At 65.9% G+C, this 53195-nt stretch carries 61 protein-coding genes and 1 tRNA gene (2 of these 62 only partly in view); 42 read left to right on the top strand and 20 right to left on the bottom strand.

From position 1 onward, the window contains the following. Positions 1–557 carry the 5' end (the start) of a peptidase T gene (gene pepT, locus AC1DZT_RS16965; RefSeq protein WP_478007823.1) on the bottom strand. It extends 688 nt beyond the left edge of the window, so 557 of the gene's 1245 nt are visible here — the first part of the coding sequence; its start codon is at positions 555–557; its stop codon lies beyond the left edge, outside the window. 125 nt (positions 558–682) lie between these two features. On the opposite strand from pepT, the gene AC1DZT_RS16960 reads away from it, so the two are divergent. Beyond that, on the top strand, positions 683–1222 hold the full coding sequence (locus AC1DZT_RS16960; RefSeq protein WP_478007822.1) for a phosphatase PAP2 family protein: 540 nt from the start codon (positions 683–685) through the stop codon (positions 1220–1222). A gap of 91 nt (positions 1223–1313) precedes the next feature. Here the strand turns inward: AC1DZT_RS16960 and mdh are convergent, their stop codons facing one another. Next, positions 1314–2276 carry a malate dehydrogenase gene (gene mdh / locus AC1DZT_RS16955; protein ID WP_478007821.1) on the bottom strand — a complete coding sequence of 321 codons (963 nt, stop codon included), beginning with the start codon at positions 2274–2276 and terminating at the stop codon, positions 1314–1316. Between the two features lie 241 nt (positions 2277–2517). On the opposite strand from mdh, the gene AC1DZT_RS16950 reads away from it, so the two are divergent. The 14 genes from AC1DZT_RS16950 to AC1DZT_RS16885 all read left to right on the top strand — a co-directional run bounded on the left by AC1DZT_RS16950 (position 2518) and on the right by AC1DZT_RS16885 (position 12399). Further along, positions 2518–3270 (top strand): sulfite exporter TauE/SafE family protein, encoded by a 753-nt coding sequence (locus AC1DZT_RS16950; protein ID WP_478007820.1) that lies wholly within the window; start codon positions 2518–2520, stop codon positions 3268–3270. Positions 3271–3558: 288 nt separating this feature from the next. Beyond that, positions 3559–4413 (top strand): HpcH/HpaI aldolase/citrate lyase family protein, encoded by an 855-nt coding sequence (locus tag AC1DZT_RS16945; RefSeq protein WP_478007819.1) that lies wholly within the window; start codon positions 3559–3561, stop codon positions 4411–4413. A gap of 2 nt (positions 4414–4415) precedes the next feature. Beyond that, positions 4416–4964, top strand: coding sequence for an NnrU family protein (locus AC1DZT_RS16940; RefSeq protein WP_478007818.1), 549 nt, complete (start codon positions 4416–4418; stop codon positions 4962–4964). A gap of 18 nt (positions 4965–4982) precedes the next feature. Then, positions 4983–5186, top strand: a complete 204-nt coding sequence (locus AC1DZT_RS16935; protein WP_478007817.1) for a DUF1737 domain-containing protein — start codon at positions 4983–4985, stop codon at positions 5184–5186. Positions 5187–5241: 55 nt separating this feature from the next. Beyond that, a complete protein-coding gene (locus AC1DZT_RS16930; protein ID WP_478007816.1) occupies positions 5242–6270 on the top strand; it encodes a MaoC family dehydratase in 1029 nt (342 codons plus the stop codon). Between the two features lie 367 nt (positions 6271–6637). Beyond that, entirely contained in the window at positions 6638–7036 is a 399-nt protein-coding gene (gene sdhC, locus AC1DZT_RS16925) for a succinate dehydrogenase, cytochrome b556 subunit (RefSeq protein WP_478007815.1), read from the top strand. Between the two features lie 8 nt (positions 7037–7044). After that, entirely contained in the window at positions 7045–7416 is a 372-nt protein-coding gene (locus AC1DZT_RS16920; protein ID WP_478007814.1) for a succinate dehydrogenase, hydrophobic membrane anchor protein, read from the top strand. 7 nt (positions 7417–7423) lie between these two features. Further along, positions 7424–9226 carry a succinate dehydrogenase flavoprotein subunit gene (gene sdhA / locus AC1DZT_RS16915; protein WP_478007813.1) on the top strand — a complete coding sequence of 601 codons (1803 nt, stop codon included), beginning with the start codon at positions 7424–7426 and terminating at the stop codon, positions 9224–9226. Then, positions 9226–9681 carry a hypothetical protein gene (locus tag AC1DZT_RS16910; protein ID WP_478007812.1) on the top strand — a complete coding sequence of 152 codons (456 nt, stop codon included), beginning with the start codon at positions 9226–9228 and terminating at the stop codon, positions 9679–9681. The genes sdhA and AC1DZT_RS16910 overlap by 1 nt, the downstream gene beginning before the upstream one ends. After that, a complete protein-coding gene (locus AC1DZT_RS16905; protein ID WP_478007811.1) occupies positions 9678–9986 on the top strand; it encodes a hypothetical protein in 309 nt (102 codons plus the stop codon). The genes AC1DZT_RS16910 and AC1DZT_RS16905 overlap by 4 nt, the downstream gene beginning before the upstream one ends. Before the next feature lie 40 nt (positions 9987–10026). Beyond that, the gene (locus AC1DZT_RS16900; RefSeq protein ID WP_478007810.1) at positions 10027–10293 is read left to right on the top strand and encodes a hypothetical protein; all 267 of its coding nucleotides are present in this window, start codon (positions 10027–10029) and stop codon (positions 10291–10293) included. Between the two features lie 114 nt (positions 10294–10407). After that, positions 10408–10728, top strand: a complete 321-nt coding sequence (locus AC1DZT_RS16895; protein ID WP_478007809.1) for a hypothetical protein — start codon at positions 10408–10410, stop codon at positions 10726–10728. A 100-nt stretch (positions 10729–10828) separates the two neighbouring features. Beyond that, complete coding sequence (locus tag AC1DZT_RS16890; RefSeq protein WP_478007808.1) at positions 10829–11605, top strand: succinate dehydrogenase iron-sulfur subunit; 777 nt, start codon at positions 10829–10831, stop codon at positions 11603–11605. Further along, the gene (locus AC1DZT_RS16885) at positions 11602–12399 is read left to right on the top strand and encodes a hypothetical protein (protein WP_478007807.1); all 798 of its coding nucleotides are present in this window, start codon (positions 11602–11604) and stop codon (positions 12397–12399) included. The genes AC1DZT_RS16890 and AC1DZT_RS16885 overlap by 4 nt, the downstream gene beginning before the upstream one ends. A gap of 23 nt (positions 12400–12422) precedes the next feature. Here AC1DZT_RS16885 and AC1DZT_RS16880 read toward each other — a convergent pair whose 3' ends face one another. Next, positions 12423–12818, bottom strand: a complete 396-nt coding sequence (locus AC1DZT_RS16880; RefSeq protein WP_478007806.1) for an autoinducer binding domain-containing protein — start codon at positions 12816–12818, stop codon at positions 12423–12425. Between the two features lie 208 nt (positions 12819–13026). Between AC1DZT_RS16880 and AC1DZT_RS16875 the strand changes: the two genes are divergently transcribed. The 3 genes from AC1DZT_RS16875 to AC1DZT_RS16865 all read left to right on the top strand — a co-directional run bounded on the left by AC1DZT_RS16875 (position 13027) and on the right by AC1DZT_RS16865 (position 15442). Next, positions 13027–13620: a LuxR C-terminal-related transcriptional regulator gene (locus AC1DZT_RS16875; protein WP_478007805.1), complete on the top strand. Its 594-nt coding sequence runs from the start codon at positions 13027–13029 to the stop codon at positions 13618–13620. Positions 13621–13759: 139 nt separating this feature from the next. Further along, positions 13760–14479, top strand: a complete 720-nt coding sequence (locus AC1DZT_RS16870; protein ID WP_478007804.1) for an acyl-homoserine-lactone synthase — start codon at positions 13760–13762, stop codon at positions 14477–14479. A 102-nt stretch (positions 14480–14581) separates the two neighbouring features. Further along, the gene (locus AC1DZT_RS16865) at positions 14582–15442 is read left to right on the top strand and encodes an urea carboxylase-associated family protein (RefSeq protein WP_478007803.1); all 861 of its coding nucleotides are present in this window, start codon (positions 14582–14584) and stop codon (positions 15440–15442) included. 110 nt (positions 15443–15552) lie between these two features. Here the strand turns inward: AC1DZT_RS16865 and AC1DZT_RS16860 are convergent, their stop codons facing one another. Further along, positions 15553–16392, bottom strand: coding sequence for an SDR family oxidoreductase (locus AC1DZT_RS16860; protein ID WP_478007802.1), 840 nt, complete (start codon positions 16390–16392; stop codon positions 15553–15555). A gap of 83 nt (positions 16393–16475) precedes the next feature. Here AC1DZT_RS16860 and AC1DZT_RS16855 point away from each other — a divergent pair, with 83 nt between their 5' ends. Continuing rightward, positions 16476–16853 carry a winged helix-turn-helix transcriptional regulator gene (locus AC1DZT_RS16855; RefSeq protein ID WP_478007801.1) on the top strand — a complete coding sequence of 126 codons (378 nt, stop codon included), beginning with the start codon at positions 16476–16478 and terminating at the stop codon, positions 16851–16853. On the opposite strand, the gene AC1DZT_RS16850 is transcribed toward AC1DZT_RS16855, so the two are convergent. The 4 genes from AC1DZT_RS16850 to AC1DZT_RS16835 all read right to left on the bottom strand — a co-directional run bounded on the left by AC1DZT_RS16850 (position 16841) and on the right by AC1DZT_RS16835 (position 20265). Then, the gene (locus AC1DZT_RS16850; RefSeq protein WP_478007800.1) at positions 16841–17305 is read right to left on the bottom strand and encodes an arsenate-mycothiol transferase ArsC; all 465 of its coding nucleotides are present in this window, start codon (positions 17303–17305) and stop codon (positions 16841–16843) included. The genes AC1DZT_RS16855 and AC1DZT_RS16850 overlap by 13 nt on opposite strands. A 3-nt stretch (positions 17306–17308) precedes the next feature. Beyond that, positions 17309–17779: a UPF0262 family protein gene (locus AC1DZT_RS16845; RefSeq protein WP_478007799.1), complete on the bottom strand. Its 471-nt coding sequence runs from the start codon at positions 17777–17779 to the stop codon at positions 17309–17311. Then, positions 17776–19086, bottom strand: coding sequence for a histidinol dehydrogenase (gene hisD / locus AC1DZT_RS16840; protein ID WP_478007798.1), 1311 nt, complete (start codon positions 19084–19086; stop codon positions 17776–17778). The genes AC1DZT_RS16845 and hisD overlap by 4 nt, the downstream gene beginning before the upstream one ends. Positions 19087–19251: 165 nt before the next feature. Further along, entirely contained in the window at positions 19252–20265 is a 1014-nt protein-coding gene (locus AC1DZT_RS16835; RefSeq protein WP_478007797.1) for a GlxA family transcriptional regulator, read from the bottom strand. Between the two features lie 222 nt (positions 20266–20487). Here AC1DZT_RS16835 and AC1DZT_RS16830 point away from each other — a divergent pair, with 222 nt between their 5' ends. After that, on the top strand, positions 20488–21276 hold the full coding sequence (locus AC1DZT_RS16830) for a sulfite exporter TauE/SafE family protein (RefSeq protein ID WP_478007796.1): 789 nt from the start codon (positions 20488–20490) through the stop codon (positions 21274–21276). Positions 21277–21330: 54 nt separating this feature from the next. Here the strand turns inward: AC1DZT_RS16830 and metG are convergent, their stop codons facing one another. Together metG and AC1DZT_RS16820 are read right to left on the bottom strand one after the other, a co-directional pair. Beyond that, positions 21331–23049 carry a methionine--tRNA ligase gene (gene metG / locus AC1DZT_RS16825; RefSeq protein WP_478007795.1) on the bottom strand — a complete coding sequence of 573 codons (1719 nt, stop codon included), beginning with the start codon at positions 23047–23049 and terminating at the stop codon, positions 21331–21333. Positions 23050–23113: 64 nt separating this feature from the next. Continuing rightward, on the bottom strand, positions 23114–23866 hold the full coding sequence (locus AC1DZT_RS16820; protein WP_478007794.1) for an SDR family NAD(P)-dependent oxidoreductase: 753 nt from the start codon (positions 23864–23866) through the stop codon (positions 23114–23116). A gap of 167 nt (positions 23867–24033) precedes the next feature. Here AC1DZT_RS16820 and AC1DZT_RS16815 point away from each other — a divergent pair, with 167 nt between their 5' ends. After that, positions 24034–24636 carry a hypothetical protein gene (locus AC1DZT_RS16815; protein ID WP_478007793.1) on the top strand — a complete coding sequence of 201 codons (603 nt, stop codon included), beginning with the start codon at positions 24034–24036 and terminating at the stop codon, positions 24634–24636. 9 nt (positions 24637–24645) lie between these two features. Here the strand turns inward: AC1DZT_RS16815 and AC1DZT_RS16810 are convergent, their stop codons facing one another. The 3 genes from AC1DZT_RS16810 to AC1DZT_RS16800 are packed head-to-tail and all read right to left on the bottom strand — an operon-like array spanning position 24646 to position 26504. Then, on the bottom strand, positions 24646–25182 hold the full coding sequence (locus tag AC1DZT_RS16810; RefSeq protein ID WP_478007792.1) for a cytochrome b: 537 nt from the start codon (positions 25180–25182) through the stop codon (positions 24646–24648). 1 nt (position 25183) lies between these two features. Further along, a complete protein-coding gene (locus AC1DZT_RS16805; protein WP_478007791.1) occupies positions 25184–25759 on the bottom strand; it encodes a YceI family protein in 576 nt (191 codons plus the stop codon). Positions 25760–25808: 49 nt separating this feature from the next. Next, a complete protein-coding gene (locus tag AC1DZT_RS16800; RefSeq protein ID WP_478007790.1) occupies positions 25809–26504 on the bottom strand; it encodes an ImuA family protein in 696 nt (231 codons plus the stop codon). 104 nt (positions 26505–26608) lie between these two features. Between AC1DZT_RS16800 and AC1DZT_RS16795 the strand changes: the two genes are divergently transcribed. From AC1DZT_RS16795 to AC1DZT_RS16785, 3 genes are read left to right on the top strand one after another with little or no spacing between them, the layout of a single operon-like run. Next, on the top strand, positions 26609–27646 hold the full coding sequence (locus tag AC1DZT_RS16795; RefSeq protein WP_478007789.1) for an aldo/keto reductase: 1038 nt from the start codon (positions 26609–26611) through the stop codon (positions 27644–27646). Positions 27647–27689: 43 nt separating this feature from the next. Beyond that, positions 27690–28271: a hypothetical protein gene (locus tag AC1DZT_RS16790; RefSeq protein ID WP_478007788.1), complete on the top strand. Its 582-nt coding sequence runs from the start codon at positions 27690–27692 to the stop codon at positions 28269–28271. Continuing rightward, a complete protein-coding gene (locus tag AC1DZT_RS16785; RefSeq protein ID WP_478007787.1) occupies positions 28268–28738 on the top strand; it encodes a lipocalin family protein in 471 nt (156 codons plus the stop codon). Before AC1DZT_RS16790 ends, AC1DZT_RS16785 begins: the two co-directional genes overlap by 4 nt. A 3-nt stretch (positions 28739–28741) precedes the next feature. Here the strand turns inward: AC1DZT_RS16785 and AC1DZT_RS16780 are convergent, their stop codons facing one another. Beyond that, positions 28742–29581 carry a helix-turn-helix domain-containing protein gene (locus AC1DZT_RS16780; protein ID WP_478007786.1) on the bottom strand — a complete coding sequence of 280 codons (840 nt, stop codon included), beginning with the start codon at positions 29579–29581 and terminating at the stop codon, positions 28742–28744. A gap of 110 nt (positions 29582–29691) precedes the next feature. On the opposite strand from AC1DZT_RS16780, the gene AC1DZT_RS16775 reads away from it, so the two are divergent. Continuing rightward, positions 29692–30633: a fatty acid desaturase gene (locus tag AC1DZT_RS16775; protein WP_478007785.1), complete on the top strand. Its 942-nt coding sequence runs from the start codon at positions 29692–29694 to the stop codon at positions 30631–30633. Between the two features lie 7 nt (positions 30634–30640). After that, the gene (locus AC1DZT_RS16770; protein ID WP_478007784.1) at positions 30641–31534 is read left to right on the top strand and encodes an EamA family transporter; all 894 of its coding nucleotides are present in this window, start codon (positions 30641–30643) and stop codon (positions 31532–31534) included. A 14-nt stretch (positions 31535–31548) separates the two neighbouring features. On the opposite strand, the gene AC1DZT_RS16765 is transcribed toward AC1DZT_RS16770, so the two are convergent. Together AC1DZT_RS16765 and AC1DZT_RS16760 are read right to left on the bottom strand one after the other, a co-directional pair. Then, complete coding sequence (locus AC1DZT_RS16765) at positions 31549–32148, bottom strand: NUDIX hydrolase (RefSeq protein ID WP_478007783.1); 600 nt, start codon at positions 32146–32148, stop codon at positions 31549–31551. Continuing rightward, positions 32141–32584 carry a DUF983 domain-containing protein gene (locus AC1DZT_RS16760; RefSeq protein ID WP_478007782.1) on the bottom strand — a complete coding sequence of 148 codons (444 nt, stop codon included), beginning with the start codon at positions 32582–32584 and terminating at the stop codon, positions 32141–32143. The genes AC1DZT_RS16765 and AC1DZT_RS16760 overlap by 8 nt, the downstream gene beginning before the upstream one ends. Before the next feature lie 209 nt (positions 32585–32793). Between AC1DZT_RS16760 and AC1DZT_RS16755 the strand changes: the two genes are divergently transcribed. From AC1DZT_RS16755 to AC1DZT_RS16740, 4 genes are all read left to right on the top strand, one after another. Beyond that, positions 32794–33366 (top strand): EF-hand domain-containing protein, encoded by a 573-nt coding sequence (locus AC1DZT_RS16755; protein WP_478007781.1) that lies wholly within the window; start codon positions 32794–32796, stop codon positions 33364–33366. 113 nt (positions 33367–33479) lie between these two features. Beyond that, positions 33480–34088, top strand: coding sequence for an RNA polymerase sigma factor (locus tag AC1DZT_RS16750; RefSeq protein WP_478007780.1), 609 nt, complete (start codon positions 33480–33482; stop codon positions 34086–34088). Then, on the top strand, positions 34085–34474 hold the full coding sequence (locus tag AC1DZT_RS16745) for a hypothetical protein (protein ID WP_478007779.1): 390 nt from the start codon (positions 34085–34087) through the stop codon (positions 34472–34474). Before AC1DZT_RS16750 ends, AC1DZT_RS16745 begins: the two co-directional genes overlap by 4 nt. 1 nt (position 34475) lies before the next feature. Next, positions 34476–34979 carry a periplasmic heavy metal sensor gene (locus tag AC1DZT_RS16740; RefSeq protein WP_478007778.1) on the top strand — a complete coding sequence of 168 codons (504 nt, stop codon included), beginning with the start codon at positions 34476–34478 and terminating at the stop codon, positions 34977–34979. Between the two features lie 8 nt (positions 34980–34987). Here AC1DZT_RS16740 and AC1DZT_RS16735 read toward each other — a convergent pair whose 3' ends face one another. Next, on the bottom strand, positions 34988–36367 hold the full coding sequence (locus tag AC1DZT_RS16735; RefSeq protein ID WP_478007777.1) for a diguanylate cyclase: 1380 nt from the start codon (positions 36365–36367) through the stop codon (positions 34988–34990). Positions 36368–36473: 106 nt separating this feature from the next. Between AC1DZT_RS16735 and AC1DZT_RS16730 the strand changes: the two genes are divergently transcribed. The 6 genes from AC1DZT_RS16730 (at position 36474) to AC1DZT_RS16705 (ending at position 42771) form a co-directional block, all read left to right on the top strand. Next, entirely contained in the window at positions 36474–36779 is a 306-nt protein-coding gene (locus tag AC1DZT_RS16730) for a DUF3572 domain-containing protein (RefSeq protein ID WP_478007776.1), read from the top strand. 19 nt (positions 36780–36798) lie between these two features. Next, positions 36799–37509, top strand: coding sequence for an HAD family hydrolase (locus tag AC1DZT_RS16725; RefSeq protein ID WP_478007775.1), 711 nt, complete (start codon positions 36799–36801; stop codon positions 37507–37509). Positions 37510–37632: 123 nt separating this feature from the next. After that, positions 37633–39189, top strand: a complete 1557-nt coding sequence (locus AC1DZT_RS16720) for a trimethylamine methyltransferase family protein (RefSeq protein WP_478007774.1) — start codon at positions 37633–37635, stop codon at positions 39187–39189. An 84-nt stretch (positions 39190–39273) separates the two neighbouring features. Beyond that, positions 39274–41007 carry a DUF4153 domain-containing protein gene (locus AC1DZT_RS16715; protein ID WP_478007773.1) on the top strand — a complete coding sequence of 578 codons (1734 nt, stop codon included), beginning with the start codon at positions 39274–39276 and terminating at the stop codon, positions 41005–41007. 66 nt (positions 41008–41073) lie between these two features. Further along, positions 41074–41661: a heme NO-binding domain-containing protein gene (locus tag AC1DZT_RS16710; protein WP_478007772.1), complete on the top strand. Its 588-nt coding sequence runs from the start codon at positions 41074–41076 to the stop codon at positions 41659–41661. Beyond that, positions 41662–42771 carry a diguanylate cyclase gene (locus AC1DZT_RS16705; protein WP_478007771.1) on the top strand — a complete coding sequence of 370 codons (1110 nt, stop codon included), beginning with the start codon at positions 41662–41664 and terminating at the stop codon, positions 42769–42771. It begins immediately after the preceding gene. A 50-nt stretch (positions 42772–42821) separates the two neighbouring features. Here AC1DZT_RS16705 and AC1DZT_RS16700 read toward each other — a convergent pair. The 3 genes from AC1DZT_RS16700 to AC1DZT_RS16690 all read right to left on the bottom strand — a co-directional run bounded on the left by AC1DZT_RS16700 (position 42822) and on the right by AC1DZT_RS16690 (position 44475). Further along, positions 42822–42896: transfer RNA gene (locus AC1DZT_RS16700), tRNA-Glu, on the bottom strand. A gap of 100 nt (positions 42897–42996) precedes the next feature. Further along, on the bottom strand, positions 42997–44067 hold the full coding sequence (locus tag AC1DZT_RS16695) for an AbrB family transcriptional regulator (RefSeq protein ID WP_478007770.1): 1071 nt from the start codon (positions 44065–44067) through the stop codon (positions 42997–42999). Positions 44068–44139: 72 nt separating this feature from the next. Next, positions 44140–44475 carry a hypothetical protein gene (locus AC1DZT_RS16690; RefSeq protein WP_478007769.1) on the bottom strand — a complete coding sequence of 112 codons (336 nt, stop codon included), beginning with the start codon at positions 44473–44475 and terminating at the stop codon, positions 44140–44142. 292 nt (positions 44476–44767) lie between these two features. Between AC1DZT_RS16690 and AC1DZT_RS16685 the strand changes: the two genes are divergently transcribed. The 6 genes from AC1DZT_RS16685 to AC1DZT_RS16660 all read left to right on the top strand — a co-directional run. Further along, complete coding sequence (locus AC1DZT_RS16685) at positions 44768–49096, top strand: M10 family metallopeptidase C-terminal domain-containing protein (protein WP_478007768.1); 4329 nt, start codon at positions 44768–44770, stop codon at positions 49094–49096. Positions 49097–49411: 315 nt separating this feature from the next. Continuing rightward, positions 49412–50530, top strand: a complete 1119-nt coding sequence (locus AC1DZT_RS16680) for a sulfate ABC transporter substrate-binding protein (RefSeq protein ID WP_478007767.1) — start codon at positions 49412–49414, stop codon at positions 50528–50530. 8 nt (positions 50531–50538) lie between these two features. Further along, positions 50539–51375: a sulfate ABC transporter permease subunit CysT gene (gene cysT, locus AC1DZT_RS16675; protein ID WP_478007766.1), complete on the top strand. Its 837-nt coding sequence runs from the start codon at positions 50539–50541 to the stop codon at positions 51373–51375. Then, on the top strand, positions 51368–52234 hold the full coding sequence (gene cysW / locus AC1DZT_RS16670; RefSeq protein WP_478007765.1) for a sulfate ABC transporter permease subunit CysW: 867 nt from the start codon (positions 51368–51370) through the stop codon (positions 52232–52234). Before cysT ends, cysW begins: the two co-directional genes overlap by 8 nt. 23 nt (positions 52235–52257) lie before the next feature. Then, positions 52258–52977: a sulfate/molybdate ABC transporter ATP-binding protein gene (locus tag AC1DZT_RS16665; RefSeq protein WP_478007764.1), complete on the top strand. Its 720-nt coding sequence runs from the start codon at positions 52258–52260 to the stop codon at positions 52975–52977. A gap of 13 nt (positions 52978–52990) precedes the next feature. Beyond that, positions 52991–53195: the beginning of an Lrp/AsnC family transcriptional regulator gene (locus AC1DZT_RS16660; RefSeq protein WP_478000185.1), read on the top strand. 257 nt of this gene lie beyond the right edge of the window; only the first 205 of its 462 coding nucleotides appear in the window; it begins with the start codon at positions 52991–52993; its stop codon lies beyond the right edge, outside the window.

The following is a 53195-nucleotide window of genomic DNA, read 5'->3' as shown; positions in this document are numbered from 1 at the left end:
CCGCGGCCGATTTCCTCATCCGGGGTGAAGGCGAGGCGGACCTTGCCATGCCTGAGGTCCGGGGTGGAGAGGAGGTGGCGGGCGGCGGTCATCAGGATGGCCACGCCCGCCTTGTCATCGGCGCCGAGCAGTGTGGCCCCGGAGGCGGTGATGATCGTATGGCCCTGCTTGCGGCCGAGTTCCGGCGAGGTTTCCGGCGACAGCACCAGATCGGGATTGTCGGGAAAGCTGATCGAGCCGCCGTTGTAGCCGCGGTGGGCGCGCGGCTTGACCCCGGTCGCATTATAGGCGGGGGCGGTGTCGACATGGGCGAGGAAGGCCAGCGTCGGCCCCGCCTCGAGCGCGGGCACGGTGGCGGGGATGGTGGCCAGCACCACGCCGTAATCGGTCAGGGTGACCTCTTCGGCGCCGATCTGGACCAGCTCCTCCCGCAGCAGGTTCAGCATGCCGAACTGCACCGCGGTCGAGGGGGCGCCGGGCTGATCCTCGTCGCTTTGGCTGTCGATGGCGGTGTAGCGCATCAGGCGCTGTTCAAGCTCGGCGTCAAACGGGGTCATGCGGCCTCTGGGGTGCTGGCGATCTGTGCCGGGAATTTGAGTGGCCGGGCGGCGGAAGTCAACGCGGGGCCTCTGGCCGGGCGGGCCGCTGCGGCGTATCAGGGGGAAAACCGCGGGAGGGACAGATGGACGCCAGCATCACGGCCTGGATCAACGGGCTTTCGGGCCTGCCGCTGCTGGATGCGGTGATGCGGGCGGCGGCGCAATGGGGCGTGCCCCTGATGGTGGCGCTGGTGGCCCTGCAATGGTGGAGCCGGCGCGGCCGGCTGAAGGCGCGGCATGTCGCATTGGTGGCGGGGCTGGCCTTTCTGCTTGGCCTCGCGCTCAACCAGGCGGTGCTGGTGCTGATCCACCGGGTGCGGCCCTATGACATGGGGGTGACGCGGCTCTTGATCGGGCGGAGCGCGGACTGGTCCTTCCCCTCGGACCATGCGACGGCCTCGGTCGCGGTGGCGGCGGTCTATTGGATCAAGCGGATCAAGCTTTGGGCGGCGGTCTTTGCGGGTCTGGCGGCGCTGATCTGCCTGGCGCGGGTCTACCTCGGCATCCACTATTTCGGCGATATTCTGGGCGGGGCGCTGACCGGCGTGCTGGCGGCCTATCTGGTGGCGCGGTTCTGGCGCTCGGGCAATGTCGTGGAGCGGATGGCGGTCAGGATCCTGTAGGGCGGGGCCGCAGCCGCCCCGGGTTGCCGCGCGGGCAAAAGAAAATGCGCGCCCGTGTGGACGCGCATTTCCGTAAGTGACAGGCTGAGGATCAGACCAGCGAGGGGTCGATCGTCTTGCAGGCGGCGACCAGGCCCTTCACGGCCTCGACCGACTTCTGGAACATCGCATTCTCGTCCGCGGTCATCTGGATTTCGACCAGACGCTCGACACCGCCAGCGCCGATGATGACCGGAACGCCGACATACATGCCGCTCAGACCGAAGGCGCCATCGACATAGGCGGCCACGGGCAGCAGGCGTTTCTGGTCTTTCAGGTAGGCTTCCGCCATCTCGATCGCCGAAGCGGCGGGCGCATAGAAGGCCGAACCGGTCTTCAGGAGGCCGACGATCTCGGCGCCGCCGTCACGGGTGCGCTGGATGATGCTGTCGAGCTTTTCCTGGCTGGTCCAGCCCATCTTGACCAGGTCGGGCAGCGGGATGCCGGCCACGGTGGAGTAACGCGCCAGGGGCACCATCGTGTCGCCATGGCCGCCGAGGACGAAGGCGGTCACGTCCTTCATCGAGACGTTGAACTCGGTCGCCAGGAAGTGACGGAAGCGGCCGGCGTCCAGCACGCCCGCCATGCCGACCACCTTGTTGTGCGGCAGGCCCGAGAACTCGCGCAGCGCCCAGACCATGGCGTCGAGCGGGTTGGTGATGCAGATCACGAAAGCGTTCGGCGCATGTTCCTTCAGACCCTCGCCCACGGCCTTCATGACCTTGAGGTTGATGCCCAGAAGGTCATCGCGGCTCATCCCCGGCTTGCGCGGCACGCCGGCGGTGACGATGCAGACATCGGCGCCTGCGATATCGGCGTAGGAATTGGCGCCTTTCAGCGTGGCGTCAAACCCCTCGATCGGGCCGGATTGCGCGATGTCGAGCGCCTTGCCCTGGGGGGTGCCTTCAGCGATGTCGAACAGGATGACGTCGCCCAGTTCCTTCAGGACGGCGAGGTGGGCAAGCGTGCCCCCGATCTGCCCGGCGCCGATCAGCGCGATCTTCGGTCTGGCCATGTGGGAATCCCCCTTGTGGATTGCAAACGGAAAAGAATGACGTGTCCTAAGCCCAAAACCGCCAGCCGCGCAAGAGCGCCGCGCTGCGGCAAAGCGGTACGGGATGGTGCCGGGGCGATGATTGCGCTAGCAAATGAAAAAACGGTGACAGGCCTTGCGCCTCGGGCGGGCGCGCGGCAGGCATGGCCGCGGTGCCGCCTGCGGCACCATGGGCTTGCGGCGCGAAGAGAAGAGGGCAGCGATGGGCGGGATGAGCGGCTGGGAGTTCTGGGTCGTCGCGGTGATCGGCGCGATTCTGACCGGCGTCGGCAAGGGCGGCGTGCCCATCGTGGGGGCCCTGGTCGTGCCGGTGATGGCGCTGGTGATCAATCCGGTGGTGGCGGCGGGGCTGATGCTGCCGGTCTATGTCGTCTCGGACTGGTTCGGGCTTTACGCCTACCGCAAGGAATTCGACAAAAGGGTGCTGGCGATTGCCTGTGTCGGCCTGACGATCGGCGTCGTCTTCGGCTGGGCCACGGCCAGTTACATCCCGGAATCCTGGGTGACGGTCCTGGTCGGGGTGATCGCGGTGGCCTTCTCGCTCAACCAGTTGCTGCGCCGGCCCACGATGACGACCCCGCGCCGCGCCGAGGTGGGGAGCGGGCTGTTCTGGACCTCGATCTCGGGTTTCACCAGCTTTGTCAGCCATACCGGCGGGCCGCCCTATCAGGTCTGGACCCTGCCTCTGGGCATGCGCAAGGCGGTCTTTGCCGGCACCTCGACCATCGCTTTCGCCTATGCCAATGCGATCAAGCTGATCCCCTATTACTTTCTGGGCCAGATCAACCTCGTCAGCCTGGAGACGGCGGCCGTGCTGATGCCGGTGGCGGCGGCTTCGGTCTTCCTTGGCGTCTGGGCGGTCAAGGTCCTGCCCGAAAAGCGGTTTTTCCAGATCGTGACCTGGTCGCTGCTTCTGATCGGGGCCGAGCTGATCTGGAAGGGGCTGACCGGCTAACCCGGCAGGACCAGCCCTGCCGCACGGCACAGCTGCGGCAACAGAAGAAGGGCTGCGAGGCCAAGCGAGAGGGTAAAAAGCTCACGATCCATGTTGCGCCTTTCCGGGCTTCGGCCCTGCTGTGTCCGGTTTCAGGCTGCGCTGCGGCGGCGAAGAAAGTCTTAACGCTCCGTTCAGGAATGGGTCGCGCCGGGGGGGCAAGGGCTTTCTCTGCGGTGCAGCAAAATACCCCTTGCGTGAAATGATGATTTGATGCCATTTGGCGCAATAATCTTGCTTGGTGGAATCATGGAAAACACCCGTCCCGTCCGTTCGATGCTGTATATCCCCGCCTCCAAGGCGCGGGCGCTGGAAAAGGCGGCGGGGCTTGCGACCGATGCGATCATCTTCGACCTCGAGGATGCGGTGGCGCCGGGCGAGAAGGACATGGCCCGGGCGACGCTGGACGATTGCCTGAGGGCCACCGATTACGGCAACCGGCTGCGGCTGGTGCGGATCAACGGGTTTGACACCGCCTGGGGCCGCGCCGATGCGGCGGCCTTTGCCACGCATCCGGGGGTGGATGGCATCCTCTTGCCCAAGGTGAACGGGCCGCAGGATCTGGAAGCCGTGGCGCAGGTGGCGCCGGGCAAGAAGCTCTGGGCGATGATGGAGACCCCGCTGGGCATGCTGAACGCGGCGGCCATTGCGGCGCATCCGGCGCTGGCGGGCATGGTGATGGGGACCAATGACCTCGCCAAGGACCTCGGTGCGCGCTTCCACCCCGACCGGCTGCCCCTGGCGACCGGGCTTGGCCTTTGCCTTCTGGCCGCGCGCGCCCATGGCCGGCTGATCGCCGATGGCGTCTTCAACGCCTTCCGCGATGCCGAGGGCCTCGAGGCCGAATGCCGGCAGGGCCGCGACATGGGATTTGACGGCAAGACCCTGATCCACCCCGACCAGTTGGAGGTGGCCAACCGCATCTTCGCCCCCTCCGACGCCGAGCTCGACCTCGCCCGCCGCCAGATCGACGCTTTCGAGGCTGCCACCGCCGCAGGGCAGGGCGTGGCAGTTCTTGATGGCAAGATCGTCGAGAACCTGCATATCGTGACGGCGCGCGCCTTGATCGCCAAGGCCGGCGCCATCGCAACATTGCAGGGGTAAACATGCTGATCTTGCTACTCGGGGTCCTGATCTGGGCCTTTTCGCATCTGATGAAACGGGTGACGCCGGACCTGCGCGCAAACCTCGGCGACAGCCGGGCCAAGGTTCTGGTCACCGTCCTGTCCTTCGTGGCGATCGTGCTGATGGTGATGGGCTATCGGTCGGCCGATATCGTCCAGGTCTGGTATCCGCCGGTTTTCATGCGCCATATCAACAACCTGTTGATGGTCGTGGCGGTGCTTCTCTTGAACCTCGGCTTCAACCGGGGGCGGTTGCGGGCGCTGATGCGGCATCCGATGCTGGCGGCGGTCAAGACCTGGGCGCTGGCGCATTTGCTGGTCAATGGCGATCTGGCCTCGATCATCCTTTTCGGCGGGCTGCTGGCCTGGGCGGTGCTCGACATGATCCTGATCAACAAGATGGAGCCCGACTGGACCCGCCCCGCCAAGGGCCCGCTTCTCAACGATGTGATCTATGTTCTGGCCTCGGCCGCCCTTTTCGCCGCCATCGTCTTTGTGCATGGTCGGCTTGGATATTGGCCACTGGGGTAATGCGATCGGGGTAATGCGATGAAACTCTACCGTTTTCTGTCCGAGGACGACACCTCGGCCTTCTGCCACAAGGTCTCCAAGGCGCTGTCGCAGGGGTGGGAGCTTTATGGCCCGCCGACCTATGCCTTCGATGCCAGCCACAACGTGATGCGCTGCGGTCAGGCCGTGGTGAAAGAGGTGCCGGGGATCTATTCCCCCGATCTGAAGCTGGGTGAGCAGTAGGATGGGCCATCTGCCCATCTTCCCCTGACCTGCCGCCCCCAACCGAGGGACTGCGATGAAGACCAATCCGGGACGGTTTTTCGAGGATTACGCGCTGGGGCAGGTGATCGACCATGCCGTGCCCCGCACCCTTTCGGGCGGTGAGCGTGCGCTTTACCACGCGCTCTATCCGGCCCGGGGGGCGCTTTTTTCCTCGGACGCCTTCGCGCAAGCCTGCGGTCTGGCGCAAAGCCCCTTGGATGATCTGATCGCCTTCCATTCGGTCTTCGGCAAGACCGTCCCCGACATCAGCCTGAACGCGGTCGCCAACCTCGGCTATGCCGAGGGGCGCTGGCTGGCGCCGGTCTGGCCGGGGGATACCTTGCGGGCGACCAGCACGGTGATCGGGCTGAAGGAAAACTCCAACGGTGCCTCGGGCGTGGTTTGGGTCCGCAGCCAGGGCATCAACCAGCATGGGGTGACCGTGCTGGACTATGTCCGCTGGGTCATGGTCAAGAAGCGCGGCAGCGGTCCGGCCCCCGAGCCTGTGGTGCCGGACTTGGCCAAGGTGGTTGACCCTTCTGCGCTTGTCATCCCGCAAGGCCTTGATTTCACGCGCTATGACTTCACCCTGGCAGGCGAGCCGCACCGCTTTGCCGATTACGCGGTGGGCGAGGTCATTGACCATGTCGATGGCGTGACGGTGGAAGAGGCCGAGCATATGCTGGCCACCCGCCTCTGGCAGAACACCGCCAAGGTGCATTTCGACGCGACCCAGCGCCCGGATGGCAAAAGGCTGATCTATGGCGGCCATGTCATCAGCCTGGCGCGCGCCCTGTCCTTCAACGGGCTGGCCAATGCGCAGATGATCGTGGCGCTGAACGGCGGCGCCCATGCCAATCCCTGCTTTGCCGGCGACACCGTGCGCGCCTGGTCGCAGGTGCTGGACAAGGCCGAGACCAAGGCCCCCGGCGTCGGCGCCCTCCGTTTGCGGCTGGTCGCCACAAGGCATGGCACGCCGCCCTTCGATCTGCGCGACGGCGCGGGCAAGTACCATGCCGGGGTGCTTCTCGACCTCGATTACTGGGCGCTGATCCCGCTCTGACCGCGGCGCAGTTTTGTGATCACATAGCCGGATGCCTCTGGCCCGCACCGGCCAAGCTTGCGATTTGCCACCGCGGTGGTAGAGTCGCGGCGGCTGTATTTGCAGGCACCCGACGCAACCGCGCCCCAGATGGGTCAGAAAACCGCGGCGGCGCGCGCCTTGAGTCGGGGCCATGGTTGTGTGATCACGAATTTTCTTGCTGTGATCACAAAGCGCAAAATCTTGCGCCGTGAGCGCTGACAGGCTCGATTTTTCCCCACAAGGGGAGGTGACAGCGCGAATTTGGGCGCTATTGAAAGACCAAGCAGACTCTGCGCCGCAGCATCACGCAAGCCGCGCAGCGTGACAACGGAGAAAGGGCAGCGAAATGGCCGAAGGTACGGGGTCTTCCAAGCGGGTCGAGCGGCCCTTGTCGCCGCATATCCAGATCTATGACATGTTCCAGATCAACTCGGTGTCCTCGATCCTGACGCGGATCACCGGACATGCGTTGATGGCGGGGGCGATCCTCGGCACCTGGTGGCTGCTGGCCGCCGCGGTGTCGGACAGCTATTTCGATGTCGCCAATGCGGTCGTGACCTCGTGGTTCGGCAAGCTCGTCTTTCTCGGCTCGCTCTGGTCGGTCTGGTATCACTACCTCGCCGGGCTGCGGCACCTGTATTTCGATGCCGGCCACGGGCTGGAGATGAAGACGGCCGAGCGTCTGGGCTGGGCCTGTGTGATCGGGTCGGTCGTGCTGACCCTGCTGACCATCGTGATCGTGTGAGGGACACCATGCGCTATCTGACCGACCGCAAACGCGCCGTGGGCAAAGGGGCCTCGCACACCGGGACCGAGCATCACTGGTCGATGACCATCTCTGCCGTGGCGCTGGCCTTCCTGGTGCCGACCTGGCTTTACATCTTCGGCCATGCCCTCGGCGGCACGCGGGCCGAGGTTCTGGCGACCTTCGCCCGGCCTTTCCCGGCCATCCTGACCGCCATGGTCCTCGTCGTCTCGATGCGGCATTTCGCCAAGGGGTCCGAGATGATGCTGCAGGATTATTCCAAGGGTACGGCGCTGAAAGCCGGCATCATCTTCGTCCAATCGCTAGCCGCCGTGATCGCGACCACCGGGCTTTTCGCCCTGATCCGCATCGCGCTGTGAGGTTCCAATGAACGCTTATCCTTATGAAGTGCATGACTATGACGTGGTGGTCGTGGGCGCCGGCGGTGCTGGCCTGCGCGCCACACTCGGCATGGCCGAACAGGGCTTGCGCACCGCTTGCGTGACCAAGGTTTTCCCGACCCGCAGCCATACCGTGGCGGCCCAGGGCGGCATCGCGGCCAGCCTTGGCAACATGGGGCCGGACAGCTGGCAATGGCACATGTACGACACGGTGAAGGGCAGCGACTGGCTGGGCGACACCGATGCGATGGAATACCTCGCGCGGGAGGCGCCGAAGGCGGTTTACGAGCTGGAACATTACGGCGTCCCCTTCAGCCGCACCGAAGAGGGCAAGATCTACCAGCGCCCCTTCGGAGGCCATACCACCGAATATGGTGAAGGCCCGCCGGTGCAGCGCACCTGTGCCGCCGCCGACCGCACCGGCCACGCCATCCTGCACACGCTTTACGGCCAAAGCCTGAAGAACAACGCCGAGTTCTTCATCGAATATTTCGCCATCGACCTGATCATGACCGAGGGCCGCTGCACCGGAGTGGTGGCCTGGAAGCTGGATGACGGCACGATCCACGTCTTCAACGCCAAGATGACGGTTCTGGCGACCGGCGGCTATGGTCGGGCTTACTTCAGCGCGACTTCCGCCCATACCTGCACCGGCGACGGTGGCGGCATGGTGGCGCGGGCCGGTCTGCCCTTGCAGGACATGGAGTTCGTGCAGTTCCACCCGACCGGCATCTATGGCTCGGGCTGTCTGATCACCGAAGGCGCACGGGGCGAGGGCGGGTATCTGACAAACTCTGCCGGCGAACGCTTCATGGAGCGGTATGCGCCGCACTATAAGGACCTGGCCCCGCGGGATTATGTCTCGCGCTGCATGACCATGGAAATCCGCGAAGGCCGCGGCGTGGGCGAGCACAAGGACCATATCCACCTGCACCTGAACCACCTGCCGAAGGCGACGCTGGACCTGCGCCTGCCAGGGATCAGCGAAAGCGCCCGCATCTTCGCCGGGGTGGACCTGACCAAAGAGCCGATCCCGGTTCTGCCGACCGTCCACTACAACATGGGTGGCATCCCGACCAACTACTTCGGCGAGGTGCTGAACCCCACCGCCGACAACCCCGATGCGGTCTTTCCCGGCCTGATGGCGGTGGGCGAGGCTGGGTGTGCTTCTGTGCACGGGGCGAACCGGTTGGGGTCGAACTCGCTGATCGACCTCGTGGTCTTCGGCCGTGCCGCGGCCATCCGCGCCGGGCAGATCGTCGATCCGAAATCGGCGGCCCCGGCGCTGAACAAGCCCGAGATCGACAAGGCCCTGTCGCGCTTTGACGGCCTCCGCCATGCCAACGGGTCGGTGCCCACCGCCGAACTGCGGCTGGAGATGCAAAAGACCATGCAGGCCGATGCCGCCGTCTTCCGCACCGAAAAGACCCTGGCCGAGGGCGAAAAGAAGATGACCGCCATTGCCGCCAAGGTGGCCGACCTCAAGGTCACCGACCGCAGCATGGTCTGGAACTCCGACCTGATGGAGACGCTGGAGCTGACCAACCTGATGCCAAACGCGCTCGCCACGATCTATGGCGCCCATGCCCGCACCGAAAGCCGCGGCGCCCATGCGCATGAGGACTTCCCGACCCGCGACGACGTGAACTGGCGCAAGCACTCCTTGGCTTGGGTCGATGGCAACAAGGTCACGCTCGATTACCGCGCCGTCCACAAGGACCCGCTGACCACCGAGGCCGAGGGCGGCATCTCGCTGAAGAAGATCGCCCCGGCAGAGCGGAAGTTCTGATGGCAGGGGCGGGCGCATCCGGCGGTACTTTGGCGCGCAAGCTTGGCCTGAAGGCGGGCCAGGCGGCGGCCTTTGTGGCCCTGCCGGAGGCGCTGTCCGCCCTGGCCGATGCGGCTGCCTTCCGCCGGATCGAGACCACGCCCGACTGGCGCGCCTTGCCGGAAGGGGCGCGGGATGTGATCCATGTCTTCACGACCTCCGCCGACGATCTGACACGGGCCTTGCCGGTGCTGCAGGACCTGATCACGCCCGAAGGCATGATCTGGGTCAGCTTTCCGAAAAAGGCCGCCAAACTGCCCACCGACCTGAGCGAGGACGCCGTGCGCGCCATCGCCGGGCGGCAGGGGCTGGAGGCGGTCAAGGCCGCCAATGTCGATGCGGTCTGGTGGGGCCTGAAACTGGTGGTGCGGGCCGATGCCCGCGCGACCCATGTGAATGCAGGAGTGGCAGCATGACGCGTATCCTTTCGGTTCTGGCGGTTTTCTCGGTGGCGGGGCTGACGCTCGCAGCCTGCGATCCGCAGGTAGTGGTCGACAAGACCATCGCCCGCACCGCCGAGGCCGTAGTGGCCCCGGTCACCGGCGACGGGGTCGCACGCTGCGTGGTCGACAATGCCCAGCCGGTGGAGCTGGAGATTCTGGCCCGCGATGTCGGCGTCTCGGCCGGGACGCGGACCGTGGCGATCATCAAGGGCATTCTCGACCGGCCCAATACCCAGGCCTGTCTGCAACGCGCGGGCCTGCCCGCCCCCACGATCTGAGGGCTGACCGATGCGCGCGCGCCTCTCCCCGTGTCTGCTCGTGCTCCTGGCCGCCTGCGGCCCGGTGTCGCGCGCCGATGCCGAGCGCGACTGCATCGGCACCGCGCGCCTGACCCAGCATCCGCGCGGTGAGGTCGGCATCGGCTATGGCTCGGGCGGCCGCGGGCGCGCCTATCTCGACCTTGGCGTGTCGTCGAACTACATCATGGGACGTGACCCCGACCAGGTTTACGCCTCTTGTGTCTACCAGCGTTCGGGCCAGATGCCCTCGCGCCCCTTCACCGCGCTGCCCGAGTCGCGAACGTGATACCCTGACGCCTGCAAGACCGGAAAGACCCGAACCGCCCCGTGACAGAGACTCAAAGGTTGCCGTTTCAGAGATGAGATCAAGCGCCCCAGCACCCAAGGAATGGAACCTCGCATGAGACTGACCCTCGTTGCCCTGCCGCTGTTGCTGTTGCCGCTGAACGGATGCGTTGGCGCGCTCGTCGTCTATGGCGCGCAGAATGTGACCAAGGATGAACTGGCCAAGGTGATGGCCGAGGATCATCCCAAGGTCGACAGCGTCGCCGCGGCGGCCTGTGTGCAAAAGGCGATGAAGATGGGCGAGGTCGTGGGCTTTGGCAGTGCGGACTTCCGGCAGGGCATCTCGCCGGCCAACCGCGCCAAGGTCGAAGCCTATGCCGCCCGCCCCGAAGCCGCCGCCTGTATCGCCGCCCTGCCCGAAAAACCCAAAGGGTAGGGCAGATGCGGGGGGCGAGATGCCCCCGCCCGGCCCGCCCGATAGACCTGAAACGCCTGGCTGACACCAGAACCCACGATCCGAACGGAAGAGATATATCATGGTCCAGTTCACCCTGCCCAAGAACTCCAAGGTCCGCACCGGCAAGACCTGGCCGCGCCCCGATGCCAAGAACGTCCGCAAGTTCCAGATCTACCGCTGGAGCCCGGATGACGGCGAAAACCCGCGGGTCGATACCTATTTCCTCGACATGGACAAATGCGGCCCGATGGTTCTGGACGCGCTGATCAAGATCAAGAACGAGATCGACCCGACCCTGACCTTCCGCCGCTCCTGCCGCGAGGGGATCTGCGGGTCCTGCGCCATGAACATCGGCGGCATCAACACCCTTGCCTGCATCTATGGCCTGGACGAGGTGAAGGGCGATGTGAAGATCTATCCCTTGCCGCACATGCCGGTGGTCAAGGACCTGATCCCGGACCTGACGCATTTCTACGCCCAGCACGCCTCGATCATGCCCTGGCTCGAAACCAAGACCAATCGCCCGGCCAAGGAATGGCGCCAGTCGATCGAGGACCGTTCCAAGCTCGACGGGCTTTATGAATGCGTGATGTGCGCCTCGTGCAGCACCTCTTGCCCCTCCTACTGGTGGAACAGCGACAAGTACCTTGGCCCGGCCGCCCTGCTGCATGCTTACCGCTGGATCATCGACAGCCGGGATGAGGCGACGGGGGAACGTCTGGACGCGCTGGAAGACCCCTTCAAGCTTTACCGCTGCCACACGATCATGAACTGCACCAAGACCTGCCCGAAAGGCCTGAACCCGGCCAAGGCAATTGCCGAGATCAAGAAGATGATGGTCGAACGCGTGGTATGAAGAACAGCGTCAGCCCAGGTGACACGCCGGTCCGCGCCGAGGTTTCGTTCCTGACGCTGAACGATCTTCGGGCCTTGGCGGCGGTCTATTCGGGCAGCGCGCGCTATCTGTTCATCCACATCCCGAAGAATGCCGGGGTGTCGATGCGCAAGGCGCCGCAGCTGCGCTGGCGGATGGTGGGGGTCAACCGCTTTTTCCTGAAGGATGCCGCCTATCTGGACGCGCTTTTGCTGACCATGGGGGCGGCGGGCCAGCACAATGGCATCGCCCATGCCCGGCTGCGCGACGTCAAGCCCGTCATCGTGCGCCGACTGCAGCCCGTCGCGATCCTGCGCAACCCTTGGGCGCGGGTCGTCTCGCGCTTTCGTTTCGCGCAGCTGATCGAGGAGCAGGGCTCGCGTTATGCCTCGGTGCCGACCGCCAGTTTCGAGGCTTTTCTGGAGACGCGCCACGAAGACGGCGGGCGACCCTATTTCTGGCACCGCGCCGTGCGGGGCTGGTATCCGCAGCGCGATTACGTCGTGGACGGCGCGGGCCGGGTGGCCGCCGACCTTTTGCGGCAGGAACATATGGCCGAAGAGACCTCGGCCTATTTCGGGCTGTCAGAGCCGGTGCGCCCGCGCAACGTCACGCGGCGCGGCGAAGAGGTGGACTGGAAGGCCTTCTACACCCCCCGCACCATCCAGCTCGTCGCCGACTGGTATGCCGCCGATGTCGAGACCTTCGGCTTCGACTTCGACACCGCGGCCACGCGCAACTGCTGGGCGCAGCGCGACGGGGCCGGAACGCCCTGACGCCGCATGCACCGCCTTGCGGCCTAAAGCCGCCGCAGCTGGTCCTTGACCGCGGGAGAGAAGTCATCGAAGCCTTCGGTCGCCTCGTGCAACCCGTCGACGATGGCTTCGATCCGGGCGATCTCTTCCGCGTTGTGCGGCCGGCCCGACCGGGTCAGCCCGGCGATGGTGCGCGAATTGGCCGGCCCGAGGGCATAGGTCCAGCCATGGGTCAGCCCGAAAGAGACCGCCGCCGGGATCACACCTTCCGGATCGTTGTCAAGCAGGCTGCTCCAGATCACGCGGCCGGTATGGGTCAGGCCCCAATGCACGACCGGATCGGACAGCATATAGYCCTTGGTCGAATAATGTTCAGCCCATTCAGGCTTGTAGGTCTGATACATCAGCGACGGCGCCGTCAACCGAATGTGAATCGCCAAGGCAAAGCCTGTGTCGCACAATTGTCCGAGTTGGCTCAGATAGCTGGCGACTTCGCCGGCCTTTCCAAGGTCGTTTGCCAAGTGTTCACCTCTAGGATGCTTACTGTTGCGGAAAACACTTAAACCGGGCATTGGTTAACGTGAAGAAGCTAAGTTGTGTCCCAAGGAACGGCAACCTGTTTTAAAGTAGATGGCAATCTTACAGGCGATGCGAAACCAGATCGACCAGATCGCCCCTGCGGGTTTTTACGTGGCCTTGCGGGTCGGTTTCTCCTTTCCTGAAGAAGAACTCAATGCCCTGCCGCAGAACTGGGTCGAGTTTTACACAACTAACGGCCTCGTCGTTCATGATCCGGCGATGAAATGGGTCTATTCCAACACCGGCGTCGTCCGGATGGACGAGATCGTTCTGCCCGACCCGCATCAGGTTCGGGCGCGGGCGGCGGTCTTCGGCCTGTCGCATGGCGCGGTGATCTCGGTCATGGCGCCGTCGGACCGTGGGCGGCGCAGTTATGGCCTGTTCTTTCGCGGCGACCGGACCTTTGCCGAACAGGACCTGTCGGACCTTCTGGGCATCGTCAAGCGGCTGCATTCGGGCGCGACCGATGACCCGAGCCTCACCGCCGCCGAGATCGAGGCCCTGCAGATGCAGGCGGGCGGGTTGCGGCTGAAACAGATCGCGGGCGATCTGGGCATTTCGGAAAGCGCCGTGAAGGCGCGGTTGAACAATGCCAAGAAGAAACTCGGCGCCAAGACCCTGCCGCAGGCCCTGTCGATCGCCTCGGCCCGCCGCCTGATCTGAAGCGGCAATAAGGCAGGCTGCGTCCGCGGTGCCCTTATGGCGCCCAAATCCTCTCAAGGTAATTGATTGGTCATTACACACAACTTGGGGAAGTCTAAAACCAGTCCCACTGCACTTTCATTCCGCTTGAGGGACTCACATGGAAAATATTCGCTTCGACTTCTCGGACCTGCATCGTCATGGCCGTGCCTTTTACGAATTTCTGGCTCTGCGAAAGCAGGTCTTCGTCGACGAGCTGAAGTGGGATGTGCCCCACAATGACGCGGTCGAGATGGACCAATATGATACGCCGATGGCGCATTACTCGATCGTGCTGCGCGAGGGGCGGGTGATCGGCGGGGCGCGGGCCATGGCCACGACCGCGACCTGGGGCGAGCATACCTACATGCTGCGCGACGCCTATTCCGGCAAGCTCAAACATATCCCGCCGCATATCATGTCGGTGGACATCGCCTCGCCCAAGGTCTGGGAATGCACGCGGCTGGTGATCGCCAGCGACATTGCGACCCATGCCGAGCGGGCCGAGTGTCTGCGGCTGATCGTCGATGGTCTGGTCGACACGGTGCGCCCCTTCGGCTGCGAGGAGATGATCTGCCTCTCCTCGCTGCACCTGATGCGGGCCTTGCGCCAGATGGGCTATAGGGTCGACCGTCTGGGCGAGACCTACCGCAATGACGAGGATGGCCGCACCTATGGCGTCCTGCGGATGCCGGCGGACTATTCCAACGCGCGCAAGGGGGCGGTGCAACCCTCGGCCATGGTGCAGCGCCTCTCCGAAGCGCGCCTCTCTGATGGCCCCGCGCGGGTGAAGGTGCCGCTGGAGGCCGCGCTGAAACGCGGGCTGGAGGGGGTCGCCTGAGCGCTCGCCTTGGCAAGTCGATTGCCGGGCCGCCGGGTCATGGCTCTTGCAGTCATGGCCCGGATTTGTGCATCAAGATGGCAGCGAGTCAAAGGATGCCCGATGAAACCCGATGTTCCGGCCCATGCGGCCCCCCTGGACGGAGCCGCCCGCAAGGCGGTGGCTCCGGTGATCTGCTACCCGGTCGAGGGGTTGCCCGCGCCGGACCTCGAACCCTATCTCGCCGCCCGCGCCGGCTGGACCCGGGTGGCCGAGGTGCTGGTGCCGCCGCGCGAGGCCCTGTGCTTCGACGTGCCGGCCGGGCATTTCTTCCGCATCAGCAGCGTCGAGGGGCCGCAGGTCGGTGACCTCAACCTCTGGTCGGCGGCGGATGTGGCGGAGCGGTTCTTTTCCGGCAAGACAAGGGCGCTGCATGGCACGCATCTGTCGGCGGGCGACCGGCTCTGGTCGAACCTGCCTTACCTGCGCCCGATGGCGCTGATCACCGAGGATACGCTGGACTGGTACGGCTTTGATGCCTTCGGCGGCGGCGTGCATGACGTGATCGGCACGCGCTGCGACCCCTATACCCACAACCTTCTGGCGGGCGGCCAGTATCACCATTGCTGCCATTCCAACCTGACCCGCGCCTTCGCCGACCGGATGGGCCTGCCGCTGCATCTGGCGGAACTTGCGGTGCATGACGTGCTCAACGTCTTCATGTGCACCGGCTTCACCCGCGACACCGGCCAGTATTTCATGAAGGCCAGCCCGGTGCGCCCCGGCGACTACCTGGAGTTCTTCGCCGAGATCGACCTGATCGGCGGCCTCTCGGCCTGTCCGGGTGGCGATTGTTCCTCGGAACATTCCTCCGACACCGCCGCCTGCCACCCGCTGCTGGTCGAGGTCTTCAAGCCGCAAAAGGCACCGGCAGGCTGGCAGCCCCCCGGAGCCAACGGCTACGACCGTACCCACGGCCGCTGACCCTTTCATCGGTCCCCAAATATCCCCGGGTGCGAAGCAGTTTGCTGCGCAGCAGCGAAGAAACTGCGCAGCGGGGGTGGAACCCCGGGGTCGGGCCGGGGCGCGCCGTCTCAGGCCAGCGCCTCCCCCACCGTCACCGCCATCGGCGTGGTCGGGTGCCCGATCAGCTTCGACAGGGTCTTGCTGTCGTCAAACAGCGCCCCGCGCGAGGCCTGGTCGTCGCAATCGGCCAGCACCGCGGCAAAACCCGCCGGCAGGCCGAAGCTTTCGAGGATCTTGGCGTAATCGGCGGTCGGCAGCGAATGATAGGGAATGGTCTTGCCCGCCTTGGCCGAGACGACCTCGGCCATCTCCGCCATGGTGAAGGCCGTATCGCCGGCCAGTTCATAGACCTGACCGAGCTTGGTGGGGTCAAGCAGCACCGCCGCGATCGCCTCGGCGTAGTCCTTGCGGGCGGCGGCAGAGATGCGGCCCGTCCCCGAAGACCCGACCATCGCGCCATGCGCGACCGATCCGGCCAGCGACCCGGTGTAATTCTCGGTGTACCAGCCGTTGCGCAGCACGGTATGGGGCAGGCCGGAGGCTGCCAGATAGGCTTCCGTCGCCTTGTGATCCGAAGCGAGGATCATCGGATTCTCCGCGCCCTTCAGGATCGAGGTATAGACGACATGGCCGACCCCCGCCGCCTTGGCGGCATCGATCACCGCCTTGTGCTGCCCGGCGCGGTCGTCGAAATCACTGGACGAGATCAGCACCAGCGTGTCGATCCCCTGCAGCGCCGCCGCCATGACCTCGGGCTTCTTGTAGTCGAAGGCGCGGGCCTCGACGCCCAGATCGGCGGCCTTGGCGGGGTCGCGCACCAGGGCAATCGTGTCGCCGCCCCGGGCTTTCACGGCGGCAATCGCAAGGCGGCCCAGATGGCCGGTGGCACCGGTGATGGCAGTGGTCATGATGATCTCCTTCATGTTGACGGGGGCAGATTACGCCGGTACTAACGAAAAGGAAGAACCCACATTTTGGTTAGTATACTGCAATGGCGCACACTGAACTCTCCGCAGCTGCACGCAATCTGATGAAGGGCAATGTCCTTGCCGCCGACTGCCCCTCGCGGCTGATCCTGCAGCATGTCACCTCGCGCTGGGGGGCGCTGGTGCTGATCGCCCTGGCCGAGGGCACGCTGCGCTTTGCGCAACTGCGGCGGCGGGTGGACGGGATCAGCGAAAGGATGCTGGCCCAGACGCTGCAGGTGCTCGAATCCGACCATCTGGTCCTGCGCGAGGCGCGCGACGTGGTCCCGCCGCATGTCGACTACACGCTGACGCTTCTGGGGGCCGAGGTCGCGACACGGGTCCTCGACCTCTCCGCCTGGATCGAGGACAACCTGCCGGCGCTGGTCGGTCAGCCGGCCTGAGGCACCTCTGGCGGGCCGAAGCGCGCCAGCATCCGCTCGCGGATCTGGTTGCGCGCCTGCCGATAGGCCGAAAGCTTGGCCTCGCGCTGGTCGCCCAGACCGGTCGGGTCGAGGATCGGCCAATATTCGACGTCGATGTGGTAATGCGGCGTCAGGTCCAGCGCCATCCGCTGGCTGGCCGGCGACAGGGCGATGATCAGGTCATATTGCCCCAGATCGTCGCCCCATTGCTGCATCTCCTCGAACGAGCGCGAGCGGTGCCGGGCCAGCTCCACCCCGATCTCCTGGCAGACGGCGATCGAGAAGCCGTCGATCTCCATGTCGTTCTTCACCCCGGCCGACTGGACATAGATCTTCTGGCCGTAAAGCTTCTTCATGATCCCCTCGGCCATGGGCGAGCGCACGGCGTTATGGTCGCAGCAGAACAGCACGGCAGAGGGGAGCTTGCCCATGCATCAGCCCCAGTGCAACACGCAGATGAGGGTGAACAGCCGCCGGGCCGTGGCGCCATCGACCAGGGCCTTGCCCTCCAGCCGTTCCTGCAGCACGCGGGCCCCCTCGTTGTGGATGCCGCGCCGCGCCATGTCGATCGCCTCGATCTGGCTCGGGGGCAGGCGTTTGACCGCCTCGAAATAGCTTTCGCAGATCTGGAAATAATCCTTCACCACCTGGCGGAAGGGCCCCATCGACAGGTGGAACTCCGCCACCGGGCGGCCCGGCTCGTCGGCCACGCCAAAGACCAGCCGCCCGTCGCGGATGCCAAGGCCCAGCCGGTAGGGGCCGGGAAACTCCGCCGCGCGCGGGATCGAGAAGGAATTGTCCTCCAGAAGGTCGAAGATCGCGACCTTGCGCTCCTGATCGACCTCGGCGGTCGGCGGGGTCAGGCCCTTGTCGTCGATCTCGATCGCACAGAGACGGTTGGTCATCTTTGCCCCCCATTCAAGGCATCCAGACGGGCGCGCACCGAAAGCCCGTGCGCCTCAAGACTTTCCGAAATGGCCAGCCGTTCGGCGGCAGGCCCGATGGCGGCCAGCGCCTCGGGTGTCATCTTCGCCATGGTGGTGCGCTTGACGAAATCCATCACCGACAACCCGCTGGAAAACCGCGCCGACCGTGCCGTGGGCAGCACATGGTTCGGGCCCCCAACGTAATCGCCGATCGCTTCCGGAGTCCATGCCCCAAGGAAGATCGCTCCCGCATGGGTGATCCTGGTGGCGAGGGCCTCGGGGTCGGCCACGCAAAGTTCCAGATGCTCGGGCGCCACCCGGTTCGACAGCGCCGCCGCCTCGTCGAGGTTACGCACCGTGATCACCGCCCCATTCTGCGCCCAGGAGGCGCCGGCGATCGCCCGCCGTTCCAGGGTCTCCAGCCGCTTGTCGACCGCCGCCGCCACCGCCCGACCAAAACCCGCATCATCGGTGATCAGGATCGCCTGCGCGCTCTCGTCATGCTCGGCCTGGGACAGCAGGTCCAGCGCCAGCCAATCGGGGTTGTTGGCACCATCGGCGATCACCAGAATCTCCGAAGGCCCGGCGATCATGTCGATGCCGACCCTCCCAAAGACCCGCCGCTTGGCCGCCGCCACATAGGCATTGCCCGGCCCGGTGATCTTGTCGACCGGGGCAATCGTCTCGGTCCCATAGGCCAAAGCCGCGATCGCCTGCGCCCCGCCGATCCGGTAGACGACATCGACCCCGGCAATCTGCGCCGCCAGCAGGACCAGCGGATTGACCACCCCGCCCGGCGTCGGACAAGCGATCACCAGCCGCTCCACCCCCGCCACCTTGGCCGGAATGGCGTTCATCAGCACCGAGGAGGGGTAAGAGGCCAGCCCCCCCGGCACGTAAAGCCCGGCGGCCGTTACCGGCGTCCAGCGCCAGCCCAGCCGCGCCCCCGCCGCATCGGTCCAGGAGGCATCCTGCGGCGTCTGCCTTTCGTGATAGGCCCGGATCCGCGCCGCCGCGAGCTCCAGCGCCGACCGGTCCGCCTCCGAGACCTTGGCGCATTCCGCGGCCATCTCCTCGGCCGAAAAGGCCAGCGTTCCGGCCGTCAGCTCCAGCCGGTCGAACCGCGCCGTCAGCTCCAGCAAGGCCGCATCACCACGGGCCCTAACATCCGCGATGATCCCCGCCACCGCCAGATCGACATCCTCGGCCTCTTCCCGCTTCATCCCCAGAAGCGCCGCAAAGCGGCTTTCGAAATCATCATCCTGGGTCGAGAAGAACATCGGCATGGCACACCCTTTCGCTTGGGGCCTCCATACCCGCCCCCCCAAGTTCAGGCAAGCCAAAGCCCCTTTGCTCTTTGCCCAAATACTCCCGCCGGAGGCAAAAGCCCGAGCCGGTTGGCCGCAGGCCAGAGGCGAGAAAAAAGGAATGCGCCGCAGGCGCGCCTTTTCTTAAGCCGCAACGCCGAAATGGGAAAAGCGGTAAGGCGAGACGCCATATTTTTTCCGGAAGCTCTTGGAGAAATGCGAGGCCGAGGCGAAACCGCAGGCCACCGCCACCTCGGTCACCTTCATGTCGGTCTCCGCCAGCAAGGCCCGCCCGCGCGCCAGCCGCAGATCGTTCATGTAGCGGACGGGGGTGATGCCAAGATGGGCCGAAAACAGCCGCTCGATCTGGCGGCGCGACAGGCTCAGATGGGCGGCGCAGGCGTCGAGGTCGAAGTCCTCCTCGATCCGCGCCTCAAGGAAGGCCGCGGCCTGCAAGAGCTTCTCGTGCCGCGTGCCCAAGCGCGCGGCGAGCGAGGTGGTCTGCTGGTCGGCCTCATCCCTCCGCTGGGTCAGAAGGCACATGTTCATGACCTCTTGCCCGAGCGCCGCGCCATGGCGGTCGGCGATCAGCTTCAGCATCAGGTCGGCCGCGGCCACGCCACCGGCGCAGGTCATCACCCGGTCGTCGATGCAGAAGACCTGACGCGCCGGCGCCATGTCGGGGTGAAGCTCGGCAAAACCCGGGATATTGTCCCAGTGCAGGGTGAACTTGCGCCCCTTCAAAATCCCCGCCGTCGCCAGCGCATAGGCCCCGGTGCAAAGCCCCCCCACGACCCGCCCGCGCCGCCAGAGCCCGCGCAGCCAATCGCCCAGCGCCGCCGTGGCCTTGCCCTCGGGCTCCACCCCCGAGACGACCAGAACGATGCCATCGGGCTGCGCCTCGGGCCAGGCGCCCTCGACCATGACCGGCACGCCATTCGAACAGGCCACCGGCGCGCCATCATCCGACAGGACCTGCCAGCGGAACAGAACCTGACCGGTCAGCTGGTTGGCCATCCGCAGAGGCTCGATCGCCGAGGAGAAGGCCAGCATGGTGAACTTGGGCAGAAGCACGAAGGTGACATTCTGCGCCCGGGCACCCGAGGCCACGCTGACATGGGCCACGCCCCGCGAGACAAATTTGACCGTGTCGTTCATGGAGGCTCCTTTCAGCGCAATGTAACAGAAGCCGCACCGCCCCGCATCTGGGCAAATGTGCAGGGCAGATTTCCGGTTTTGCAGGGCTGGAAAGCGGTGAAACCCGGTTGTGGGCGTTAAACCACGCAATATCAGTTAATTCTATCGAGATTACGTCTTTAGATTGACAGAACCACGCCATGTCGGGAATCTGCCGCCCGACAGCAGGGAGACTCGCGTTTCATGAGCTTTGGCGACATCAATTTTCTCTTTTCCCTTTCCGGCCTCGCCGTCGGCATCATCGTGGGCCTGACCGGCGTGGGGGGCGGGTCGCTGATGACGCCGCTGCTGGTTCTGCTGTTCGGCATCCATCCGGCCACGGCGGTCGGCACCGACCTGCTCTATGCGGCGGCGACCAAGACGGTCGGCACGGCGGTGCATGGCCGCAACAAATCGGTCGACTGGCGGATCGTGCGGCGGCTCGCGACAGGCTCGGTCCCGGCGACGCTGGCGACCTTTGCCGTCATGCAGGCTTTCGCGATCCATACCAGCAAGGGCGGGGTTCTGGCTGTCATGCTGGGGGCGGTGCTTCTGGTGACGGCGGCGACGCTGCTGTTCCGCGCGCAGATCGTGAGCTACCTTGCCGCAAGGATCACGACCACAAATGAGGGGCTGGTGGCCGCCCTGACCATCGTGACCGGCGTGGTGCTGGGCGTGCTCGTCACGACGACCTCGGTCGGGGCAGGGGCCATCGGGGTGACCGCGCTTCTGGTGCTCTATCCGCGCCTGCCGACCCTGCGCATCGTCGGCTCCGATATCGCCCATGCGGTGCCGCTGACGCTGATTTCAGGCCTTGGCCACTGGTACATGGGCGATGTCGACTGGATGCTGCTGGTGACGCTGCTTCTGGGCTCGATCCCGGGCATCATCATCGGCTCGATGCTGGCGCCGCGTCTGCCGGAACGCGCGCTGCGCACGCTTCTGGCGCTGATCCTGGTTCTGGTCAGCGCCAAGCTGATCGGCCTGTTCTGAACGCTATCCCCTTGAAACCAAACGGCCGCAGAGCGATCTGCGGCCGTTGTCGTTTCAGGTCCGCACCCCGGCAAAGCGGGTCTGCCAATCGACGCGCTCCTCGTCGGTGATCTTGCGGAACAGGTTTTCCGGCACGGCGAAGGGGGTCCCCGGTGCCAAGGCGCGGATCGCGGAGGACACGTCGCTGGGCCAGGTCCAGTCGGTGCAGCCCAGCGCCGTCATCATCGTGGCCGAGGCGTCGGGGATGAAGGGCTGCGACAGGATCGCATAGATGCGGATCAGGTTGATGGCGAGGCGGATCATCGCCTGCGCCTTTTCCGGGTCGGTCTTGACCACGGTCCAGGGCGCTGCCGATTGCAGATATTCGTTGCCCACCACCCAGATGCCGCGCAGTTCGGCAGCGGCCTTGCGGACCTCCATCGCCTCCATCAGCGTCTCGTATTCGCGGATGCGGGCGCCGAGATCGGCGATCAGCGCCGTCTCCTGCGGGCCGAAGTCGCCCCCCGCCGGGATCGTCTCGCCGAACTTCGATTTGGCGAATTTGGTCACCCGGCTGACGAGGTTGCCCAGAACATCGGCGAGGTCCTTGTTGACCGAGGCCTGGAAGTTCTCCCAGGTGAACTCCGCATCCGAGGATTCCGGGGCGTGCGAAAGCAGCCACCAGCGCCAGTAATCCGACGGCAGGATCGACAGGGCCTGATCCATGAAGACCCCGCGTCCGCGCGAGGTGGAGAATTGGCCGCCGTCATAATTCAGGTAATTGAAGGACTTGAGGTAATCGACCAGCTTCCACGGCTCGCCCGAGCCGAGGATCGTGGCGGGGAAGGACAGGGTGTGGAAGGGCACGTTGTCCTTGCCCATGAACTGGTAATAGGTCACGTCATGCGCGCCCTTGTCGGTGCGCCACCAGCGCTCCCAGGCCGCGTCGTCCAGACCCTTGGCATCGGCCCATTCGGCGGTGCCGGCGATATATTCGATCGGGGCATCGAACCAGACGTAGAAGACCTTGCCCTCCATCCCCGGCCAGGGCTGATCGCCCTTCTTGACCGGAATCCCCCAGTAAAGATCGCGGGTGATGCCGCGGTCCTGCAGGCCGTCGCCATCGTTCAGCCATTTCTTGGCGATGGAGGTGGTCAGGATCGGCCAGTCGGTCTTGCTGTCGATCCAGGCCTCCAGCTTGTCGCGGAGGGTGCGCTGCATGAGGTACAGGTGCTTGGTTTCCCGCACCTCAAGGTTGGTCGAACCCGAGATCGTCGAGTGCGGGTTGATCAGGTCGGTCGGGTCCAGCTGCTTGGTGCAGTTGTCGCATTGGTCGCCGCGCGCCGAAGGATAGCCGCAGTTCGGGCAGGTGCCCTCGATATAGCGGTCAGGCAGGAAGCGGCCGTCATCCACCGAATAGACCTGCTTTTCCGAGACTTCGCGGATCAGGCCCTGGGCATCCAGAACACCGGCGAAATGCTGGGTCAGCTTGTGATTGCGCTGGCTGGAGGAGCGGCCGAAATGGTCGAAGGACAGCCGGAAGCCCTTGGCGATCTCGGCCTGGACCTCGTGCATCTCGGCGCAATAGGCCTCGACCGGCTTGCCGGCCTTGGCGGCGGCAAGTTCCGCCGGGGTGCCGTGTTCGTCGGTGGCACAGATGAACATGACCTCATGGCCCCGCGCGCGCATGTAGCGGGCGAAAAGGTCGGCGGGCAGCTGGCTTCCGACCAGGTTGCCCAGATGCTTGATCCCGTTGATATAGGGAATGGCAGAAGTGATGAGAATCCGAGCCATGGCGCGCCCCTTGAACCGTTCGCGCCCATTTAACGCGGGCCGCGGCGAAGGGCCAGAGCTAAGGCTAGCCGGCGGTATAGCCGCCATCAACAAGGTGATAACTGCCCGAAATGAAGCTCGCCTGATCCGACAGCAGGAACAGGACCAGATTGGCCACCTCCTGCGCGGTGCCGAGCCGCCCGATCGGGTGCAGCGCCACCAGACCCTGCCGCGCCTCGGCCGGAAGGCCCGACAGCAGCGGCGTGTCGATGAAGGCGGGACCCACGGCATTGGTGCGGATGCCCTTGCCGGTATATTCCAGCGCGGCGGTTTGGGTCAGGCCGAGAAGCGCATGTTTGGCCGCCACATAGGCCGAAGCCCCGGCAAAGCCGACGCTGCCGAGGATCGAGGCCATGTTGACGATGGCGCCGCCGCCGGTCTTCAGCATCTCGGGGATGGCAAAGCGCATGCCGTAGAAGACGGCGTTGAGGTTCACGTCGATCACCTGTTTCCAGCCCTCCAGCGGGTAGTCGCCCAGCGGCACCTGCGGCCCGCCGATGCCCGCATTGTTGACCAGAAGCGACAGCGCGCCGCCCTTTTCGACGGCAAGTGCCACCAGCGCTTGCACCACTTCGGGGTCGGACACATCGCCCCCCGCCGCATGGGCCTGCCCGCCCGCCGCGATGATCCGGGCCGCCACGGCATTGGCATGGTCAAGGTTCAGATCGGCAACCACGACCCGCGCCCCCGCCGCGGCTAGGCTGAGCGCGATGGAGGCGCCGATGCCCGAACCCGCGCCGGTCACAAGGGCGGTCAATCCGGTGAAGCTGATCTGCATGGCGCTCTCCTCTTTCTGAACTCTGCCGCGACCCTGCCACGCGACGGCGGGTCCCGCCTTGATGCAGGTCACGCCGCCTGCCCGGGCGATGCTTGCGAGGGGAGGCGGGTGCTGCTACTCTCATTACATTCAGAAGTTGATTTTTATCCTGTTTTTTGGAGCTTGCGATGACATCTTCCCTTGATGCCTCGGTCCGCAAGGAATTGGCCGAGGCCGACCGCGCCCTGACCACGCTGGAAGGCGAGCTGAAGAAGATCGCCGGCAAGGCGCCGGTCAGCGTGAACCCGGAAAAGGCCCATGCCGCCGCGGTCAAGGTCCACAACTGGCTCAAACGTCACGCGCCGATCTGCAAACTGTCGGGGACCGCCGCCGCTGAGACGCTGGAGCCGGAGTTGCAGGCCGGGCTGATCTGGCTGGACGATGTGGTGACGGCCTTGCTGGCGCTGCAGGCGGCGCTGCGCAAGGCGTCGAAGGTCGCCGAGATGGACTTTGCCAAGGACCCCGATGGCGTGATCAAGGCCACGAAGACGGTCGCCAAGGATGTCGGCGCGCCGCCCTGGATTCCGACCACGCTGGCGAGGATCGAGAAGGAAAGCAAACCCGACACCTCGAAGAAAGAGCGCACCGAGGCCCTGGTCAAGATGATGAAGAAGGGCGAGGAGATCGGCGGCATCACCGGCACCTCGATCTCCGGTCTGGCGCTGCTGCTGATCCTTCACATGATCTGGAAGATGCTGACGCAGAAATCGGCGAAGAAGCCGAAGATCTAGCCGGGGAGCCTAGCCCGTCGTCATCCGCCGGATCGTGCCGTCACGCTTCAGCCCGCGGCGGAGCGCGCCTGCCACATGCACGACAAGCACCGCCATCAATAGCTTGGTCAGGACCGAATGGACCAGAAGGCCCGCGTTCTCCCAGGCCTCCGACACCGGGGCGATCGGCGGGATCACCCAGCGGTCGGCGAAAAGGATGTCAAGCCCGGTGGCCGAGGCATAGGCCCAGCCCGACAGCGGAATGGCGACCAGAAGAAGGTAGGTCAGGTGATGCACGGCCTTTGCCGCCCGCGTCTCCCAGGCCTTTGGCGGGCCCAGCGGGGCAGGGGGCGGGCTGATCCGGTGCCAGACCAGCCGCAGCGCCACCAGCAGCAGCGCCGTCAGCCCCATGGTCTTGTGCAGCCCGTAAAGCCAGAGGTTGGCAAGGCCGGGCTGGATGCTGGCGAGCCTTGTGCCGAGGACGAGCAGCGCCAGGATCAGCACCGCCATCGCCCAGTGGATCAATCGGCTGATCAGGCCGAAATGGGTGGCATCGTTGCGCAGCATCTCAATTCGCTTTTTCGATCCGGGCCAGGATGTTCAGCCGGACCTGATCGCCCACCATGTCGCGCCAGCCCTGCGCACCAAAGGCGCTGCGGGCGACGGCGCCGGTCAGGCGGATGGTCAGATGGCTCAGATCGCCGGCCACGGTGCCTTGCTGGCGGTAGATCTCGGCGTGAAAGCTCGCGGGCTGGGTGACGCCGCGGATGGTGATATTGCCACTGACCGTGGCGCCCTCGGCCTCGGCCTTCACCCCGGTCGAGACGAAGGAAATCTCGGGAAACTCTGCCGTATCAAGCACTTTCGGCCCGCGCATCGCCTGGGTGGCAAAGGGAAAGCTGGCCTCTGCCCCGGCGGCGTTCAGCGTGACCTTGACCTTGGAGGCCGCGACATTGGCGAAATCCAAGGTCAGGTCGGCCTTGGCCACTGGCATGGTGCCGCTGATCTTGTCGGGGCCGAAATCGGTCTCGAAACCGACCGAGGAGAGTTCGGGCTGCAGATGATAGGCCGCCGGCGCGGCGCTGGCGCCTTCTGCCAGCATGGGGGCCGCGAGGAGCAGAAAGAGTTTTGCAATCAGGCGCATGGCGTCTCCTTTTGCGGAGCCTAGCACGGATCGGCCGGTCTTTCCTTCACTAAGCAGTGTGGTCGGGCAGAACCGAGGCCTCCAGACGCGCCTCATGGCCTTCGGCCAGATCCTCCATCAGATCGGGCGCTTCGCGGCGCAGATGGAAGGCGGCTTCGGGGGCCATGCGGGCGCGCAGACGGCGCAGCACCCAGGCACTGCGCCTGGAGATGAGGGTGGTGCCGCTGGGGGCCGCCGCCATGTGCCAGCGGCTTTCCACCCCCTGCGCGCCGCCCTGTTCGGGGGTGAGAAGCAGCCCCAGGGGCGGCAGGCGCCCGGCATGGCGGGCGGCCTCGGCCCCGGTCTCGGCGGCCAGATGCAGGCGGCGCACCGGGGTCAGGCCGGGGGGCACCGTCAGATCGGTCAGCACCAGGGGGGCGGCGCCCGAGCGCAGGGCCTCCTCCATCGACCAGAGCAGATCCTCGGGCCGGCGCGCCCGGGCAAAGATGATCCGCCCGGGGTCGGCCAGTTCGGCCAGACCCGCAGGATAAAGCCGCTCGGGCAGCCAGCCCGGGCCGATCCAGATCACCGGCCCCTGGCTTTCGCCGAGGATCAGCGCCGCCAGCGCCGTGCGCGCCGGGCCGCAGATCTCATGCACCCGTCCCCGCGCCAGCCCGAGGCCGAAGTCGCGCCAAAGCGCGCCGGGCAAAGCCTGCACGGGCCAGGGCTGGCGCCCTTCCGGGGTATGGAGAATCGGCAAGGCCATGCCAAAGTCTAGGATGTTCGCGCAATGTTCTCAATCCCATCGGCTTTCCTTCCGCCGCCGCAGGCCCTAGCGTGGGGCGCAGGCGGATGGGGCAGAGGCAGGCGATGCAGCAGATCGATTTGGGACGGACCGGGATCAAAGTGTCCGAAATTTGCCTTGGCACCATGACCTGGGGCAGCCAGAACACCCTGGCTGAGGGCCATGAACAGATGGATCTGGCGCTGGAACGCGGGGTGAATTTCTGGGACACGGCCGAGATGTATCCGGTCAACCCGGTCGCCCGGGAAACCGTGGGCCGCACCGAAGAGATCATCGGCGCTTGGTTCGCCGCCCGTGGCCGGCGGGCGGATGTGGTGCTGGCCACAAAGGTCAGCGGCGCGGGTCAGGCGGCGGTGCGCGACGGCGCGCCCCTCAGCGCGGCCACGATGCGCCAGGCGGTGGAGGCCAGCCTGAAACGCCTGCGCACCGACCATATCGACCTTTACCAACTGCATTGGCCGAACCGCCAGCACTATCACTTTCGCAACACCTGGCGCTTTGACCCCCGCAAGGGCGACCGCGTGAAGATCGAAGCGCATATGCTGGAAATCCTTGAGCTTTCGGCGCAGCTGATCGCCGAGGGCAAGATCCGCCACATTGCACTTTCCAATGATACGGTCTGGGGGGCGGCCAAGTGGCTCTCGCTCGCCGACACGCACGGATTGCCGCGGATGGCGACGGTGCAGAACGAATATTCGCTGCTCTGCCGCCAGTTCGACACCGACTGGGCCGAGTTTTCGGTGCTGGAGGAGATGCCGCTTCTGGCCTTCTCGCCGCTCGCCTGCGGGATCCTCTCGGGCAAGTATCAGGGCGATGTGACCCCGGCAGGCTCGCGCCGGTCGCTGAATGCGCAGTTGAGCGGGCGGATCACGCCACGGCTTTTCCCGGCGGTGGAGGCCTATCTGGACATCGCCCGGCGCCACGGGCTCGACTCCTGCCAGATGGCGCTGGCCTTCTGCCGCAGCCGGCCCTTCCCGACGATCCCGATCGTCGGGGCCACCAGCACGGCGCAGCTGGCCAACAACCTGACGCAGATCACCCTTTCGCCCGAGGTGCTGGCCGAGATTTCGACCGCCCACCGCGCCCATCCGCAACCCTATTGACCGTGACCGACGCCAAGCCCCCTCCAGAGCCGAAATCGAGAACATGATGCGCCTCTTGGCCCGAATTTGCGTTCTTCTGACCCTGCTGGCCGCCTGCCAGATGCAGCTGCCGCAGAAGGAGGCGCCGAAGTCCGCTGCCCCCGCCGCAACGGGCGAGGCGGTCACCCCCCTTGTGGGCGAGGCGATTGCGGTCACCCCCCTCGACGGGCCGGCACCCGCCACAGCCGCCCCGGGCAAGCCCGCGGCGAGTGCCGTGACCGTCGAGGTGCCCGACAAGACCACCCCGCGCCCCAAACCGCGGCCTTCGGACAGTACCGCAACGGCCGCCGCAAGCCAGTCCCAGACCCCGACCCAGACCCCCGCGCCTGAAGCCGCGCCGAAACCCGTTCCCCCCGAACAGGCGCTGTGCGAGAAGGCGGGCGGGCAATGGGCGGAGATGCCGGGCTCCAGCGGGCGGATCTGCGTCCACCGCACGCGGGATGGCGGCAAGGCCTGCCGCTCCAAACGCGATTGTCAGGGCGAATGCCTTGCCCGTTCGGGCAGCTGTTCGCCCATCACCCCCCTGGTCGGCTGCAATGACATCCTGCAGGCCGACGGAACCGAGGTTACCCTGTGCCTGCAATGAAACGCCTTCTGCCCCTCGCCCTGCTTCTGGCCGCCTGCGCGCCCAAACCCGTGGTGGAGCCGGTCTACCGCGACACCTCGCGCCAGGTCTATTCGATCGCGGGCTTCGCGCCGGGGCGGATTGCGGGCCACTGGAACCAGGTCGCGGGCTTTGGCACCGCCTGCAGCGGCGGCTCGATGGAGATCGGCGCCCAGACGACCTATGCGCTTTGCCTGCCCTCGGGCGTGAAAAGCGGCGCGGGGCCGATGCAGGCCGCGGTGCCGGGGCGGTTCGATCTGCCCGGGGTCGGGCCCTTCTGGGTGCTGTGGGTCGATGGCGACAACCGGACCATGGTGGTCGGGCAACCCGCGGGCAAGTTCGGCATGATCCTGAACCGCGACGCCCATCTGCCGCCCGACCGGCTGAAGGCCGCCCGGGATATCCTGGAGTTCAACGGCTATGACGTCAAAAACCTGAGGGTTTACTGAGGGTCACACCGCAAAGCCGCGCAGCGCCTCGGCGGTGTGGCGGGCCGAATGCCCGGCCTCGCGCACCAGCCAGTCGAAATGGCGCGACACTTCGATCACCTTGGCGGGGTCGGAAAACACCAGATATTGCCGCCCGAGGTAGACCACCGCCCGTTCGGTGCCAAAGATGGTGACCGGCGCCGAAAACACCCGCCGCGCGTCGAAAAGGTACAGCCGCAGGGTCGGGTAAAGCATCTCGGTCAGGCTGGCGAGTTCATCCATCTGGGCTTGCCGCAGGGCGCGCGGCAGGCCCGACCAATAGCCGGTGCCCGCCGCAAAGCCGATCAGCTCGTGCCGGGGCAGGGCGATTTCGAAATCGGAATGGGCGGATTTGAGCCAGACCCTCTGCGCCTCGAAGATCTCGATGGCGGCGGCGGCATCGCGGCCGAGCGCGGTCTCATATTCCCATTCGACCACGGCGCGGGTTTTCAGGATATCGGGCAGCGTGGCCGGCACATGGCGGATCTTGGTGCCGGCAGCGGCGCGGTGCCAGGAGAAGATCATGTCATCGAAGAGGGCGCGCGGCGCGGGGACCAGGGTCACCGCCTCTTCGGCGAGGCGGTCGGGCGGGGTGGGACGGTCGGTCAGGCCCAGCAGCCAGTCGGTCGAAACCCCCAGCGTCACCGCGCAATCGGCGGCGGCCTGGGCATTGGGCAGGCGCGTGCCCGGCGCCAGCAGGGCCGAGATCGTCGAACGGTCGAGCCCCGCCTGCCGCGCCAGCGCCGATTGGCTGATCCCGGCCTCGGCCATCGCCTGGGCCAGGCGGCTGCGGAACAGCGTGGCGCGGTCACGTCTGTCGATCATATCGGGCATTTGGTGATTTCCCAAAACAATGTTGACGTTTTCTTGCGTATTCTCTGAATTCCGAACAGGTCTGGCAAGTGCTAACCTCCAAGGCACAATCGGAGAAGCAAATGCCCGCCAGCAAAAGAGAAATTGAGTGGCCGACCCTGATCCTGCTGGCATTGACCTACATCTTCTGGGGCCTGGGCACCGCGCTTTGGGGGCAGAGCATGGTTCTGTCGGTCCTGCTCGCCGGTGTGGCGATTGCGCAATTCTCCTCGCTGCAGCACGAGGCGCTGCATGACCATCCCTTCCGCCAGCCGCTGTTGAACGAGGCGCTGGTCTTTCCCGCGCTTGCGGTGCTGGTGCCTTATCGTCGTTTCCGCGCGACCCATCTGCAGCACCACCATGACCCCGATCTGACCGACCCCTACGACGACCCGGAATCGAACTATTGCGACCCGGCGGTCTGGGCGCGGCTGCCCGTTCCCCTGCGGCTGATCCTGCGCGCCAACAACACGCTTCTGGGCCGTGTGCTTCTGGGACCGGTGATCGGCATCTGGATCTTCGTGGCCAAGGATATCGCCCTGATCTGGCGCGGCGACCGTGCGGTCATCGGGGCCTGGATGCTCAACCTTCTGGGGCTGCTGCCGGTGGCCCTGTGGCTGCATTGGGTCGCCATGCCGGTCTGGGCCTATGGGATCGCGCTTTACACAGGCTTTGCCCTGCTCAAGATCCGCACCTTCCTTGAACATCGCGCCCATGCCGCCTGCCGCGCCCGCACCGTGATCGTCGAGGATCGCGGGCCGCTTGCCCTGTTGTTTCTCAACAACAATCTGCATGTCGTCCATCACATGCACCCCCAGGTTTCCTGGTACAAGCTGCCGGCGCTTTATGCCGCGCGCCGGGCGCATTACCTGCGGCGCAACGAGTCTTACGTCTATGCCAGCTATGGCGAGGTGATCCGCCGCTACCTGCTGCGCGCCAAGGACCCGGTGCCGCATCCCCTGTGGTCCGCCGCGCCGGAAATCGTGCAGGATCAGGATTTACTGTGCGAGGACCGGGTGGCATAGAGATGCCATGCATCCTTTCCTGCCGATCACCCTGCTTGCGGCTGCCCTGCAGACCGCCAGATTCTCGCTGCAAAAACAGCTGAAGGTTCTGGGTCTTTCGACCTTTTCGGCCACGGCGGCGCGGTTCGTGACCGCCTCGCCGCTGGCCATTCTGGTGACCGCAGGGCTGATGCTCTGGCGCGGCTATGGCTGGCCGGATCTGGCGCCGGGCTTCTGGCTGTGGGCGCTGGCCGGGGGGGCTGCGCAGATCGCCGCGACCTTCTGCACCGTCTCGCTTTTCGCGCAGCGCAGTTTTGCGGTGGGGATCGCGTTTACCAAGACCGAGGTCCTGCAGGTCGCCCTCTTCTCGGCCGTCTTTCTGGGCGAGACGGTGTCGCCCTCGGGCCTTGCCGCCATCCTGCTGGGTCTGGTCGGCGTCCTGATCCTGACCCGGCCCAAGGGCGGCTGGAAGGGCGATTTCCTCAACCGGGCCACGCTGCTAGGTCTGGTGGCGGGCGGGCTTTTCGGGGTGGCTTCGGTCGCCTACCGGGCGGCGACGCTGGCCGTCGGGCGCGAGGATGCCTTCTTTCGCGCGGTCTTTGCGCTGGCGGTGGTCACGACCCTGCAGGTGGTGATCCTGTCGCCCTGGCTGATCCTGTCGAAGCGCGACGAGATGGCCCGCATCGCCGCCGCACGCCGCCCGGCCTTCTGGGCGGGGATCACGGGCATGCTGGCAAGCCTCGGCTGGTTCTGGGCCTTTGCCCTGATGAACGCGGCCTATGTGCGGGCGGTGGGGCAGGTCGAGCTTTTGTTCACGCTGGCCGTATCGACCTATGTCTTCCGCGAGATCCCGTCGCGGCGCGAGCTTCTTGGCATCGCCCTGCTGGCGCTGTCGATCATCGGGATCGTGTTGACGGCCTGATCGGGGCCGCCTGATCAGGTCAGGCGGCGAAAGGTCGGCACGGCGCCGGAGTTGTCGAAGAAGGGCACGCCGGGCTGCGGCACGCCGGCCAGCAGGGCGCGCAGTTCGGCCAGCACGATCTCGGTGATGAAGGGCAGATCGAGGCCGCGGGTCCGGGTCAGCTCCACCCAGTGCAGATGCGACAGCTCGTCCTCGGCGGCGGAGAAATCGTCGAGCGCGCCTTCGATGGCATCGGCATCGGCCAGCAGAAATCGCGCATCGAAGCGGCGGGGCATTCCGCGCGGCGTGATGGCGCGGAAGATGAAGCGCAGCGGGGCGCCGGGCGCGAGATGAAGCCCGGTCTCCTCGCGCAGCTCGCGCCTTGCGGCCCCGACGATCGCCGCGGGCGCGGGAGAGCCGGGCAGGGGGCAGGCGGCCAGACGGTCCAGACAGTCCGGCGCAAGGCCAAGGGCTGCGGCGGCGTCGCCGGGATCGACCCTGCCGCCCGGAAAGACGAATTTCGACGGCATGAAGGCGGCGCTGGCCCCCCTTTGCCCCATCAGGACCGCGGGACCGGCATGGGTCTGCCGCACCAGCACGAGGCTGGCTGCGGCATGGATCGGCACCTCAGGCATGTTCGGGCAGCGCGGGGTCTGCCTTGGGGTCCATGCCGAAGCCATGCATCCGCTTGGCCCATTGCAGGGCGACGATCGCCCCCTTGAGCCGCGGCAGCAGGGCCAGCGACAGCGTTGCCGTGCCGAGGGTGAACATCGTGGCCATGACCATCGGGTCAGGGCGCCATTCGACGAAGACCCAATACATCAGCGGCGCCATGATATGGCCGACGATCAGGATGGTCAGATAGGCCGGGCCATCATCGGCGCGGTGATGGTAGAAGGCCTCACCGCAGACCGGGCAATGGTCACGCACTTTCAGATAGCTTTGCAGCACGGGGCCGGCGCCGCATTTGGGGCAACGGCAGGCAAAGCCACGGCGCAGCGCGGGCCAGAACGGGCGCTCGCCGGTTTCTTCGTCCTCGGTCAGCAAGACCGGAGCTTGGTGTTCACTCATCGCGGGTTCCTTCTCTGCCTCCTATGTAGAGGATCGCCGCCCGAAAGTTGAGACCCCGCAGCAGGGGAGCGCCGCTTTGTCGCGGCTTCCCCGCGGCTCCTCCCATCGCACGGTTTCGTGAAGACCCCCGCGACGGAAAGCCCGCACCGCCCCGTATCACCTGCATCGAGACCGGGCGCGTTGCCCGGTCAGAACCTGAGGTGATGAAGATGATGACGCACAAGAAGCTTGGCTTTGGCCTGATGGCCGCCGCTGCCGTCCTGTTCGGCTCGGCCGCGATCGCCGACAACATGCGCCCGATGCCGCCGCATGGCATGGGCATGATGATGGGCGGTTTCGACTTTGCCGCGGCGGATACCAACAAGGACGGCAAGGTCTCGCTGGAAGAGTTCAACGCCTACCGCGCCGCCAATGCCGCCGGGATCGACACCGACAAGGATGGCAAGATCTCGGTCGAGGAACTGGCCAACATGCATCTGAAGCAGATGCAGGATGCCGCCACCGCGATGGCGACCCGGATGGTCAAGAACCTTGACACCGATGGCGACGGCAAGCTTTCGGCTGCCGAACTCGTCGCCGGTCCGCTGCCCGAGGCGGCCTTCGACCGGGCCGACACCAACCATGACGGCGTCGTCGATCAGGCCGAGGCGGATGCCGCCGCCAAGATGATGATGCGTCATGGCCCGCATATGGGCGACCATGGCAAGGGCGGCCACAAGAAGCCTCCGATGGAGGATGGCGACGCGCCGGCGCCGGATCAGGACGGTAACGGCGGCAACTGAGCCGCCCTTGCCTGCCGCGCGCCGGACGAGACGTCCCCGATCCGGCGCGCGGGACCAGGGGGGCAGAGGCCGACCCGATTGCTGAACCTGCCCCTTGTCTGTATCCCCACGGAATGCCCATGCCGCGCGACACATTGGACGAGGTTTCGGACGACACGCTCTTGGTGCTTTATGCCAATGGCGACCCCGATGCTGCCCGGATGCTGACCAGACGGCTTGCGCCGCGGGTGCTTGGCTATGCGACGCGGCTGCTGGCCGACCGGGCCGAGGCCGAGGATGTCACGCAGGAGGCGATGCTGCGCCTGTGGCGGATCGCCCCGGACTGGCGCAGCGGCGAGGCACAGGTCTCGACCTGGCTTTACCGCGTGGTGACCAACCTGTGCACCGACCAGCGCCGGGCGCGGGGCCGCAGGCCGGGCATCGGGCTTGACGAGGCGCCCGAGGTCGCCTCGGGCGATGTCTCGGCGGTGGCGGCCCTGATCGAGACTGACCGGATGGCGGCCCTGACCGAGGCGCTGGCCTGCCTGCCCGACCGGCAGCGTCAGGCCGTGGTCCTGCGCCACATCGAGGGCTTGTCGAACCCCGAGATCGCCGGCGTCATGCAACTGGGCGTCGAGGCGGTCGAAAGCCTCACGGCGCGGGGAAAACGGGCGCTGACGGCGATTTTGTCGGGGCGCAAGGCGGAACTGGGCTATGAGGGTGAAGAGGAAGAGGTGGGATGATGGACAAGAACATTGATCTGGACGCAATGTTTGCCGAGGCGGCGGCGCAGCCGGCGCGGGTCTCGCCCGATCTGATGGCGCGCCTGCTCTCCGATGCCGACATGGCGCAGCCCCGCCCGCAGGCCCTTGCCCCACAAGCCCTTTCCGGGACCGCGCCGCGCCGCGCCGGCTGGCTTTCCGCCCTGGCCGAGGCTTTGGGCGGGCGGCGGGCGCTGGCCGGGCTGTCGCTGGCCGGGCTGACCGGGCTTTTCCTCGGCGTGGTCCAGCCCACCGGTGTCCAGTCGCTGACGACGCTTTTGTCGCAGTCCACGGTGACGGCGGACCAGATGGACCTTTTGCCTGCGCCAGATACGATCTGGCCTGACACCGACCGGACGGGGAATTGAGATGACCGAGCAGAAGATCGCGCCGCAACCCTCCGCGCGCAACAATGTGGTGCGCTGGGCGCTGGTGGCCTCGCTGGCGGTCAATCTGACCGTGGCGGGGCTGGCGCTCGGCGCCTATCTGCACGGGCCGCCCCCCGCGCATGGCGGCTTCCGCGACCTCGGCTTCGGCCCCTATGACGCCGCCCTGCAGCCCGCCGACCGCGAGGCGTTGCGCAGCGCGATGCGGGCCAAGGCGGGCGATCTGGCGGCCTTGCGCGGCCAGATGGCGGCGGACAATGCAGCGATCCTCGCGGCGCTGCGCGCAACGCCCTTTGACGCGGGTCAGCTGACCGCCGCGCTGGATGCGCAGCAGAGCCATCTTGGCGCGCGGATGAAGCTTGGAAGCGACACGATCGGCGCCTACCTTGTCAGCCTCGCGCCGCAGGACCGCACCGCCTTTGCCGACCGGCTGGAAAAGCGCCTGCTGCGCGGCCGCGACACGAGCCCACCGGCGCCGGGCAACTGAGCCTCGCCTCAGGCGGCGTGGCGCACGATGGTCACCTGGTTGCGGCCATGGGTCTTGGAATGCATCAGGGCGCGGTCGGCCTGGGCCACCAGATCGGCCACCGAAGCCGGGTCCGAAGGCGCCGCCCCGCCCGTCGTCAGCCCGATCGAGATGGTGACCGGCACGCGCATCCCGTCGCTGAGGATCACGGGGGCCTTTTCCATCGCGCGGCAAAGGCGTTCGGCGGCGACCTGCGCCTCGCTCAGGATCGTGTTGGGCAGGGCGATCAGGAATTCCTCACCGCCGATGCGGGCCAGAAGGTCGGTGGCGCGCAGGTTGGCAGCAAGGCGGGTCGCCACCTCGACCAGGACGGTATCGCCCGCGGCATGGCCCCAGCGGTCGTTGACCGATTTGAAACGATCGATATCCACCACCATGACGGCAAATTCATCGCCATCGGCGCGGGCACGGTCGGCAATGGCGTTCAGCTGCGCCGTGCCGTAGCGGCGGTTGTGCAGCCCGGTCAGCGGATCGAACACCGCCATCCGCAAGCCGTCCTGCACCGAGGCGCGCATCCGGTCGCCCTCCTGCTTGCGCTGGACCAGCGTGTGCAGCCGCAGCGCCAGTTCGGCCGCGGGCGTGGCGGCATCGACGACATCATTGGCGCCAAGGTCAAAGGCCGTCGCGGCAAGGCCCGGCGGCGTCGCGGCGTTGAAGATGCAGAAGGCCGAATGCCGCGTGGTGGCGCGCGACAAAAGCTCGGACATCATGCGCAGACCGCCGCCCTGGCCGCCCAGATCGGCATGGATCAGGTAGACATCGGGCACCTGCGCCCCGTGATCGGCATGGACCTCATCCGGGGCGAGAAGCTGGAAGCGGTCCAGCCCGCTGGCGGCCAGATCGCGGCGCAGCTTCATCGCCTGTTCGCCCTTGGGCATGATGATGGCGACATGGCCGGGGATCTCGAACGAAGCCATCGGCTCGGCCAGGCCCAGCACCTGCAGGTCGCGCTCGGGCGCATGGATGCCGGCCAGCGTTTCTCGTGCGCGCAGAAGGCCGCGCAGACGCGCCAGCAGGGTCTGGTCATCGACCGAGCGGACCAGAAGATCCTCCGCCCCGGCGCGCAGGGCGGCCATCCGCAGGTTGGCATCGGCCTCTGTCGAGAACATCACCACCGGAATGCCACGGGTCTGCGGATGCGCCTTCAGCGCCTTGAGCACCTCGATCCCGGTGCGGTCCTGCAGGAAGAGGTGCAGAAGGATGATGTCGGGTTCTTCCTGCACGGCCAGCCGCAGGCAGGTCGCCGCATCCGCGGCCGTCACCGTCTGATAGCCGGCGGCGGTCAGTTTGACCTTGAAGACGATGCGGTTTGTCGACACATCATCAACTATGAGGATTTTGCCGATCATCCTGGAATGGCCCGTCCCACACTCGATTGGCCTCCAGTCTGGGTCTCAAGTGGTTAAGAATTCCTTTCCGACTCCATAACCAATTCGTGAAAGTTCGAGGTATCCGATGGCGAATCCGAAGCAGAATGGCCAGATCGGGCGGGAATCCGCCGAAATCATTGGCGCGCAAGCCCTCGCATGGGTCGCTGGCGAGCCAGACCGCATTAACGCCTTCCTTAACCTGAGCGGGCTTTCCCCCGCGGAACTGATGGCCCAGGCCGCCGATCCGCGGGTTCTGGGCGCGGTGCTGGACTATGTCATGACCGAGGATGCGCTGGTCATGGCCTTTTGCGACGAGATGGGTCTGGCCTATACCGTGCCACAGGCGGCACGGGCGGCCTTGCCGGGCGGCGAGGTGTATCATTGGACTTGAAGACAGGGGCGACAGAGAGATGAGCGGGACGCAGATCAAGGCCGTGATCTTTGACAAGGACGGCACGCTCTTTGATTTCCGGTTGAGCTGGGGCGGCTGGACGGCGGCGCTTCTCAAGGACCTCGCCCCCTATACCGAGGATGGTGCCGTGGCGCTGGCCAAGACCCTCGGCTTTGATCCCAGGACCGTGCAATTCGCCCCCGACAGCGTGGTGATCGCCCGCACGATGTACGAGATCGCCGAGCTGATCCATCCGCATCTGGAGGGGATGACGTTGAAAGCGCTGATGGCGCGGATGGATGCACTGGGCGTGCAGGCGCCGATGATGCCGGCGGTGCCGCTGCGCGAGGTTCTGGGCGGGCTCAGGGCGCGCGGGCTGAAGCTTGGCCTTGCGACCAATGACACCGAGGGCCCGGCCCGCGCCCATCTGGACGGGGCGGGGGTGATCGACCTCTTCGACTTCATCGCCGGCTGCGATTCCGGCTATGGCGGCAAACCGGCGCCGGGGCAGCTTCTGGCCTTTGCGGCGGCGGTGGGCGTCCCCGCCCGCCAGATCGCGATGGTCGGCGACAGCCTGCATGACCTCGACGCCGCACGGGCCGCCGGGATGAAGGGCGTGGGCGTGCTGACCGGCCCCGCCCTGCGTGCCACGCTGACGCCGCATGCCGATGTCGTCCTGGGAACGATTGCGGAACTTGGCGCCTGGATCGACGGGCTTCCGCAGGTTTGAACCGCCCCTCATCCAAAAACGACGCTTTCGCGTCGGGAAATGAGTGCGCGCCGCCGGGCGCTTTCCGTCATCCTCTGCGCAAGGACCAAGGGGCCTGACCGCCCGCGACAGGAGGATACGCCGATGACCGAAGAGCCCGCCAAGCGCCGCAGGGCAGGGGGCAGAGCCGGTAACAAGGAGCGTGCCGGCCCTTCCGTTATCGACCAGATGCCCTGGCGGATTCCGGTCAACCCGGACCGGCCGACCGAGCCCCTGGATGCCGATGGCGTCGAGGCCATTCACCGCGGGGCGATGAAGGTCCTGCGCGACATCGGGATCGAGTTCCTCAATCCCGTGGCGGTGGATCACCTGCGCGAGGCGGGCTGCATCGTCAACGGCACCAATGTCCGCATGGACGAGGATTTCGTGATGGAGATGCTGGCCCGCGCGCCGGAGACCTTCACCATCACCCCGCGCAATCCCGAACGCGAAGTGATCATGGGCGGCAAGCACATGCTCTTCGTCAACGTCTCCTCGCCGCCGAGCTCCTGGGATCTGGAACGCGGCAAACGCTCGGGCGATTTCGAGACCTTCAAGGATTTCATGCGGTTGACCCAGTATTTCAACTGCATCCACATCGCGGGCGGCTATCCGGTCGAACCGGTCGACATCCACCCTTCGGTGCGCCACCTCGATTGCCTTTATGAAAAGCTGACCCTGACCGACAAGGTCGTCCACGCCTATTCGCTTGGCGCCGAGCGGGTCGAGGATGTGATGGAAATGGTCCGCATCGCGGGCGGTCTGACCGAGGAAGAGTTCCAGGCCAAGCCGCGGATGTATACCAACATCAACTCGGTCTCGCCGCTGAAGCACGACTATCCGATGCTGGATGGTGCGATGCGGCTGGCCAAGCGCGGCCAACCGGTGGTGATCACGCCCTTCACGCTGGCCGGTGCGATGGCACCGGTCACCATGGCCGGGGCGGTGACGCTGTCGCTGGCCGAGGCTTTGGCGGCGGTTGCCCTCCTTCAATACATCGCGCCGGGCTGCCCGGTGGCGATCGGCACCTTCACCTCCAACGTCGACATGAAATCCGGCGCGCCGGCCTTTGGCACGCCGGAATACATGCGTGCCACCCAGATGACCGGGCAACTGGTGCGCAAGTACAAGCTGCCCTTGCGCTCCTCCGGCGTTTGTGCGGCCAATGTGCCGGACGGGCAGTCGATGTGGGAAACCTCCAACAGCCTCTGGGCTGCGGTGCAAAGCCGGACCAACATGGTCTATCACGCGGCGGGCTGGCTGGAGGGCGGGCTGATCGCCTCGCCCGAGAAGTTCATCATGGACTGCGAGGTCCTGCAGATGATCCAGCGCTATTTCGAACAGGCGACCTTCGCCACCACCGAGGACGACATCGCGATCGAGGCGATCCGCGATGTCGGCCCCTCGGGCCATTACTTCGGCACGCCGCACACCCAGTCGCGCTATGCCAATGCCTTCTACGCGCCCTTCATCTCGGACTGGCGCAATTACGAGGCCTGGCAGCTGGATGGTGCGGTCTGGACGGTGGAACGGGCGCACAAGATGTACAAGGCCATCATGGCCGAGTTCGTGCCGCCGCCGATGAACGGCGACCATCAGGAGGAGCTGCGCCGCTTCGTCGCCCGCCGCAAGCAGGAAGGCGGCGCGCCGACCGACTTCTGATGCCGGAAGCCCCTGCGCCGAAGGTCGGGTGCCCATTTCCATTCCCCCCGCTTCCGGCCTAAACAGGGGGAAACGGAGGCGGACATGGCAAAGCTACGCGGGATGATGGCGCTGATCGGCGCTTTGGCGGGGGCTAGCCTCTACGCGCTGGGCCAGCTGATCGAGACGCATTGGCTGGTCGGGCTGCCGGCGCTGGCGGCGGCGGTGCTGGCGGGCGTGTTCTTCGGCGGGCTCTTGATCCTGACCGGCCCCCTGTCCCTTGGCCGGGCCGTGGTCTGGACCGGCGGGATCGCGCTCGCCGTCGCCGCCATGTTCAGCTTTGCCGCCCTGCGCTTTGCCGATCCGGAAGGCATCGCCGGCTCTGAAGTGGCGGTGGTCGCCCTTTTCGTGCTGGTCTGGCTGCCCTGGCCCTTCGTCATTGCAAGCCAGGAGGGCGGCTGGCGCGATTATCCCAGCCTTTTTCTCGAAAGCTGGGGCATCGTGGTGCGGATCAGCGTCGCGCTGGTCTTCACCGCCATCGTCTGGCTGGTGATCTGGCTGTCGCAGGCCCTCCTCGATCTGGTCGGCGTCGGCGTGATCGACCTGGTGCTGGCCGAGCCCATCGCGCCCTGGCTGATCACCGGGCTGGTGCTGGGCCTGTCGATGGCCGTGGTCAACGAACTGGCCGATGTGCTGACGCCCGGGCTGGTGCTGCGGCTGTTCCGGCTTCTGGTGCCGGTGGTGCTTCTGGTGATGGCGGTCTTCCTGATCGCGCTGCCGCTGCGCGGGTTTTCCACGATCTTCGGCCTCGTCTCCTCCACCGCGATGCTGCTGGCCATGGTGGCGGTGGCGGTGACCCTCGTGACCTCGGCGCTGGACCAAGAGGATGCGACGGCGACCCATTCCGGCTTCATGGTCCTGTCGGCGAGGGCCCTTGCGGCGATCGTCGTGCTGCCGGCGGGTCTGGCCGCCTGGACGCTGGGCCTGCGCGTGATGGCGCATGGCTGGACACCGCCGCGGCTTCTGGCGGCCAGCCTGACGGTCCTTGCCCTCGGCTACGGGCTGGCCTACCTCGTCGCCGTGCTGCGCGGGCGGGCCTGGATGGAGCGGATCCGCCAAGCGAATATCTGGCTGGCGCTGACGATGCTGGCGATGGCGGCGCTGTGGCTGACGGTTCTGAGCCCCGAAAGGATCTCTGCCGCAAGCCAGCTGGCGCGGATCGGCGATGGGCGCGCCAGGGTCGAAGAGATTGATCTGCATGTCTTCTCGCAATGGGGCCATGCCGGCACGGCGGCTCTTTCGCGCCTGCACGAGATGGCCAAGACCAATCCGCCGCTGGCCGCAAGACTGACCGCGCTCGAGACGGCAGAGGCCACGGGCGAGCCGGTGCCGCAGGATTTGGCAGCACTTCAGGCCGGGCTTGCCGCCGCGCTGCCACTGCAGCCCGACACCGAAGCGACCCGGGCCCTGCGGGGGCGCATCCTCGCCGAAGTCTCGCTTTACGATCTGCAGTCCTGGCAGGCCGCCTGTGACGCGCATCTGCCGCAGGGCGGGCCGGGCTGCGTGCTGGTCGTGGCGAATTTCCTGCCCGAGACGCCGGGAGAGGAAGCCCTGCTGATCGCCCGCAACCGCGACGGCTACATGATGCTGCAGGGGTTCAGCTTTGCGGAAGGTCAGCTGCGCTGGCATTCGGTGACCTCCTACCAGGGCAATCTGCCGGGCTATGACCAGGGCACCGCCCTGATCGACAGCTTGCAGAAGGCGCCGGCGCCCCTGGCCGCCATGCCGCTGATGCAGATGAAACTGCCCGAGGCGCCGGGATTGGTGCTGGCCCCCTGAGGGAAGGGGGGCCGTTGGAAGGTTCTTAACCCCTTGCCACTAGCATGCAGACAAATGAGGGCACGCATGCTGGGTTTGATCAACCGATCCTTACAGTTTTTCCTGAGCGACACCTACGGGATGCCGCTCTGGGAGACTGTCGCGAAAGAGGCGGGAATCGGGATCTCCGGCTTTGAATCGATGCTGTCCTATGAAGACAAGGTGACCGACCGCGTGCTCGACATCGCCTCGGCCACGCTGCGCCGCCCGCGGGAATCGCTGATGGAGGATCTGGGCACCTATCTGGTCAGCCATGAAAGCCTTGGCACCGTGCGGCGGCTCTTGCGGTTTTCGGGGGTGAATTTTTATGACTTCCTCAATTCGGTGGAGGAATTGCCCGAACGGGGCCGTCTGGTCCTGCCCGAACTGGAACTGCCGGACATGAACCTGACCGATCTGGGCGGCGGGCATTTCCGCCTGCGCTGTGTCTCGCCGCTGGTGGGGGCAGGGCATATCGTGATGGGCCTTCTGCGGGCCATGGCCGATGATTATGGCGCGCTGGTGCTTCTGGAACATCAGGGCACCGACCGGGGGGCAGAGGTGATCTCGGTCCAGATCGCCGACCAGTCGCTTTATGAAGCGCGCCCATTCAGCCTTGGCTTGTCGGTGGGTTGAATGATCAAAGCTGACGCTGCTTCCTTCCTGCCCATGCCGGTCGAGGCGTTTGACCGGCTGATGCCCCTGCATGTCCGCGTCGATGCGACCGGGCGGATCACCGGCTATGGCCCGACGCTGGCCAAGCTGATTTCCGGGCAGGAGTTTCTCTATCCCGCGGATGCGCCCCCGCTGGACGAGGCTTCGGCGCGGGCGGCCGCGGCACAGGCCCTGATCGGCCGCCAGCTCTTCGAGGTTTTCGATCTGCGCCGCCCCTCGGGGCTGAGCTCGATCGCCGATCTGATGCTCCACGCCGGGGAAAGGTTGCGGCTTTCGTTGCGCCATGCGCAAAGGCCGGTGCCGTTTCGCGGCCTTGCCATGCCGCTCGGCCATGGCGCGGGGATGATCCTGAACCTGTCCTTCGGCATCGGCGTGGTCGATGCCGTGCGCAGTTTTGCCCTGACCGATGGCGATTTCGCCGCCACCGACCTCGCGGTCGAAATGATGTATCTGGTCGAGGCGAAGACCGCCGCGATGGAGACTCTGAAAGGCTTCGCGCTGCGCCTGCAGGGCGACAAGCAGATGGCCGAAACCCAGGCGATGACCGATACGCTGACCGGGCTGCGCAACCGCCGCGCCCTGGCCCAGGTGCTGGATCGGCTGACCCGCTCCGGCGTGCCCTTCGGCCTGATGCACATCGACCTCGATTTCTTCAAGGCGGTCAATGACACGCTGGGCCATGCCGCGGGCGACCACGTGTTGCGCTGGGTGGCCGAGGTTCTGAGCAAGCAGATCCGCGCCGAAGACACCGTGGCCCGGGTCGGCGGCGATGAATTCGTCGCCGTCCTGCCCGAACTTATCGAACCCGCCCCGCTCGAGGCCATCGCCCGCCGCATCATCGACACGCTGACCCAGCCCATCCCTTTCGAGGATCGCAGCTGCCGGATCTCGGCCTCGATCGGAATCACCACCTCGGTCGCCTATCCGGTGCCGGAGATCGCCCGGATGCAGCATGACGCGGACGAGGCGCTTTACGCCTCCAAACGCGCGGGGAGGGGGCGGGCGCATTTCCATCGCGCGGGCGACGGCACCAACGATCCCGGCCCCCTGCGCGGGCGGCGCAAGGCGTGACCGCATGGCGCAGCGCAAGGCCCTGACACGACAGCATATTCAAAGGGAAGTGGCAGCCCGTAGGGGAGTCGAACCCCTCTTACCTGGTTGAAAACCAGACGTCCTAACCGATAGACGAACGGGCCACTGGCGCGCTGATTAAGCGAGGTCGGCGCGCGCTGCAAGAGGGGAAATCGCAGAAAAACGAAGGAATCGCCATCGACCGGGGTCAAGCCTGCCCAAGGCTCAGCCCTGCGCCGCCTTGCCGCCCGACAGAAGCCGCGCCATCGCCGGGCCGATGAACAGGATCAAGAGGAATCGCGACATCTGCATCGCCATCACGAAGGGCACGTCGACCGGGGCCGAGGCGGCGATGATCGCCACGGAATCGGCGCCGCCCGGGCTGGTGGCGAGATAGGCGGTCAGCGGGTCGATCCCGGCGAAACGCACCAGGACCCAGGCCGCAACCCCGCAGGTGGCCAGCAGGGCCAGGATCGAGGCGAAGACGCGGGGAAAGATCCGCGCCACATGGTTCAGGATCGCCGGGGTGAAGCGCAGGCCGATCGCCCAGCCGATCGCGGTATAGGCTAGCGCCAGAAGCCAGGGCGGCAGGACGATCTCGACGAGGCCGAGGTGGACCAGCGCCATGCCGCCCAGCATCGGCACCAGGAAACTGCCCCCCGGCACCCGCAGCCAGATCCCGCCATAGGCCAGGGCCGCGGCGAGGCCGAAGGTCAGCGCGACCCCGACGGGTGAGACCGGCGGAAACCAGACGATGCCGGGCCCGGCACCGGGCGCCACGCCGAAGGCGCGCGCCACCAGCGCCGCGGCAAGCGCCACGCAGGCCACCCGCAGATACTGCATGAAGGCGACGAGGCGGATATCGGCGCCATAATCCTGGGAAATCACCGTCATGACCGAGGCCGCCCCCGGCGCCGAGCCCCAGATCGCCGTCGTCCCGGGCAAAAGCCCCGACCGCGCCAGCCCCCATCCCAGCAGCCCCGACATCACCAGCGTCGACAGCGTGCCCGCCACCACGATGGGCCATTTCTGCGCCACCTCCGCCAGAAGCGAACTCGGCAGGATCGTCGCGATCATCAGCCCGACCAGGCCCTGCGACAGGGTCATGCTGGCGGCAGGCAAGGCCACGCCGCGGCCGCGCAGCGCCCGAAGGATCGCCGCCGCCATCGGCCCGAGCAACAGCGCTGCGGGCAGGTGGAGCATCTCGAACCCGGCGGTCAGCGCGCCCGACAGCCCGACCAGAAGGCCCCAGCGCAGCGCGCTGCCGCGCCATGAGGAGGAAGGCGTCATGCTCATCTCGGTCACCCGTATTCCGCTGTGTCGCGGCCTATCAGGTCCCTGCGGCAGGTGAAAGCCGGGCCTGCGGCTTCAGCGGAAGTAGGGCACCTGCCGGGCGAGGGGCGTGTCGCCGAAGCGTGCCAGGAGCTGCTGCCAGGCCTCGGGTGTGCCGGCGAGGCGGGCGGCGTCGAAGGCCGCGACCGCCGGCGCATCGGCCCCCGCCGCGGCCCGAAGTGCTGCGGTGCTGTCGGGACGCGGGCGGTTGCGCAGGTAGCTGCGGGCATCCTCGGCGAAGGCGTCCTCGGGGTGGCGCCAGAGAAACATGATCAGCGCGGCACTGCTGTTGGCGGCCAGCGCCTGATCCAGCACCGGGTTGCGCACCCGCGAACCGGGCGGTCCGGGCGGGGTTTTGTGATCGATCGGCATCGGCGTCCGTCCTGCATCCTGGGGTTGAGTGTGGTCCGGTTGCGCCGCCCCCTGACCCGAGCCGAGGGCGGGTCCCGAACCCCCGGCCGCACAGGCCAGAAGCACCGTCAGCAGAGGCAGCGTGGCCAGAAAACAAAGCCGGCGCATCGGGTTAGCCCTCTCCCTTGCCGCAAACAAATCACGCGCATTTGTTCGAATGTTGCGAGAATCACCCTGCAGCTATAAGCTTATTGCGGGGTAGGGGGCTTGAATTTAAAGCAACCATTTGATTTTTATCAGGAGTGTTTCAAACATGGCACATGACGGTGGATCACGCTTCGATCACGTTTCGGTGTTCTCGAGTGACCTTGATGCGAAGATCGCACTGGGCGAGGGGGAGGATGGATCGCCGTCCGACCCCGTGCCACCGCTGGGGGCGGCGGGCGGTTCGGGCCATCTGGGTAGCCTGTCGCTGTCGGACGCGGGGGGCTCGGACAGCACCGCCTCCGACCTGCTGGCGGATGACAATCAGGGGTTGAGCGGCGGCACTTTGGACGCGGACCTCACCTCGGTGGTGGCGGCGACCGAGTCGCTTTCGGCGGGGACCGCCTCCTGGCTGGTGCCGCATGACGTGGCGATTTCAAGCTCGATGGCGGGGACCACGCTGCAGGGCTGCGCCTGCCCGATGTGTTCGGGGAATTACAACACGGGCGCCGTCGACACCTCGCTCGGCGCGGACGCTCTGGCGGCCCCCGGCCCGGCGGGCAGCCTGCAGACCCTGGCCGATTACCTGCGCGTCGGCTTCTGGAGCGATTTCAGCGGCACCGGCTCGCGCTGGTTCAACATGACCAATTCGGGTGCCGGGGCCAACAACGGCACGCTCTTTTACAACGTGACGGGGTGGACCGGGTCGCTGACCACGGTCTATGGCACCGAATCCGACAGCAACGGCATCAGCGCTGCCCGGGCCGACATGGTGCGCGCAGCCTTCGCCCTTTACCACGCCGTCCTTGGCATCAATTTTGTCGAGACGACCTCGACCGGCGACGAGGTGGATTTCTTCTTCAAGGATTCCACCTCGGGCCAGGCCTATGAGGCCGAAAAGCTGATCTCGGGCACCGGCGGGGCGATGGATTACGCGGTGATCAACGTGGCATCCGGCTGGTCGGGCGGCAGTTCCAACATCGGCGGCACCAACGGCTACACGTTCCAGACCTTCCTGCACGAGATCGGCCATGCCCTGGGTCTGGGCCACCAGGGGCTTTACAACGCCGGTTCGGGCAGCCCGACCTATGCCAATTCGGCGCAATGGGCCAATGACAGCTGGCAGCAGACGATGATGTCCTATTGGGACCAGTCGGCCAATACCGAGAAGTCGACCGATTCCTATGCCCAGCTCGTCTCCCCCATGGCGGTGGACTGGATCGCGCTGAACGCGCTTTATTCCGGCCAGGGCTATGGCACGAGCAATGCCTTCACCGGCAATACGATCTGGGGCTTTGGCACCAACATCAGTGCTGCGACCAGCGCGGCCTTCAACGGGCTGGCCACCTTTGCCGCCACAAATGCCTTCACCATCGTCGATGGCGGCGGTGTCGATACGGTCGACTTCTCCAACTACAATGTCGACCAGCTGATCAACCTGCAGTTCTCGTCCTCGAGCGCGACCCATGCCACGCTGTCCAGCGTCGGCGGCCTGGTGGACAACATGTCCATCGCGGTCGGCACCATCATCGAGAACGCCACTTCCGGCGCGGGCAATGACACGCTCTACGGCAACTCGGTCGCCAATGTGCTGACCGGCAATGGCGGCCAGGACTATATCTTTGCCTATGAGGGCAATGACGCCGTCTATGGCGGCAGCGGCAACGACTCGCTTTATGGCTATACCGGCGACGACACGATCAATGACGGGACGGGCAGCGACATCGTCTATGGCGGCGAGGGCAATGACCTGATCCTGGTCGGCGACACCTCCTTCTCCGGCGACAGTTTCGATGGCGGCACGGGCACCGACACGCTCAGCTACGAACTGCAGAACTGGAACACGCCGTTCAGCCCGATCGTCTTCGACTTCAACACCCATACCGCCAGCTTCAACGGCTTTTCCGAAAGCTTCACCAGCATCGAGATCTTCAAGGGCAGCCAGGGCGACGAGACGATCATCTCGGACGGCGGCGGCGAGGTCTTCTACGGCCTCGATGGCAATGACAGCATGGCTTCGGGCCTCGGCGGCGAGACGATGTATGGCGGCAATGGCACCGACGTCATCGACCACCGCGCCTTCAACGGCGCCTATACCTTCAACATGAGCACCGGCCTGACCAATTTCGGCAACGAGCTCTATCAGGGCTTCGAGATCGTCTATATGGGCAATGGCGCCAATACGGTGACCGGCGCCTCCGGCAACGAGACGATCTATGGCGGCACCGGCGTTGACATCATCAATGACGGTTCGGGCGGCGACAGCGTCTATGGCGGCGACGGCAACGACATCCTCAACGCCGGCGATTCCAACTTCGGGTCGGGCGATGCCTGGTTCGGCGGCGCCGGCACCGATACCCTCAGTTTTGCCGCCTACAGCTGGGGCAGCCCCGGTTCGCCGGTCGTCTTCAACTTCAGCACCGGCATCGCCAGCTACAATGGCTTCAGCGAGACCTTCTCCAGCATCGAGATCTTCCAGGGCAGCCAGGGCGACGAGACGATCATCTCCGACGGCGGCAACGAGACCTATTACGGCAATGACGGCAACGACAGCATGGTCTCGGGCATCGGCAACGAGACGATGTATGGCGGCAATGGCACCGATGTCATCGACCACCGCGCCTGGAATGGCGCTTACACCTTCGACATGGGCACCGGCCTGACCAACTTCACCGAGCTCTACCAGGGCTTCGAGATCGTCTACATGGGCAATGGCACCAATACGGTGACCGGCTCCTCGGGCGCCGAGACGATCTATGGTGGCACCGGCGTCGACATCATCAACGACGGCGCGGGCGGCGACAGCGTCTATGGCGGCGACGGCAACGACATCTTCAACGCCGGCGATTCGAGCTTCGGGTCGGGCGACGCCTGGTTCGGCGGCAATGGCATCGACACGCTCAGCTTCGCCGCCTACAGCTGGGGCAACCCCGGTTCGCCGGTCGTCTTCAATTTCCTCACCGGGATCGCGAGCTACAACGGCTTCAACGAAAGCTTTGCCGGGATCGAGATCTTCCAGGGCAGCCAGGGCGATGAGACGATCATCTCGGACGGCGGCGCCGAGACCTTCTACGGCAATGACGGCAACGACAGCATGGTCTCGGGCCTTGGCGACGAGACGATGTATGGCGGCAACGGCATCGACGTGATCGACCACCGCGCCTTTGACGGCACCTATGTCTTCGACATGGCGACGGGCCTGACGAACTATGGCGGCGAGCTCTACCTCGGCTATGAAATCGTCTACATGGGCGACGGCAATGACAGCGTCACCGGCACCTCGGCCGATGATGTGATCTATGGCGGAGTCGGCGATGACACGATCAATGCCGGCCTCTCCGGTCTGGGCGATCAGGTCTTCGGCGGCGACGGCAATGACCGCATCGTGGCACGGGCCGGCACCTCGACGCTGGACGGCGGCGCGGGCACCGACACGCTGGACACTGCGGCCTTCTCGACCGGCCTCTTGCTCGACATGGGCACCGGCGCGACCAATATCGCGGGGCAGTCCTTCGTCGGCTTCGAAGTGGCCGTGATGGGCAAAGGCAACGATACCGTGACCGGCTCGTCCAACGTGGATTCGATCTATGGCGGGCTCGGCAGTGACAGCATCTCTGGCGGCGGCGGTCGGGATGCGCTTTACGGCGGCGGCGGCGCTGACCAGTTCCACTATGTCTCCGGCGAGGGCTATGACGACATCTACGGCGGCGCCGGGATCGACAACGTGGTGCTGGACAGCTTCTTCGGTGACAGCCATGTCATCGACCTCGGGCTTGGAACCTGGATCGTCGACGGCATCTTCAGCGCCGATTTCCAGGGCATCGAGCAGGTGACTGTCGGCGACGGCAACGATTCCATCACGGGCGGCGCCGTCAACAACCTGATCACCCTCGGCAGCGGCAATGACACGGCCAATGGCCTGGCCGGCAATGACGTCATCAACGGCGATGCCGGCAACGACCTGTTGCAGGGTGGGGCGGGCAATGACGTGCTGCATGGCGGCACCGACAACGACAATCTGATCGGCAATGCCGGCGACGACACGCTGACCGGCGATGATGGCAACGACACGGTGCAGGGCTCGGACGGCAACGACATGCTGCTGGGCAATTTCGGCAACGACTTCATGCTCGGCGGCACCGGGAATGACACGCTCAGCGGCGGCAATGGCAATGACACGATGGATGGCGGCGACGGGGATGACACGTTCATCTTCCTCGGGGCTTTTGGCGTCGATCGGATCACCCACTTCAGCCTTGCCGGGACCGCGGAGGTGATCAGCTTTGCCGGGGTCGCCGCGATCACCAGTTTTGCCGATCTGGTGGCCAATCACCTGTCGATGGTGGCGGGCAACGCGGTGATCACCTCGGGCGCCAATACGCTGACCCTGGTCGGCATCCAGGCCACCGATCTGCAGGCCGACGACTTCGTCTTCTGACCCTGCGGCGCAACCCCCCGCAATGCCATGACCCCCGGCCCCGCACAGGGCCGGGGGTTTGCATTTGTGCAACCTCATGCCCTGCAACAACCGCTTCCGCCCGCGCCGGATGCCATCTGCCGCGCCGTCACGAATCGAGACGCGGCGCAGCCCGCAGCGACCGGCGCAGATGCCCATTTCTTCATCAGGCGCCCGCGCAGAATCTGATTCTATAAACACGATGGATTTAGGCGTGAATTTTTTCTTGCAAATCACTACAAAGACTGTCGTGATATGCGTGTAAGGCAGACAGATGCCAGAGATGAGGAGACGATCATGTTCAGGACCATCACCATCGCCGGAACCATCACCGCCCAGGGCACCCAGGTGCGCGAGCATCAGGACGGACGGGTGACGATTTCGACCGGCAGCCAGCACTTCACCGGCTTTCCGGTCCGCCGCATGATCAAGGGCGCGCTTGCGGCCTTCGTTCTGGGCCTGGCCTTCCTCGGCGGCCAACCGCAGGCGGCGAGCGCGCAATCGCTTCTGAACGTCAGCTACGACCCGACGCGCGAGCTTTATGCCGACCTCGACAAGGCTTTCAGCGATTACTGGGTGGCGCAGGGCAATCCCGCGCCCGAGATCAAGGCCTCGCATGGCGGGTCGGGCGCCCAGGCCCGCGCGGTGATCGAGGGGCTGGATGCGCAGGTCGTGACCCTGGCGCTCGCCGCCGACATCGACAAGATCGCCGGCACCGGCAAGCTGCCGAAGGATTGGCAAAGCAAACTGCCGCACAATTCCTCGCCCTATACTTCGACCATCGTCTTCCTCGTCCGCCACGGCAATCCCAAGGGCATCAAGGACTGGCCCGATCTGATCAAGGATGGCGTCGAAGTCATCACGCCGAACCCCAAGACCTCGGGCGGGGCGCGCTGGAACTACCTCGCCGCCTGGGCCTGGGCCGAGAAGGCGGGGCAGGACCCCAAGGCCTTCGTCAAGGCGCTCTATTCCCACGTTCCGGTCCTGGACAAGGGCGCCCGCGACAGCACCACGACCTTCACCCAGCGCGAGATCGGCGACGTTCTGCTGGCCTGGGAGAACGAGGCCTACCTCGCCCAGAAAGAGCTTGGCGCCGATCAATATGACATCGTGATCCCCTCGGTCTCGATCCTGGCCGAACCTCCGGTGGCGCTGGTCGAAGGCAATATCCATGACGATGCGCAAAAGAAGCTGGCCGAGGCCTATCTGAACTTCCTCTACACGCCCGAGGCGCAAGCCATCATCTTCAAGGACTTCTACCGCGGCTGGGATACGTCCAAGGCCGATCCGGCCGATGTGGCGCGCTTCCCCAAGCTTGATCTGGTGGATATCAGCCACTTTGGCGGCTGGGCCAAGGTCCAGAAAGAGCAGTTCGCCGATGGCGGCATCTTCGACCAGATCTATACCGCGAACTGAGGTGCCGCATGGGACAGCCAATCGTCCAGCGCTCTCCGATCCCCGGTCTCGGCCTTTCGGCCGGGATCACCCTGACCATGCTGTCGCTGGTCGTCCTTTTGCCGATCGCCGCCCTGCTGATCAAGGGCCTATCCGCCGGCCTGCCGCAGCTGATTGCCACGGTGAACACGCCGCGGACCTGGGCAGCACTTTACCTCAGCTTCCGGCTGTCGCTGTTCGCGGCGCTGTTCAACCTGGTCTTCGGCGTGCTTCTGGCCTGGGTCCTGACCCGCTACCGCTTTCCCTTCCGCAAGATCCTCGATGCGGCGGTTGATCTGCCCTTTGCCCTGCCCACCGCGGTCGCGGGCATCGCGCTGACCGCGCTTTACGCCCCGAACGGCGCCTTCGGCCATATCGCCAAGGATCTGGGTTTCAAGATCGCCTATACGCAATGGGGCATCCTGATCGCGCTGATCTTCGTGGGCCTGCCTTTCGTCACCCGCACCGTCCAGCCGGTGATTGAAGAGATCGAGCGCGAGGTCGAGGAAGCCTCCGCCACCCTCGGCGCCAGCCGCGCCTATACCTTGCGCCGGGTGATCCTGCCGATGCTGGCCCCCGCCGCACTGACCGGCTTTGCCCTGTCCTTGGCGCGGGCGGTCGGCGAATACGGCTCGGTCATCTTCATCGCCGGGAACATCCCGCTGAAGACCGAAATCGCCCCCCTGCTGATCGTGATCAAGCTGGAGGAATACAACGACGCCGGCGCCGCCGCGATCGGCATTGCGATGCTGCTGATCTCCTTCGGCATGCTCTTCATCATCAACGTGGTCCAGGTCTGGAGCCGGCGGAGGATTGGTCATGTCTGACATCACTGAAGCGAAAGCCTTCCGCTCGGTCACGACCGAGGTGCCTTTGGTCCGCTATGCCCTGATCCTGGTGGCCGTGGTCTTCCTGGGCCTTCTGGTCTTCGCGCCCCTGATCACCGTCTTTGCCGAGGCGCTGAAGACCGGCCTTGGCGCAGCCCTGGCGAGCCTCGCCAACCCCGAGGCGACGGATGCGATCAAGCTGACCCTGCTGGTCGCGGCCTTTGCCGTGCCCCTGAACGCGATCTTCGGGGTGGCCGCGGCCTGGTTCATCACCAAGTTCCACTTCCGCGGCAAGGCGGTGCTGATCACCCTGATCGACATTCCCTTCTCGGTCAGCCCGGTGGTGGCGGGGCTTTGCATCGTCCTGACCTTCGGGGCCAATTCCTGGGTCGGCGGCTGGCTGGTCGGCCACGGCATGCCGGTGGTCTTTGCCGTGCCGGGGATCATAATGGCCTCGATGTTCGTGACCTTCCCCTTTGTCGCGCGCGAGCTGATCCCGGTGATGATCGAACAGGGCAAGGTCGAGGAAGAGGCGGCGCTGACCCTTGGCGCCTCTGGCTGGAAGGTGTTCTTCACCGTGACCCTGCCCAATATCCGCTGGGCGCTGCTTTACGGCGTGCTTTTGTGCAACGCCCGCGCAATGGGAGAGTTCGGCGCCGTGGCCGTCGTCTCGGGCAAGATCCGGGGCCTGACCGCCACCATGCCGATCACAATCGAGATGATGTACAACGAATATGCCTCGGTCGCGGCCTTTACGCTCGCCGCCGTGCTGGCCCTCTTGGCGCTGGTCACCCTCGCGCTGAAAACCCTGCTGGAATGGCGCTATGCCGATCAGCTTGCCCTGACCCACCGCCACTGACCCACCGACATTAGGAGCCTGTCATGCAGATTGAAATCGACGAGATCTCGAAAGAATTCGGCACCACGGCGGCCCTGTCGCCGGTCTCCCTGTCGCTGCCCTCGGGGGCCTTGGTCGCGCTGCTTGGGCCTTCGGGGTCGGGCAAGACGACCCTGCTGCGCATCCTCGGGGGCTTGGAGTTTCCGACCTCGGGACGGGTGCTGTTCGACGGGGCCGATGCGACGGCCCTGACCGTGCAGGAGCGGCGGGCGGGCTTTGTCTTTCAAAGCTATGCCCTCTTCCGCCATATGACGGTGTTTGAAAACATCGCCTACGGCCTGCGCGCGCGGCCCCGCGCCAGTCGCCCGCCGGAAGCGGAAATCTCGCGCCGGGTCAACAAGTTGCTGGAGCTGATCCAGCTGCCCGCCATCGGATCGCGTTATCCGACCCAGCTGTCGGGCGGCCAGCGTCAGCGGGTGGCCCTGGCCCGCGCCCTGGCCATCGAACCCCGGATGCTCCTGCTTGATGAACCCTTCGGCGCGCTGGATGCCAAGGTCCGCAAAGAGCTGCGTCAGGGCCTGCGCGACATTCATGACACCACGGGGCTGACCACGGTCTTCGTGACGCACGATCAGGACGAGGCGATGGAACTGGCCGATCTGGTCGTGGTCATGTCGATGGGACGGATCGAGCAGATCGGCCGCCCGCAGGACATCCGCGCCCGGCCCGCCACCGAATTCGTGCGCGAATTCATTGCCGCGTGAGGGAGTATATCCGATGGACCAGATCGACCGACGCATCCTGACCGAGTTGCAGCGCGACGCGACGCTGCCGATCGTGGAACTGGCGCAAAGGGTGGGGCTGTCCGCCTCGCCCTGCTGGAAGCGGGTGCAGAAGCTGGAAAAGGCCGGGGTGATCACCGGGCGGGTGGCGCAGGTCGATCATGGCAAGGTCGGGCTGGGGCTGACGGTGCTGGTCGAAA

The organism is Rhodobacter sp. P1_C2, assembly GCF_056406375.1.
Note: the sequence above shows the minus strand (reverse complement) of the source record. Positions and strands in the feature narration are given on the sequence as shown.

What these genes read in the sequence shown, in the direction of transcription:
- AC1DZT_RS16960 (WP_478007822.1), top strand. Translation starts at nt 683, where the DNA reads ATGGACGCCAGCATCACGGCCTGGATCAACGGGCTTTCGGGCCTGCCG.
- mdh (WP_478007821.1), bottom strand. Translation starts at nt 2,276, where the DNA reads ATGGCCAGACCGAAGATCGCGCTGATCGGCGCCGGGCAGATCGGGGGC.
- AC1DZT_RS16950 (WP_478007820.1), top strand. Translation starts at nt 2,518, where the DNA reads ATGGGCGGGATGAGCGGCTGGGAGTTCTGGGTCGTCGCGGTGATCGGC.
- AC1DZT_RS16945 (WP_478007819.1), top strand. Translation starts at nt 3,559, where the DNA reads ATGGAAAACACCCGTCCCGTCCGTTCGATGCTGTATATCCCCGCCTCC.
- AC1DZT_RS16940 (WP_478007818.1), top strand. Translation starts at nt 4,416, where the DNA reads ATGCTGATCTTGCTACTCGGGGTCCTGATCTGGGCCTTTTCGCATCTG.
- AC1DZT_RS16935 (WP_478007817.1), top strand. Translation starts at nt 4,983, where the DNA reads ATGAAACTCTACCGTTTTCTGTCCGAGGACGACACCTCGGCCTTCTGC.
- AC1DZT_RS16930 (WP_478007816.1), top strand. Translation starts at nt 5,242, where the DNA reads ATGAAGACCAATCCGGGACGGTTTTTCGAGGATTACGCGCTGGGGCAG.
- sdhC (WP_478007815.1), top strand. Translation starts at nt 6,638, where the DNA reads ATGGCCGAAGGTACGGGGTCTTCCAAGCGGGTCGAGCGGCCCTTGTCG.
- AC1DZT_RS16920 (WP_478007814.1), top strand. Translation starts at nt 7,045, where the DNA reads ATGCGCTATCTGACCGACCGCAAACGCGCCGTGGGCAAAGGGGCCTCG.
- sdhA (WP_478007813.1), top strand. Translation starts at nt 7,424, where the DNA reads ATGAACGCTTATCCTTATGAAGTGCATGACTATGACGTGGTGGTCGTG.
- AC1DZT_RS16910 (WP_478007812.1), top strand. Translation starts at nt 9,226, where the DNA reads ATGGCAGGGGCGGGCGCATCCGGCGGTACTTTGGCGCGCAAGCTTGGC.
- AC1DZT_RS16905 (WP_478007811.1), top strand. Translation starts at nt 9,678, where the DNA reads ATGACGCGTATCCTTTCGGTTCTGGCGGTTTTCTCGGTGGCGGGGCTG.
- AC1DZT_RS16895 (WP_478007809.1), top strand. Translation starts at nt 10,408, where the DNA reads ATGAGACTGACCCTCGTTGCCCTGCCGCTGTTGCTGTTGCCGCTGAAC.
- AC1DZT_RS16890 (WP_478007808.1), top strand. Translation starts at nt 10,829, where the DNA reads ATGGTCCAGTTCACCCTGCCCAAGAACTCCAAGGTCCGCACCGGCAAG.
- AC1DZT_RS16885 (WP_478007807.1), top strand. Translation starts at nt 11,602, where the DNA reads ATGAAGAACAGCGTCAGCCCAGGTGACACGCCGGTCCGCGCCGAGGTT.
- AC1DZT_RS16875 (WP_478007805.1), top strand. Translation starts at nt 13,027, where the DNA reads ATGCGAAACCAGATCGACCAGATCGCCCCTGCGGGTTTTTACGTGGCC.
- AC1DZT_RS16870 (WP_478007804.1), top strand. Translation starts at nt 13,760, where the DNA reads ATGGAAAATATTCGCTTCGACTTCTCGGACCTGCATCGTCATGGCCGT.
- AC1DZT_RS16865 (WP_478007803.1), top strand. Translation starts at nt 14,582, where the DNA reads ATGAAACCCGATGTTCCGGCCCATGCGGCCCCCCTGGACGGAGCCGCC.
- AC1DZT_RS16860 (WP_478007802.1), bottom strand. Translation starts at nt 16,392, where the DNA reads ATGACCACTGCCATCACCGGTGCCACCGGCCATCTGGGCCGCCTTGCG.
- AC1DZT_RS16855 (WP_478007801.1), top strand. Translation starts at nt 16,476, where the DNA reads ATGGCGCACACTGAACTCTCCGCAGCTGCACGCAATCTGATGAAGGGC.
- AC1DZT_RS16850 (WP_478007800.1), bottom strand. Translation starts at nt 17,305, where the DNA reads ATGGGCAAGCTCCCCTCTGCCGTGCTGTTCTGCTGCGACCATAACGCC.
- AC1DZT_RS16845 (WP_478007799.1), bottom strand. Translation starts at nt 17,779, where the DNA reads ATGACCAACCGTCTCTGTGCGATCGAGATCGACGACAAGGGCCTGACC.
- hisD (WP_478007798.1), bottom strand. Translation starts at nt 19,086, where the DNA reads ATGCCGATGTTCTTCTCGACCCAGGATGATGATTTCGAAAGCCGCTTT.
- AC1DZT_RS16835 (WP_478007797.1), bottom strand. Translation starts at nt 20,265, where the DNA reads ATGAACGACACGGTCAAATTTGTCTCGCGGGGCGTGGCCCATGTCAGC.
- AC1DZT_RS16830 (WP_478007796.1), top strand. Translation starts at nt 20,488, where the DNA reads ATGAGCTTTGGCGACATCAATTTTCTCTTTTCCCTTTCCGGCCTCGCC.
- metG (WP_478007795.1), bottom strand. Translation starts at nt 23,049, where the DNA reads ATGGCTCGGATTCTCATCACTTCTGCCATTCCCTATATCAACGGGATC.
- AC1DZT_RS16820 (WP_478007794.1), bottom strand. Translation starts at nt 23,866, where the DNA reads ATGCAGATCAGCTTCACCGGATTGACCGCCCTTGTGACCGGCGCGGGT.
- AC1DZT_RS16815 (WP_478007793.1), top strand. Translation starts at nt 24,034, where the DNA reads ATGACATCTTCCCTTGATGCCTCGGTCCGCAAGGAATTGGCCGAGGCC.
- AC1DZT_RS16810 (WP_478007792.1), bottom strand. Translation starts at nt 25,182, where the DNA reads ATGCTGCGCAACGATGCCACCCATTTCGGCCTGATCAGCCGATTGATC.
- AC1DZT_RS16805 (WP_478007791.1), bottom strand. Translation starts at nt 25,759, where the DNA reads ATGCGCCTGATTGCAAAACTCTTTCTGCTCCTCGCGGCCCCCATGCTG.
- AC1DZT_RS16800 (WP_478007790.1), bottom strand. Translation starts at nt 26,504, where the DNA reads ATGGCCTTGCCGATTCTCCATACCCCGGAAGGGCGCCAGCCCTGGCCC.
- AC1DZT_RS16795 (WP_478007789.1), top strand. Translation starts at nt 26,609, where the DNA reads ATGCAGCAGATCGATTTGGGACGGACCGGGATCAAAGTGTCCGAAATT.
- AC1DZT_RS16790 (WP_478007788.1), top strand. Translation starts at nt 27,690, where the DNA reads ATGATGCGCCTCTTGGCCCGAATTTGCGTTCTTCTGACCCTGCTGGCC.
- AC1DZT_RS16785 (WP_478007787.1), top strand. Translation starts at nt 28,268, where the DNA reads ATGAAACGCCTTCTGCCCCTCGCCCTGCTTCTGGCCGCCTGCGCGCCC.
- AC1DZT_RS16780 (WP_478007786.1), bottom strand. Translation starts at nt 29,581, where the DNA reads ATGATCGACAGACGTGACCGCGCCACGCTGTTCCGCAGCCGCCTGGCC.
- AC1DZT_RS16775 (WP_478007785.1), top strand. Translation starts at nt 29,692, where the DNA reads ATGCCCGCCAGCAAAAGAGAAATTGAGTGGCCGACCCTGATCCTGCTG.
- AC1DZT_RS16770 (WP_478007784.1), top strand. Translation starts at nt 30,641, where the DNA reads ATGCATCCTTTCCTGCCGATCACCCTGCTTGCGGCTGCCCTGCAGACC.
- AC1DZT_RS16765 (WP_478007783.1), bottom strand. Translation starts at nt 32,148, where the DNA reads ATGCCTGAGGTGCCGATCCATGCCGCAGCCAGCCTCGTGCTGGTGCGG.
- AC1DZT_RS16760 (WP_478007782.1), bottom strand. Translation starts at nt 32,584, where the DNA reads ATGAGTGAACACCAAGCTCCGGTCTTGCTGACCGAGGACGAAGAAACC.
- AC1DZT_RS16755 (WP_478007781.1), top strand. Translation starts at nt 32,794, where the DNA reads ATGATGACGCACAAGAAGCTTGGCTTTGGCCTGATGGCCGCCGCTGCC.
- AC1DZT_RS16750 (WP_478007780.1), top strand. Translation starts at nt 33,480, where the DNA reads ATGCCCATGCCGCGCGACACATTGGACGAGGTTTCGGACGACACGCTC.
- AC1DZT_RS16745 (WP_478007779.1), top strand. Translation starts at nt 34,085, where the DNA reads ATGATGGACAAGAACATTGATCTGGACGCAATGTTTGCCGAGGCGGCG.
- AC1DZT_RS16740 (WP_478007778.1), top strand. Translation starts at nt 34,476, where the DNA reads ATGACCGAGCAGAAGATCGCGCCGCAACCCTCCGCGCGCAACAATGTG.
- AC1DZT_RS16735 (WP_478007777.1), bottom strand. Translation starts at nt 36,367, where the DNA reads ATGATCGGCAAAATCCTCATAGTTGATGATGTGTCGACAAACCGCATC.
- AC1DZT_RS16730 (WP_478007776.1), top strand. Translation starts at nt 36,474, where the DNA reads ATGGCGAATCCGAAGCAGAATGGCCAGATCGGGCGGGAATCCGCCGAA.
- AC1DZT_RS16725 (WP_478007775.1), top strand. Translation starts at nt 36,799, where the DNA reads ATGAGCGGGACGCAGATCAAGGCCGTGATCTTTGACAAGGACGGCACG.
- AC1DZT_RS16720 (WP_478007774.1), top strand. Translation starts at nt 37,633, where the DNA reads ATGACCGAAGAGCCCGCCAAGCGCCGCAGGGCAGGGGGCAGAGCCGGT.
- AC1DZT_RS16715 (WP_478007773.1), top strand. Translation starts at nt 39,274, where the DNA reads ATGGCAAAGCTACGCGGGATGATGGCGCTGATCGGCGCTTTGGCGGGG.
- AC1DZT_RS16710 (WP_478007772.1), top strand. Translation starts at nt 41,074, where the DNA reads ATGCTGGGTTTGATCAACCGATCCTTACAGTTTTTCCTGAGCGACACC.
- AC1DZT_RS16705 (WP_478007771.1), top strand. Translation starts at nt 41,662, where the DNA reads ATGATCAAAGCTGACGCTGCTTCCTTCCTGCCCATGCCGGTCGAGGCG.
- AC1DZT_RS16695 (WP_478007770.1), bottom strand. Translation starts at nt 44,067, where the DNA reads ATGAGCATGACGCCTTCCTCCTCATGGCGCGGCAGCGCGCTGCGCTGG.
- AC1DZT_RS16690 (WP_478007769.1), bottom strand. Translation starts at nt 44,475, where the DNA reads ATGCCGATCGATCACAAAACCCCGCCCGGACCGCCCGGTTCGCGGGTG.
- AC1DZT_RS16685 (WP_478007768.1), top strand. Translation starts at nt 44,768, where the DNA reads ATGGCACATGACGGTGGATCACGCTTCGATCACGTTTCGGTGTTCTCG.
- AC1DZT_RS16680 (WP_478007767.1), top strand. Translation starts at nt 49,412, where the DNA reads ATGTTCAGGACCATCACCATCGCCGGAACCATCACCGCCCAGGGCACC.
- cysT (WP_478007766.1), top strand. Translation starts at nt 50,539, where the DNA reads ATGGGACAGCCAATCGTCCAGCGCTCTCCGATCCCCGGTCTCGGCCTT.
- cysW (WP_478007765.1), top strand. Translation starts at nt 51,368, where the DNA reads ATGTCTGACATCACTGAAGCGAAAGCCTTCCGCTCGGTCACGACCGAG.
- AC1DZT_RS16665 (WP_478007764.1), top strand. Translation starts at nt 52,258, where the DNA reads ATGCAGATTGAAATCGACGAGATCTCGAAAGAATTCGGCACCACGGCG.